This is a genomic window from Prevotella pectinovora (genome assembly GCF_041323955.1).
GTDB lineage: Bacteria > Bacteroidota > Bacteroidia > Bacteroidales > Bacteroidaceae > Prevotella > Prevotella pectinovora.
Window position 1 is genome coordinate 2,018,498 of the sequence record NZ_JBGLIV010000001.1, and the last position, 57,671, is coordinate 2,076,168.

Genomic DNA, 57,671 nt, shown 5'->3' on the forward strand with positions numbered 1-57,671 from the left:
ACGCTGCAGCTGTAGCACCACAGGACATGTGGCGTCGATTATCTCTATGCCGTTGCGCTCCGCCATGGCATAGGTCTCCGGCGGTTCGCCGTGGGCTCTGAGCAGCACCTTGACATTGCGCAGGCGCTCCATCTCATCATGGTTGATGGTGACTAGTCCGAGTTTCTTCAGCCGCTCACACTCCATACTGTTGTGCACGATGTCACCCAGACAATAGAGCGTGCCACCGTTGGCAAGTTCCTCTTCCGCCTTGCGAATGGCAGTGGTGACACCGAAGCAGAAACCGCTCCCGCTGTCTATCTCTACCGCAGGCGACGCATTGCCACAGGAATGGGTATGCTGTGTCACTTCTTTTCCGTTGTTTCTATCCATCACAGTTTCTTGAAATAAATGTCGAGAAGGTCGCGGGCAGCTGCGAAGCTGGTCTTCTGTCCGAGCAGCACACTGTTCTCGTATGCCTGCAGCCTCTGCTGGATATCAGGATTGTTGTAGAAGCTGTTGCGCAGTTGCTCGTTTATCGTCTCATACATCCAGTATTTGTTCTGCTCGTTGCGACGATAGTCAAAGTATCCGTTACCTTTCACGAAATCGAAATACTCATATATCATATCCCACACCTCCTTGACGCCTGTTCCATAGAAACCACTGTAGCAAAGCACCTTCGGCACCCATCCGCTGTCTGATGGTGGGAAGAAATGCAGGGCGTTGCGGAAGTTGGTGGCTGCGATGTGACACTTGTCCACGTTGCTGCCGTCGCATTTGTTTATCACTATTCCGTCGGAAATCTCCATTATGCCTCGCTTGATGCCCTGCAGCTCGTCGCCGGTTCCTGCAAGTTGGATGAGGAGGAAGAAGTCTACCATGGAATGACAGGCTGTCTCGCTCTGCCCCACTCCCACGGTCTCCACGAAAATCTTGTCGTAGCCGGCTGCCTCGCATAGGATTATCGACTCACGGGTCTTGCGTGCCACACCGCCGAGGGATCCTGCCGTAGGACTGGGACGGATGAACGACTCCTTCCTTACCGACAGTTTCTCCATACGGGTCTTGTCGCCGAGGATACTTCCCTTGGAGCGCTCCGAACTGGGGTCGATGGCGAGCACGGCGAGCTTGCCGCCGGTGCGGTCGAGGACATGCACTCCAAACTCGTCTATCGACGTGCTTTTTCCTGCTCCCGGCACACCGCTGATACCGATGCGGATGGATTTGCCGCTATATGGCAGACATTTGTCTATCACCTCCTGCGCCTTCTGCTGATGGTCCGGATTGACACTCTCTACGAGGGTCACTGCCTGTGAGAGCACGGTGACGTCGCCCTTCACGATTCCTTCCACCATTTCGGCAACGGAGAGTTCGCGGCGCTGGAAGCGGCTGCGCTTCAGATATGGGTTTATGATGGAGGGCTGCGCCACACCTTGGTTCACCTGCAGCCCCACGTATTCTTTACTGTTCTCTGGATGGTCCATACTGTGTATTTAGATTAAGATTATCGTGTTTTCAGTTTCATTTTCACTACCACCTTCGGCTGTTTCGGGTCGTTGGTGATGATCAGCACACGCGGTTTGCTTCTGGCGTTGCGCAGCTGCTTCTTGTTCAGCGTCACCTTCAGTTTTGCCTGTTCGCCCGGCTTTATCTTCGTCTTGTTGAGCTTCACGCTCATGCCGGTGGTGAACATCTGCATCGAACGGATGTCGAGCACCGAACGTCCGGTGTTCTCTATTATCACCGTTTCGGTCTTGCTTGGCTTTTCGCCGAAGTCACCGAAATCGAGTTCCGTGGCAGAGAGCTTTATGCTCGGTGCGTTGGCGAGCTGCGTCTCCGACATATTGTCGAAATCTGGCAGCAAGACGGCAGAGACAGATATTTCCTTGTCGATACTCACCTTCTCGCCCGGTTTCTTGGCGAGGAACACGGAGGTCTGTGTCAGTCCGAAGTCGCGCAGCTTCTTGGAGTTGAGTTTCAGCGTGGCAACGCCGGTCTTGCCCGGAGCGATGTTGGTCGGCGACACGCTTGCCGTGAGATAAGCCGGAAGATGCATCACCACAGGACTGATAGTCTCGCCCGTGTTGTTCTTGATATGGATGAGTTGCACGGGATAGTCGCCACGGTTCACGTCGTCGAACTCCACATCGTTCTTGTCCACCATCATACCATCGATCTTGTGTTCGAAGGTACCAGTGAAATCAGATATTTCATCCACCACCACTCCTTTCATCTTGAGATAGAAAGGATGCTTGGAGGAATTGCAGAAGAGCGCCACTTCCTTCTCGAAGTGTCCGAGTTGGCGTGCATCGTAGGTTGCCGTAACAGTGAAGCTGTCGCCCTTGGGGATTGCCGTACGCGGATAGTCCACCGTGGTGCATCCGCAGCTCACCCTCACCTGGTCGATGTTCAGTTCGCTACCCTTGTTGGTGAGTTCAAACTTCACCGTAACAGGGGTTTCATACATCACGCTGCCACAGTCTACTATCTCATTCTTTGCCGTTATGCGCTGCGCCATGGCATCAACCGACGCCATAGCCAGCAAGGATAATATCATCGTTTTGTTATTCATCTATTAAATATCTGTTTTTATATGTCTGTTATTCTATATGGTGTCGTATCTGACATTCTATCTGACAATACCGGCTGATATCCAATCGTGCCGATACTATCATTTCACAATCTTCAGCTCCATGCCGCCGGCCCTGCCGGAGAATTCAGGAGAGTAGGCACACTGCACGGTACATGTTCCGGCGGTGTAGTTTCCTGCACGGTCGATATAGTACTCCGTCTCCACCACGTGCTCGCCTTTCGAGAGACGGTCGAAGTAGTAATGGGTGGCGTTGTCTTTCGGTGTGCAGTAGTATCCCCATCCGTATCCGCTGGTCTGCGCCACTGGCTCCATACATGCCGCACGCTTGTCTACTACCTGCACGAAGTCGTAGTCGCGGTCGGCGGTGATGGTGATGCGCACAGCGATGCGGTCGCCCACATTGAGAGCGCCACCCTTGGCAGCCTTGCCGTTTTCCGGAACCATCACCTGGCGAACCACCTTGATGCCCGACTTGCTGTCGGCGATGTCGGCAGCCGCCTGCGTGAACTGTGCATAGACAGCTCCCCATGATGTTCCCTCGCCAGTCTTGGTCAGCGTGATAGAGTTCTGCTTGTCGATACCGTATACCACCTTGGTATATCCCAGTCCGGCAGAAGCCTTAGGCAGCGACTTGTTCTTGCCGTCTACGGCAAACGTCATGGATTCCTCCTTGTCAGAAGACAGCTCTTTATAGTTGCCGTCGAGGAAGGCATACACGGCGTTTACAGTATTTATCGGTGTGTCCCAAGCCTGTGTGCGCTTGCTCTGCAGGAGCCATAGGCGCATCTGGTTTATGGTCTCCGTGTCGGCAGGGTCTACAGCCTTCAGAGCCTCTATCGCAGCAGTCTGGGTAGGAATGCGATAGTCGAACCACGAGTATCCGGCATGCCATGTGTCGAAATATGTTCCCATGCCCGGCTTCGTCACCGTATACTGGCGTATGCTCTCCACATACTCCTTTGCCTTCTTAGCCTTGCCGTCTCCATTGAGCACCACAGCCATGAGCGCCTTTGAATAGATGTCGCGGTGGCGGTCAGCCTCAAGATATTTGAGGAGATAGTTCTTCAGCTCCACATAATCGGAGTCATAGAAAGGATTCTTGCCGAGCAGTGTGTTTATATATAGATACTGTATGGCATGGTAGTCGCAGATCATCGGTTTCTGTCCCTTCTTTTCCATACGTTTCATTTCCTCAAACTCCTTCATCACGACTGTTCTGAGATAGTCCATTCCATTCTCTATCATCTTGGCCGTGGTTTTCTGATATCCTGCCATCACATTGAGACGGGCGAGGGTCTGCAACACCTGTGCCGTTATGCTTGCCGAACCTCTCATTCCTCGCCACCAGCTCCATGAGCCGTCGCTATTCTGGAGGTCTTTCAGGTCTTTGAGCTGCGAAGCCAGCCGGTAGTCCATCGCCGACTCGTCGAAGAATGTGGTGAGCATCCTCTTCTGGTCAGCCTCGTTGTCGGCATCCATCACCCATGGCGTCTCGTCGAGCACGAGGGTCTTCAGTTCCTGGTTGCGCTGCAGAGCACTCATCAGGCTGTTGTCGCTGCCTGCCGGCTCCTGTTTCCATATGTTTACCACCTGCTTTATCACCGGCGACTGGTTCATGATATATCGTCCGAGGGCGTTGGCATAATAAGCCGTTGAAAGGGATATGGCGTTCTTGTAGTCCACTGTCGAGATATACGGCAGCGTCTGTATCATGAGCCATGACGGGTTGGCGGTATATTCCACGGTGAGTTTCTTGTCCTCTACCCCCTTCGGGAAGAGGTCAGCCATAGCCACTGTCTTCTCGCCGCTGCCGGTGAAGGTGAACGGCACGGTGTTCATCACACTCTCTCTGCTCGGCAACACCGGCAGATAATGCTGCTCACCGTCGCTGAAGCCTTTTCCCTCTGCCGTGATGCGGCATACGAGGAGCGGAGTGTCGCCCTGAGCTTCGAAACTGAAGTCCACGTTTGCAGTGGCATTGGCGTCGATGGTCACGTTCTGCTTCTTCTCGCATACCACTCTTTCCGTCTCCGGATCGAGGAGCTGCATTCTAACGAGGGCTGCAACCGGCTTGTCGGTGGCATTTGCCACACGGGCTGCCATCGTAGCCTTGTCGCCCTCTCTCACGAAGCGCGGCACATTAGGCATCACCATCACCTTCTTGCTCGCCACTGCCTCGCTCTCTATCATTCCGAAGTTCATCTCCTTGTCGTGGGCAAAGCCGCGGAAGTTCCATGTGGTGACGCTCTCCGGCAACGTGAACACTATATCCACATTGCCGTCCTTGTCGGCATAGAGGGCAGGATAGAAGAAGGCTGTCTCGTTGAGGTTCTCGCGAATCTGCGGCACGGCAGCAGAGGCTCTCTCTTCACCGTCGGCATTCTCCACGCCAGCCGAGCCTCTGTCGGAGGCATCGTTACCAAGCGGAACAAAGTCAAAGGTTTTCGCCTTTTCTTCTTTTGACTTCAATACAGTAGCAGTTTCTTCTACTGCTTCGCCTCGGATGGAAACGGAATTCTTTGCACTTCCCCTGACTCTGAGTGGAAGTGAAACCCTGTCATCACTTCTGTCATTAAGCATCAGCATCCAGCTCAGTATGGAAACAGAATTGTCCAATGTATTGAGATCAAACGATTTTCCATTCATCACAGGCATCGTCTGCCATGAAGACAATCCGTTTTCTGTTATCTCCGGCAACATTCTCCATCTGGTGTAGGGACTGTTCTGCGACAGGTTGAGACTAAAGTTGAAGCTAGTCTTCACTATCTGTTCGAGCGACTTGTCATACATCAGAGCCAGAAGCTGACCGTTGTTCTGACCGTCAGTGCTGGCGTTGCGCTTGTTTATCACGTCGTTCACTTTCGGACGCGAGATGTTGAGCGTCCATTTCTCTTTCTGTCCCGGTGTGAGTCTGTCGCGGAAGGTCACCCATTTCAGGTCGAGCCTCTTGTCCTCCAGCGGTCTTGTGATGGTGAACTTATGGCTGTATGCCTTGCCATCCTTCACCCACAGATAGTTGAGGAGCACCGCCTCGCCATATTCTTCCTTATAGGTAAGCGAGATGGTCTTGACGGCATTGCTCAGACTGAAGGTTCCGCTCTCCAGTTCTTTGTCGCTGGAGATGATGGAATAGCGCACGAGGGTGTTGTCGCACGACGTGCCCACCTGCACATAAACCGGTTTGCCATCTCTCGGGAACTCATTGCTTGATATGTATGCCCAGTCTGGCGTATCGGCTGCCGGACGCTTGTCGTCTATGCCGAAGAGCACGAACTCACGCATCACGGTGTCGTTGCCGCATGTTGCCCACAGCTGGTGTCTGCCGGAGAGTATGCCACTGGTTTTCCGCCAGTCTATCTTTATGTTTTCATTGGCTTTCGCCGTATATTTCTTTGTCTGGGAGTCGAACCAGTATGTCACCTTTCCGTCAATCTGTTTTGCAGAAGCATTGTAGCGGTTGAAGACAACTGTCGCCACACTGTCTTTAATCACCTTCTCCGGCAAATCCGATTTCAGTTCGGTGGCTCTCGATCCCAATACGATGCTCGTCTCGGCTGAATGGCTCTCGCCTCCGTTGTCGGTCACTGTGGCTGTGGCAGTGAAGCGATAGCGTGTCTGCCATACGAATCTGCCAGGCGTCTTCACATCGTAGCCTTCGTTGTCTGCCTGATAGTCGGCTGGCAATACCACCGGGATGCGCACCTCAAACCTACCCTTTGAGTCGGTCATTACGGTGTCGGTCAGCATCTGCTGGGCATCGTTGTTCGCCCCATAGTAATACCTGAACCAGCTGGAGCATCTGCGCTGCACGTCGTATGCCACCTTTGCACCAGGCACCGGCACACCGCTGAATGTCATCGCCGTACCGCCCACCACAAGGGTGTCGCCGTCGTGGTATTCGTCGGTCACCTCGTCGAACTTCACATCAAAGGTAGGCCGCTTGTATTCTTCCACCCGGAATGCCGCATATCCCGTGCCGTTGCCCATGCATCTAACCGAGAATCTGCCGCTCAAGACATTGCCGCCGGGCAGATTGAAGTCTACTGATGCCGTGCCATAGTCGTCGGTTGTCGCCTTCTTCTCTGCCAGCACCTTGTTGTTGGCATCACTGAGGGTGAATTTGAGTTCTGCGCCGGTCGTGACCTTTGATGAATGCAGTCCTTCCTGCTTGTATGCCACGGCAGACACATGCACTGTCTGTCCCGGACGATAGATGGAACGGTCGGTGAAGAGTGACACCACGCTGCGATGGATCTTGTCGCCATAATAGTTGAACCTGTTCCACTCGCGTTCGCCAATCATATAGTTGTCGGTATCGGTATAGGCTCTTACGCAATCATAGTATGGCTCCTGGCTGTTCGTCACCACTTTGCCTTTCTCATCAGCGGTCAGCGTTGAAATCACCTTGTTGTCGCGCCACAACTGCAGTTTTGCGCCGGCAAGCGGCTGTCCGGTAGTGGCACTCATGATGGCGTATCTCACCTTGTCGCCCGGCAATGGCAGACTACCAACAAATACATCGGAGACAGTGAAAACGGCATTTATCGGTTTCAGCTTCTTGTTGTCTGCCTCAACCACCACATAATACATTCCCGGCTGCATCTTCGGCAGCTTCGCATAGAGTTTGTTGATGTCGTATTCGTTTTCGTAAACCACCGGCAGGTCAATCACCACCTTCGACTTCGCGATGATGAGTTTCTTTGCCTTGTCTATGTTGAAATTGTTTGTCCTGTCATCGAGATACGACTTGGTATCCAGTCGGTAAAGGCTGACTGTTAGATGTTTCAGATTGCGTGCCTCGATGCTCAGGGTGTCTTCATGGTTCGGCAGATAGGTGTTTCCTACATTCATTTCGAATCCCGGCCGCACCATCTCCGCATAGTATCGCTCAAACCGGTTTATACCTTTCCAAGCTGCCCATTTCTGCTTGGCAAACATGATATAATCCACTTTCTGTTTCGGTGTTACATCCTGACAGTCTGCCATGTAATCGTATTTTGCGATTGCCACCTCGCCACATTCCTTCAGGTCGCCATAGAGAGCCACCAGGGAGTCGAGGCTTGCCAGATAGGTATTACCCTTGATGACCTTTTTCACGGGATTGGCCTTGACTCTCTTTTCGAGCATCCAAAGAGCTGTGACGAGCGAAGCCCTGCGGTTGCCCGCCTTGTTATAATAGTCATTGAGAAGGGCATAACGCTCTGAGTAATAACCTACCAGACTGAGCAGGTCGTTTCCGAATATCTCGCTGTCGACGCCTTCACTCACAAACGGTGCATAATCGAGCGCCTTCTTTGATGCAAGCATTTCGGGATCGGCAAGTGCCTTGTCGAAATACTCGCGACTGAGTTTCTTGCTGTCAGATTTGTAGTGACTTTTAGCAACAAGAGAATAGCTGTAGCCAAGGGCACAGTTGTATACCGCAGCCAAGGCGGGGTCTACTGCTGAGGCTTCGCCCGCAGCCTTCTTCAAGGCGGACAGTTCTGACTGGAACAATTCATCTGAAATGCCCGATGCAGTCGCTACTTTATCAAACTCCGCTTTCAGCAGGTTGCCATAGCTCTTGCCGGCTTTTGCCTGGGCGATTATCTTGTTCAGAATCTTGATCTGCGTCTTTGGCAAATCCTTGGTCTTGGCCTCATTGTATTGTTTCCACAATGAGGTGTAGCCGTCGGCGAAAAGTACCAACGGGAACATCAAGGACAAAACGAATGAAACAATGGCCTTCTTCATATCATTCAATTTTTAGTTTGAGGTTGTAAAGTTACGATTTGTTTTTGACAAGAGCAAATTTTTCAGGAGTTTTAGGTAATGGTAAAAAAATAGCTTGACCAATTTTGAGGAAATAAGGTTTTCTATTCTTATGCTCTGTCTTTTTGCCGTTTTTGAAATTTGTCATCGGTCACATAGCCCGCTATGCTCCCTCTTCCAAACTCCAAAACCGACAAAAATACAGGTCAAAATTTGATCAAGTTATTCTTTCACCATTACTTGAGCGTCACGCCAAAACTAATCTCTGGCCATGATTGCCAACGGACTCATCTGCCTGTCTGATAATAAAATCTACCGTTCCAAAGAATATTGCATGGATGAAGGCCAAACCTTATGACAAACGCCACGAAAAACGGTTATTCCACTGACGCATCACCACTTGAGATAGCCGTATTTCTCCTTACACCAGAGTTGCCATGAATTCACGAGATTCTGCCACAACACATAGGCTCCTGGCGCTACGGCAGCCACGGGATTCAGGAAGGTTACGGTGAGCCAGATGCCAACGATGGTGTTCTTCTGACCCAAAGCCTGTCCGGCGCTTACTCTGTCGCCGAAGAAGCCGCCCACCCACTTGCCGATGGCAAACTGCACGAGACATACAAACAGGGGCAGGATGAGAAGGAGCGACAGGGTGATGCCTCCCACTTCGGCGTCGACGATATTGTGTACGGTCATACCTGTGACGATGCTCAGATTGAACGCCCACATATAGAAAGCGAGGTTCTTGCGGCGCTTTATGGCTCCTGCCACTTTAGGCAGATAGCGCCTCGTGAGCAGGGCAAGACAGAGGGGCAGGAGCAACACCGTTACCACCCTACGCATTATCATGCCAAAGGCGAAGAGGAAGGTGATGTCGGCACTCTTCTCCACCATCGGGAAAAACAAGGGGATGATGATGCTGGTGACGATATTGGCTATCAGCGTATATACCGTGAGCGAGGCTATGCTGCCGCCTAATTTCTCTGTCACTACGGCTGCTGAGGCTGCCGTAGGACAGATGAAGCAGATGAAACATCCTTCAAGAACGAGTTTCACATCGCCATCAGCGAAATACATCATAAGGAGGACAAAGAAGGCGGAAATGGATGTGCGAATAAACTGCAACCAGAAATGCCATGCGCGTGGTCGCAGGTTGGATATGTCTATTTTGCAGAATGTGACATACAATAGGGCAAAAATGACGTATGGCACCATTTCCACCAACGCCGGCCCCATGACATCGCCCATCGGCTGCAGCAGCGGAACATCGCTGAACAACAGATACAACACGCTGCCAACCAGCATGGCACACAGTAGGGTCCACTTCTTCACAAATGACAAGACCTTGTTCATCTCAATCCTTGATTTTCTAAACGTAATGATCAAATAACCAAGTGCAAAAGTACTAAATAAAAACCAAGTGGATGAATAAGTGACGGTAAAATAATAATCAGGTTCGATTTGAATGAGTTTTCACCCTCACCAAGTGGCAAGAAATATATATTCAATCTGGAAATCAGACGGGATTTGGACATATCACATCCTCCGGAATTTGTAAGAAAAAACAGCAGAAATCATGCCCAAGTGGGGCAAGCAGCTTGCCCCTGTTGAGAAAGCACCTTGCCCATGTTGGGCAAGCACCGTGCCCCAAAATGGTATTATTTGTACGGAAAACGAGGACGACGGAACGGAGGATGCATAATGACAAAAATAGCGGAAGTATCTCATGAAACAAGGTGTGAGAATGAAGCGAAACGACGAAGGACAGGACAAACAAAAATCGGAGGTGTCTCACGACAACCCCGACTGTTGAATCTAATCTACAATATAAAAAAATTAATCTACAAAAAAATGCTCTTTTTCTTACTTAATGGTACAAATACTAAACATCAAATTCATATAATCAACAATCAAAATTTCTATCTTCAATAGTTCCTGTCCAATATTTGTGAACAGTTCTCTCTATAATCTTTTTTAATTGTCCCGTCTCCATGCATCAGTCCGACTTTTCTTTATCCATAGTCAGACTATGATCGAACGAACGGCTTTTCCGCCACTTATCCAAAGATAAGACAGCCATGAGAATATGCAGTGGTATGGAGCCTTGCCGTCGGACACGTCAAAAGAAGACCACCAGCACTAAGCAGATAATCAGCAATGCGGCGTATGGCCACACATAACGAACTATGTTACCGGAATTGGCATAACCGTTGATTGCCATTGAAGTCTTGTCAGAAGTTTTCATAACTGATTTCTTTTTTAATTTACGACACATTTATACTTCTTTAGTGGCTTCAGCCATTTTCCAGCTGCTTTTCATCTTTAAGCTTACATATTGCCTATTGGCATACTTTTGGGGGAGCCAGACTCTCAGCGAGTGACCCTATGGATTCATTTTGCGAATCGCCTGCCAACTTACATATTCTTAAATCTAATTAGCGATGGCGCCTTTCAGCACCGCAGGTGATGGCTTTAGTCGATGGGGATAAACGACATTTAGTCGCACTTTTCATTTTACTGCTGCAAAATTAAGTATTTATTTCCAATCCCAAAAGCTTTTATTATTAAATATGTAACAAAAAAGGTAAAAAACAAGCGGTTTTATGTAACATATTTTTGATTTTACTAATTATCACATGGCATTCAATGGGAATGTGACAACGGATGTTACAAAGAAAAATGAAATAAAAAAAGGAGAAATGCGCCTCTTGACACACTTCCCCAGTTACTTTCTTATTTATGATTGCCTATGTCCTCATCCTTTTCACGAAATGAAAAAGGATTATAGATTATTGCCTTTACCCGCATTGTCGCCTTGTCCTGACGGATGACCGCCAGCACACGATTTACCTTTTCGCTTGAGAAAGGAAGTACGCAACAATGATGTTTATTTTACCTCTTCAGCTTGAACGAGTTCTCAATGCTCGTAATCTCGTCCATGAAGAGTTTGTCGGTGGTCATGCGCTGGTTAACCTTGGTGCAGCTGTGAATCACCGTAGAGTGGTCTCTGCCGCCGAGAAGCTTACCTATTCTCGATGCCGGCATCTTGGTGTATTTCTGTGCGAGATACATCGACACCTGACGCGCTTCCACATATTCACGCTTGCGGCTTCTGCCGTTGACGGCTGCCACGGTGACGGAGAAGTGGTTGCACACGGAGTCAAGGATATCGTCGATGGTCAACGGGTTGTCGTCGATCTTGACAGCACGCTTTATCACCCGCTCTGCCAACCGCATGTCGATATTGCAGTTGTACACTACGGAGTATGCCATCAGCGAGTTTATCACTCCCTCGAGGTCTCTGACGCTGCCGTTGGCCGTTTCTGCAATGAAGCGCACCACGGTCTCCGGGATGTGCAGTCCGTCGCGCTTTATCTTGTTCTGCAGGATATCCATACATAGTTCCACGTTCGGCTTCTCCAGCTCGGCGATGAGTCCGCAGCTGAATCGGGTGAGCAGTCGGTCGCTCATTCCCTGCAGGTCTACCGGCGGACGGTCGCTCGCCAGTATGATGCGCTTGCCGTTCATGAAGAGGTGGTTGAAGATATGGAAGAATGTCTCCTGTGTCTTCTGTGCCGATACCCACTCCTGTATGTCGTCCACTATCAGCATGTCGATGGTCTGATAGAAGTTGATAAAGTCGTTCACGGTGTTGTTTCTCACGGCATTGGTGTACTGCACCTGGAAGAGTCTCGCACTGATATACAGTACTCTCTTCTGCGGATAGAGCTGCTTGGTGCGCACTCCGATGGCGTTGATGAGGTGTGTCTTGCCGCATCCCGACGGTCCGTAGATGAACATCGGGTTGAACTGTGTGGTATTAGGATGCTCGGCGATAGACTGTCCCACGGATCTCGGCAGCTTGTTGCTCGCTCCTTCGATATAGTTGCTGAAGGTGAGGTGGGTGTTGAGCTGCGATGCTATCTGCTGTGGCTTGGCAGCGTCGAGCGGTGTCGGCGACTGGTTGTTGCGTGTCTGCTTCGGCTTCTGGTCGTTGATTCCGGCTGGAGGGTCGGAAGTGAGTATCTGTGCAAGATTGTTCGTCTTGTCGGTAACGACGCGATACGAAAGCTTGACATCTTTGCCGAAAGTGCGTGTAAGCACCTTTCCCAACAGATCAATGAAGTTCTCTTCCAAGTATTCGTAAACGAATGGACTCGGAACCTGCACCAACAGAGTGTTCGTCTCCTTCTTGTAAGCCTCGAACACTATTGGCTTGAACCATGTATTGAACTGCTGCGGTGAGACATTCTCTTTAATGAGCAAGAGACTCTTGTCCCATAGAGCATTGGGAGTATCGGCCATATATATACTTTCTGATAAAAAAGAATTGTCGCTATACTTGTCTTTAATTACTTGTTTTTCTGCTTTTCGCCATATCTCCATAGGGTAATATCCCGAAAAGCGTGTGCAAATTTCGCAAAAAAAATCGGATTACACAAATGGGTGTAGACTTTATTTTGCAACAAATTTGTAACGTGCTTTTATAGTGGAATTTAGAAAACGGAGAGGAAACGCGCCGCGACCTGCTGGAACAGGAAGGAGGCTGGCTTCCTCATGATTTCATCTCATAGCGACAATGAATCATGGATCGGAAACCAGCCTCCTCTCGTTATCCCCCTCAGGGGAGATTATGGTTATTCTTTCTGTCTACTTTTCCGCTATTTATCATTTATCCTTCTTTCCGAAGATGGAGAAGTGTACGTAGCGTTTCGGATGCGCCTTGAGGTCGATGAGCAGGGAATCTGCCGACTTCACTGTGGCGTTCAGGTCGTAGTAGAGGTTAGGATCTCGCATTAGGAGTCCGAGGGAACCCTGGTTGTTGTTGAGCTGATGGGTGAACTCCTGCACGTTCTGCAGCGTGGTGTTCACCTTCTGCATCGTGCCGTCTACGTCTACCTTGGCGAGCTTGCCTGTTATCACCTCCGTGTTGTCAATCACGTTGTCTGCCTTGGCGAGAAGTCCCGGCACTCGTCTGTTGAGCGTTCCGAGAAGCGTGTTGAGCTGTCTTGTAGATGTGGTGAGGTTGCCGGTGACGGTCTCCACATTATGAAGCGAGTTGGCGATGGCAGGATCCTGCAGCAGCGTGTTCACGCTGCAGAGTATGGAATCGAGCTTCGGCAGCATCTTCTGCACGATAGGTATGAGGTCTTTCATCTGTCCCATCGCACCGTCGTTGATGCCTCCCACGATGGTCTCTCCCGGGTTGATGCGCTCACGCATATTGTTGGCAAGGAGCAGGTTCACCTTCACGTTGCCCATGAGGTCGCTAACTATTTCTGCGCTGCTGCCTTTAGGTATGCGCATGTCTTTGTTGATGCTTGCCTCAACGATGATATCCTTTGTCTGGCCATAGTCGTATTGGATGTTTCTCACCACACCCACCTGATAGCCGTCGGCATAGATGGGGCATGAGGAACTCAGTCCGCTGATGTCCTTGAAGGATATGTAGTATTTGCTTTCGGACGAGAAGAGGTCGAGTCCCTTCAGGAAGTTCATTCCGAGAAAGAGCACTACGAGACCTACGATTGCCACAATGGCGATTTTCACTTCTTTGGTAAAATACTTCATATAGGGTCTTTTCTGTTTGTTATATATTATATATATGTATGATATCACTTGCACCACTCCTGCTCCCATCGGCAAAACCGCCTTCCGCTGGCAGCGTTATCATGTCAGCGCCGCTGCTTGAAGATGCGTATCGCCTCGGTGATGTTCATCTTGCTGCCGTTTCTGAATGCCACGATGAAGCATCCCGGGAATTCTGTGGCGAGCGAAGCTCTCAGACGGTTGATGGCATTGTAGTTGGTAGAGGCGCCGATGGTGTATTTGTACATTCCGCCTTCCTCATACATGTCTATTCCGTCGTATCCCTTGAAGCGCGGACTGTTCTTTGCCTCCTTCGTGGCGTTTGCCATTATCTGAACTTTGAAAACGGGAGCGTCGTCATCGTCTGCCTTTGACGTTCCGGCAGGGGCATTGACGGTTTTCGCTGCCGCCCTTCTCGGTTGGCTGGGGGCTGACTGAGGTTTGCTTGCCGTTGTTTCAGAATTTCTTGCGGCATTGCGGTTCTTCTGTTTGTCCGCATCGTCCTGCGGAATGAGCGTCGGCAGGCTCACCTTGTCTGACTCCTTTGGCGCCACCAATGGCACGTTGACGCCGGAATAGTTGTCATTCTTGTATTTCGCAAAAGCACTGTATATGCCTCTGGCGATATTGTCGATGCTGGCATCATCGTTGAGCAGCCGCTCCTCGTCGGGAGTGGTGATGAAGCCCAGCTCTATCAGACATGCCGGCATGGATGTCTCTCTCAAAACGAGGAACACGTCCTGCTTCACTCCCTTGTCGGGACGGTTTGCCGTGGAGCACACGCTTTTCTGCACGTGTTTGGCGAGTTCCACGCTTTTCGCCATATTCTTGTCGTGGATGAACTCAAACATGATGGCGCTCTCAGGAGAGTTGGGGTCGTAGCCCTCATACCGTTCCTTGTAGTCGCTCTCATAGGTGATGACAGCGTTCTCGCGCTGCGCCGCACTGAGTTTCTCGTTAGACCGCCGCATTCCCATCGTGTAGGTCTCCATTCCGCGGGCTATCCTGCCTCCGGGCAGTGCGTTGGTATGGATGGAGATGAACACGTCGGCGCGGTTCTTGTTGGCGATGTCGGCCCGCTTGTGGAGCGGCACGAAGACGTCGGTCTTTCTGGTGTATATCACTGTCACGTCGGGACAGTTCTTCTCCACATAGCACCCGAAGGCGAGCGCCATCTTCAGGTTGATGTTCTTCTCGTATGAGAAACTGCCCTTTGCCCCGGCATCATGTCCTCCATGTCCGGCGTCGATGACGAGCGTGAACTGTCTTGCGACGACGTCTGCCACCACAAGAATCATGAACGCCGCCACCAGCAGCGCACGTATCAATGTATAACAGCTGTATTTCTTCACTTCTGCAAATTTAGTCATAAGTTTTGTCTTTGATAACAAAAATGCGGAATATTGAACATTTAGTTGTCTTTTTCGTCATTTCTCCAGTGCAACTGAACACCTGCACCCCTGCTGTCAGCCCCCATCGGAGGGTTTTCTTTGGTCACGCTGACTGTCAGTTCTTCTATCTGGGGCATCTCGCTGAGTATGCGTCTGCCTATCCTTCCTGCCACGTGTTCGATGAGTTTCGAGGGCACTGCCATCTCTTCTTTCACCATTCTGTGGATGTCGGCATAGTTCAGCGTGTCTGCCACATCGTCGGTCTCTGTGGCACGCTGCAACTGACAGCCCGCCTCGACGGAGACGAGAAAGTCTCCGCCGGTGAGCGTCTCTTGCGGCAACACGCCATGACGGGCGTGGAAACGCATGTCTTTGATGAATATCTTTCCTTGTGTGAGTCTCATCATGGGGCTTGTATTTATCCGCAACGTGATGATCCGCAGTTCTTGCAGATGAGGCATCCCTCCTGGTATACGAGTGTCTCCTGACCGCAGACCGGACATTTCTGTCCCTTTGCCTCCGTTCCGTCTACTATATATTTCTTGAGGGCTCTCTCCACTCCTATCTTCCATGTGTTGATGCTCTGGCTGTCCATCTGGAGCTGGCCCACGAGCTTTATCACGTTGGCAATAGGCATGCGGTAGCGCAACACGCCGGAGATGAGCTTGGCGTAGTTCCAGTATTCGGGGTTGAACTTCTCTGACAGTCCTTCAACGGTGGTCTTGTAGCCGCGCTTGTTCTCAAACTGGAAGTCGTAGCGTTTCTTTCCGTTTTCGTCTATCTTCTTGATGATCTTTCCCTTGTTCACGCTCTTTGGCAGCGAGATTCCCTCCTCGTCGTCCTGAAGACCGGTGAATATCTCGTATGGGTATCCGTCGAGCAGACCTACGAATGCCACCCACTTCTCCTTGTTGTTCTGGAATCGCACCACGTCGCATTCCAGTTCCTTGGGGCGCACCTCTGTCACGGTAGGCGGTTCGCAGATATGCTTCTCCTCCGCTTTCTTCTTGTCTTTCTTCTCCACGGCAATCATCACTCCCGAACGTGATCCGTCGCGATACACCGTGCATCCCTTGCAGCCCGAACGCCATGCCTCCACATAGAGACGGTTTACGAGCTGCTCGTCCACGTTGTTCGGCAGGTTGATGGTCACGCTGATGCTGTGGTCCACCCATTTCTGTATCGCTCCCTGCATACGCACCTTCATGAGCCAGTCCACATCGTTTGCCGTGGCCTTATAATATGGCGATTTCTCCACGAGCTGGTCGAGTTCCTCCTGGGTATATCGTTTCTCGGTGTCGTAGCCGTTAATCTTCATCCATGTCAGGAACTTATGGTGGAAGACGATGAATTCCTCGAACGAGTCGCCTGACTCGTCAACGAAGTCCACGTGTACGTCGGTGTCCGTAGGGTTCACCTTGCGACGGCGCTTGTATACGGGCATGAACACCGGTTCGATGCCGCTTGTGGTCTGGGTCATCAGACTGGTTGTTCCTGTCGGGGCGATGGTGAGGCATGCGATGTTGCGGCGGCCATATTTCAGCATGTCGGCATAGAGTTCCGGCTCTGCCTCACGGATGCGGTTGATGAACGGATTGTTCTTCTCCCTCTCTGAGTCGTACACCTCGAAGGCTCCGCGCTCCTTTGCCATCACCACCGACGAACGGTAGGCGGCGAGGGCAAGCGTCTTGTGTACCTCCACTGAGAAGTCTGTCGCCTCCTGAGTGCCGTAGCGCAGGTTCATGGCAGCCAGCATGTCGCCCTCGGCAGTGATTCCCACTCCCGTGCGGCGTCCCATGGCGCTCTTGCGCTTTATCTTCTGCCAGAGATGCAGCTCTGTCTCCTTCACCACATCTGCCTGAGGGTCGCTCTTCACCTTTTCTATTATCTTGTCTATCTTCTCCATCTCCATGTCCACGATGTCGTCCATGATGCGCTGTGCCAGCGCCACGTGTTTTTTGAAGAGGTCGAAGTCGAAGTATGCCTCCGGTGTGAATGGGTTCACCACGTATGAATAGAGATTCACCGAGAGCAGTCGGCATGAGTCATACGGACAGAGCGGTATCTCTCCGCATGGGTTTGTAGACACCGTGCGAAATCCGAGGTCGGCATAGCAGTCGGGTATGCTCTCACGGAGTATGGTGTCCCAGAAGAGCACTCCCGGTTCGGCGCTCTTCCATGCGTTGTGTACTATTTTCTCCCACAGTTTCTTGGCGTCTGCCTTCTTAGTCACTATCGGCGCATCGCTGTCGATAGGGAATTTCTGTGTGTATTCCTTGCCATCTATAGCGCACTGCATGAACTCGTCGTCGAGTTTCACCGACACGTTGGCACCTGTAATCTTACCTTCCTGCATCTTGGCGTCGATAAACGCCTCGCTGTCGGGATGCTTCACGCTGATAGAGAGCATCAGGGCTCCGCGGCGGCCGTCTTGTGCCACCTCGCGTGTGGAATTGCTAAAGCGCTCCATGAATGGCACGACACCTGTTGAGGTGAGTGCAGAGTTGTTCACCGGAGTGCCCTTCGGACGGAGCTGCGAAAGGTCGTGGCCCACTCCGCCGCGGCGTTTCATCAGCTGCACCTGCTCCTCGTCCATGAGCATCACGGCGCCATAGGAGTCGGCGTCGCCGTCGAGACCTATCACGAAGCAGTTTGAGAGCGATGCCACCTGGTGGTCGTTGCCGATGCCGGTCATCGGACTGCCTGCCGGCACGATATAGCGGAAGTGGTCGAGCAGTTCGAACACCTGCTGCTCTGTGAGCGGATTGGGATAGTGGTTTTCTATCCTCGCCACCTCACGGGCGATACGCCAGTGCATGTCTGTCGGCGTCTGTTCGAAGATATTGCCGTAACTGTCTTTCAGCGCATACTTGTTGGCCCACACTCTTGCAGCAAGTTCGTCTCCGCCAAAATATTCCATAGAGGCACGAAAGGCCTCGTCAAAGGTATAAGTCTTATTTTTTTCCATTTTTGCAATTAGGTAGAATAGTCTGTTATCAAAACTCTAATGCTCCGCTCCGAACTCCAGAAGGTTGTTCCGGCAGTATGGAGAAAACGGCGCAACGGATGCAAAGTTAATGACTTTTGCGGATATACGGAAAGAAAGATTGAGAAAGTTAATGCCACATCATTGCCATGAGGATTGTCCGCCGGAGGGCTTTCATGCCGTGTTTCCCAACGGCATTGAGACGTAGCGGAGAGGGATGACGGAAATATAAAAAACGTTAATGAAAACACGTCACCTATTTATATCGGAATTATTCATTACTTTTGCAACAGTGTAAATATGTTTCCATACACGGAAGCGCAATGCAAGCATGGAGGGACGGATGGTTCCACAAGCTGCACGAACTATTATAACTACTATTATTTCCCTCAATGTGACCTTGTCGCTGACAATGGACGGTCAAAAAAATATTAAGTCAATGAACATAAATACTAAAGCTACCATCGGACATCACTATCACGAACACGTCCACCATCACCACCATAGGCATCATAAGGACGATACTGAATCTTTCAAGCAGCAATCTTTGAGAGTGAGAAAGAGACGCAAGATGATTTCCCGTGTTCTCTTCGTCACACTTTCTATTCTTGCTGCAATCATCATCATTGCATGCGTGGCAAGTAACTGGCTTTTCTGAGGTTGGTTGCGGTAGCGGCTTTTGCTCCTCCCTTGACACGAAGGTGTTGAGTCTGTCCTGGTGTTGTATGCAAGAGATTTCCCGGAAAAACAACACCGCACATCTCCTTTCCGAAAAAGAACAAGAACATTCGGCATACAAAAAACAGCTGTAAGTCCAGAGTCGCTTTTACTCGAAGAACTTACAGCTGTTTTTTATCCCAAATCGGTCGTTAGGGCTTGCATGGATTTTGTTTTTTTGAAGGATAGATTTTGTTTGGCTTTTAATGAGTAATAGCAGGCTATTGCGAATTAAAAACAGACAAAAGACGCCTTATAAAAAGCAAAAGACAGCAAGCAGTATTAAAATACTAAATTGAACGGCCTAATGACCGTTTTGGGTTTATCTGTATGCCAGACACGTGTTGTCTTACTGCGGATTATCCCCAAACGGCCATCAGGCAGTTCATTGTAATATTCCAGAACTGATTGCGGTCAGGAGGTTCCGCGATTTATCATCAGTCCACTACGATTGGCTTGTATTTCGGCACGAGGATCTTCATGATAACCCATCCGATGAGGTATGCCACGGCACAGATGCAGAACACGATCATGTAGCCGCCCTTCTTGCCCTCGAAGCCCATGAAGCTGAACTGTGCAGCGTTCTCGGCATAGGTGAAGAGCATACCTGAACCCTTGTTGATGAGGAACGAGCCGATACCTCCTGCCATGGCACCGATACCGGTGATTGTGGCGATTGTAGACTTAGGGAACATGTCGCCGATGGTGGAATAGAGGTTGGCTGACCATGCCTGATGGCCTGCGCCGAGAAATCCGATGATGATTGCCACCCACCATGCGCTGATTTCTCCCATTGGCTGGGCGATAAGACCGAGCAACGGGAAGCATGCGAATATCAACATGGCACGCATACGGCCGATGTATGGATTCATACCCTTCTTGTCAACGAAATATGTGGGGAGGTAACCGCCGCCGATGCTCAACACCGTAACGATGGCGTAGAGTGTGAAGATGAGGGCAATAGCCATCGGACTGTCTGAGGTGTAGCCGTAAACATCCGAGAAGTATGCCGGAGCCCAGAAGAGGAAGAACCACCATACGCCGTCGGTCATGAACTTGCCCACGATAAACGACCATGTCTGTGGAAAGGTGAAGCACTTGAGGAATCCGATTGTCTTCTCCTCAGTGTGTTCCTCTTCTGACTCGGCGGCAGCTTTCTCCTCTTCCTCGTCCTGCTCGATGTATGAAAGCTCGGCAGTGTTGGTGAACTTGCTCTTGCGTGGTTTGTCATAGAGCCATATCCAGAGGCCCATCCATACATAACCGAGCACACCGATCACCACGAATGCCATCTCCCAGCCCCAGGCGTTGGCGAGCAACGGAATGGTGGCAGGTGCGGCGAGGGCTCCTACTGAAGCTCCGCTGTTGAAGATTGAAGTGGCGAAAGCGCGGTCTTTCTTTGGGAAGTATTCTGCCGTAACCTTCACGGCAGCAGGGAAGTTGCCTGCCTCACCGGCTGCCAGCACGAGGCGGCATGAGAGGAAGAGCCATACGCTGACGGTGGCGATTGCCACGGCAGCATCGGAACCTGCCTGCACAAGACGCAGGGCTTCTATAGAGTCGTATCCCTCGATGAGCATAGCTGCCTCACCGCAGAGGGCGTGGAGAACGGCACCTGTAGACCATACGAAGATGGCGATGAGGTAGCCCTTCTTTGTTCCCATCCAGTCTACGAACTTACCAGCGAAGAGGTTGCATACAGCGTAGAAGATTGAGAACCAACCGGTTATCGTTCCGTAATCATCGTCGGTCCAGTGGAATTCTGGAGCGATAAAGTCTTTCCATGTCAGCGACAGAACCTGACGGTCCATGTAGTTGACAGTAGTTGCCAAAAACAGCAAAGCACAAATCACCCAACGGAAGTTGGACATCTTAGTAGTTTGTATTGAAGCCATTTGTTTTAATATAAGATTAATATTGTTTGTTCTAGCCTGCAAAGATAGCGTTTTTTTCTTCTTTCCGCAAAAAAATCAATAAAAAAGAAAACAAACAGTATTAATCCGTAATCATCGCATCAATCTGTTTCTCCTTTCCCTGTTCCAAAAAGAAATGAGAATCGCCTGACACTGATAAAAAGAAAATCCGCCAGCATTCGCATTGTTAATCGGAATGCTGACGGAAGCAACAAAGTTTTGTCTTTATGTTATCTGTTCATGTATTTCTTGCCATCCTTTATGGCAACCGTATTGCCTGACTGTGAGAATACAGGCGAAATGACCGTTGGGGTTAAGATATCAATCCTGGTAGTACACCCTCTTCACGCGGTCTGACACACTGGTGAGCACCTCGTATGGGATGGTGTCGAGTACATCGGAGAGAACTGTCACTGGCAGATGGTCGCCGAAGATTTCCACTGTGTCACCCTCCTTGCACGGTATGCCAGTGACGTCGATCATCGCCACATCCATGCAGATGTTGCCAACATAAGGAGCCTTCTGTCCGTTCACCAGACAGTAGCAGTTGCCACGGCCCAGGTGGCGGTTCAGTCCGTCGGCATATCCTATCGGAATGGCTGCGATGCGGCTGTCGCGCGTCAGGTGCCCCTTGCGGCTATAGCCCACTGTCTCCTCCTTCGGCACATCACGTAATTGCAGGATGGTGGTTTTCAGAGTGCTCACATTGTTCAGTATATGGTTGTCGCGACTGTCGATGCCATATAGTCCGAGACCGAGACGACACATATCAAGCTGGCGTTCTGGGAAGTGTTCGATGCCGGCAGAGTTGCAGATATGGCGCAGGATCTTGTGGGGAAACGCTGCCTGAAGCTTGCTGCTCGCCTCATCGAAGAGGTCGAACTGCATCTTTGAGAAATTGTCGAAGTCGTCACTGTCGGAACCCACGAAATGCGAGAACACTGAACGGGGGATGATGGCGTTCTGCGACTGCAGACGATGTATCAGTTCGTCAATGTCGGTCTTGGGGTTGAAGCCGAGACGGTGCATTCCGGTGTCGAGCTTGATGTGTACGGGGTAGCCCGTGATTCCCTCGCGCCGGGCAGCCTTGACAAGGGCGTCGAGCAGACGGAAACTGTAGACCTCAGGTTCGAGGTCATAGTCGAACATCGTCTTGAATGCCGTCATCTCCGGATTCATTATCATGATATTGCTCGTGATTCCGTTTTTGCGGAGCGTCACTCCCTCGTCGGCAACGGCAACGGCGAGATAGTCCACACGGTGGTCCTGCAATGTCTTTGCCACCTCCACCGCTCCACTGCCATAGGCATTTGCCTTAACCATGCATACGAGCTTGGTCTCGGGCTTCATATAAGAGCGGTAGTAGTTGAGATTGTCTACCACTGCCTGGAGGTTCACCTCAAGGATGGTTTCATGCACCTTCTGCTCCAGGAGTTCGCTGATGCCGTCGAAACCGAAGGCGCGCGCTCCCTTTATGAGTATCACCTCATCGCGGAGTGTGCTGAAGACGGGACTCTTGATGAAGGTCTGACTGTCGGGGAAGAAGTATTTCTCCCCCACCCCGATTCTGTCTGCCTCTGCCATGAGGTCGGGACCCACACCGATGAATTTCTCCACTCCCCTCTTGACGCATAGTTCTGACACCTCTGCATAAAGCTGGTCGCGCGTCATTCCGCTCTGCAGGATGTCGCTGAGAATCAGTGTGCGGCGACGGCCCTTATGGTCGGGACGGCGACTGATGAAGTCGAGGGCTATGTCGAGAGAGTTGATGTCGGAATTGTAGGAATCGTTGATGAGCGTGCAGCCATGCTGGCCCTGCTTCACCTCCAGTCGCATGGCGACAGCCTCCAGCTTCGGCATTCTCCCGGCGATGTCGGCGGCAGAAATACCGAGCGATAGGCATACGGCGCAGCAGGTGATGGAATTCTCGATGGATGCCTCGTCGATGAAAGGCAGGGTGTACTGACATTCCCCGCCAACCTTATTATATATATAGGTAACGGTGGTGGAGGTCTCGCCCTTCTCCACATTCTTTATATATAGCGGAGCATTGGCGTCGGCAACCGACCACCACAGGTGTTCGCCCTTGAACGCCCTTTCGCCCACTCGGCTGGCTATCTCCTTGCTGTCGCCGGGATATACTATCACGCTGGCGTCGCGGAAGAGGTCGAGCTTCTCGTCCACCTTGGCTTCCATCGAAGGAAAATTCTCCTGATGGGCACTGCCGATATTGGTTATCACGCCGATGGTGGGCTGTATGATGTTGCGCAGTGCCTGCATCTCGCCGGGCTGGCTGATGCCTGCCTCGAATACTCCCACCTGTGACTGCTCGCCGAGCAGCCAGACGGAGAGCGGAACGCCAATCTGGGAATTGTAGCTACGAGGACTGCGCGTGACGCTGAGCGACTGAGAGAGCAACTGATAGAGCCACTCCTTGACAATGGTCTTGCCGTTGCTGCCCGTTACGCCCACGACGGGGATGTTGAACTCGTCGCGATGACGCTCGGCAAGGCGCTGCAGCGCTTCGAGCGGACTGATTACCTTGAGGAAATTGGAACCTGGATAAGTGGTGGCATAGTCTTGTGGCAATGCGTCCACAACAAAGTTTCTCACTCCTCGACGATAAAGGTCGGGTATGAACTCATGGCCATTGCGACGGCCGGACTTGAGGGCAAAGAACAACGTTTCCTCAGGGAAACAGAGGGAACGGCTGTCGGTGAGCAGAAAGCCGATGTTGGCGGCTTGGTCTCCATATCTACGCGCCCCTATCAATGTCGTTACTTTTTCAATTGAATAAGTCATTGCTGTTGATTCTTGATTAAAACGACAACGGGCCAAAATGGCATGACCACTGGCCCATGCTTGTTATATTTGCAATTTGTATTTGCAAATATACGGATATTTTTCAGAACACGCATGATTTGTGGAATTTATCTCGCCGGGAGACAAAAAAAACTGATTTTTGCTATGGGATGACGACATTTCAATGATTTTTGTTATCTTCGCAGGTGATTATAAATCCCAAGCCAGTCATGACGACATGACTTGACAGCAAACAGAGAAACACGATGGAAATTCTTCTTCATTATATTTGGCGCCACAGGATGTATCCGCTACACCGGATGACCACGAACAAGGGAGAGACGGTGGAGGTGATTGACCCGGGACTCCACAACCGCAACGCCGGACCTGACTTCTTCAATGCGAAAATAAAGGTGGACGGGATGCTGTGGGTTGGCAATGTGGAGATTCACGACAAGGCGTCTGACTGGTTTCTGCATGGCCACGACAAGGACGAGGCATACGACAACGTGATTCTTCACGTGGTGGGCGAAGACGACATGCCGGTGAGAAGCAGCCGGGGCGAAACGATGCGACAGATGCAGATGGACGTGCCGGAATATGTGACGGCAAACTACTCCAGGCTGCTGAGAGAGGACCGCTTCCCGCCTTGCCACGAAGTGATAGGACAGTTGCAGAAACTGACTGTACACAGCTGGATGAGCGCTCTGCAGACGGAACGCCTGGAGCAGAAGACGGAGGCGATAAGCAGGAGAGTGAAGGAGAGAAACGGATCGTGGGAAGACGCATACTTCATGACGCTCGCACGCAACTTCGGCTTCGGAGTGAACGGCGAGGCTTTTGAGAAATGGGCTGCCACGCTGTCGCTGCAGAGTGTGGCCCACCACCGCGACGACATATTCCAGATAGAGGCGATATTCCTGGGACAGGCTGGACTGCTCGACGAACAGGCTATTCCGCAGCGACACCGCGAAGAGGCGGCAAACGACATTTATCTGACCAAGCTGAGACGGGAATACTCATATCTGAACCACAAATTCCACCTGGAACAGATGTCGGCGACGGAATGGAAATTCCTGAGACTCCGTCCGCAGAACTTCCCTAACATCAGGATTTCACAGCTCGCAAACCTCTATTACAACCGGCGCTCAAATCTGAGTCAACTGATAGAATGTCGCAGCGTCGACGAGATGTCAGACCTGTTTGCCACCCACGTCACACCATATTGGGAGACCCACTACTCCTTCGGGGCGGAAGGCAAGAAGTCGGCAAAGCAGCTGTCAAAGCAGTCTGTCAGAGTGCTCATCCTCAACACCGCCATCCCTATCCTCTTTGCCTACGGCAGACACAAGGGCGACGAGACGCTCACCGACCGCGCTTTCCGGCTGCTCGAAGAACTGAAGGCTGAGGACAACAGCATCATAAGGATGTGGAAGGAATGCGGACTGGAGATAGAGACCGCCGCCGACAGCCAGGCCATCGTGCAACTGAAAAAGGAATACTGCGACCGCCGCGACTGTCTGCGCTGCCGTTTCGGCTACGAATACATAAAACGCAACGGATGGTTCGTGAAAGAAGAAAAAGGATAGGAGCGGCTGCAATCAGTAAACATTTTGTCAAGCGACATCCTACTGACTACAATAAAAAGTCACTGGCAGGAGTAATATATAATTGAGGTAATCAGACAAGCGGATTGTTCACTTATTCCGTAATAGTCTTAAAAAATTCCTAATGCATGGCATTTTTATAGATAAAACGTTGGTATTTAGAACACAAATGTTTTTCTTTGCATCAGTAAACAACACTTTGCAATTCGTCAAAGAGACAAATTGAGGTTCGCAAAAGGAGCGGAATATGGTTCGTTAAAGTAATTCGATGCTGTTAGTAAAACGGACAAAGCAAGACAACAGGAGGTCAAGTAAATACGAATTAAAGAGCTAAATCGACACGAGCTGAAGAGCTAAGTCAATACGGGCTGAAGTGTAAAATCAAGGAACAAAGATAACAACAATATTTATAACCAAAAAGGAAAGAAAACATGAGAAAGATTTTTATGACTTTGGTAGCACTTGTCATGACAGTGGCTGCCAACGCACAGGTTTTTGTAGGTGGTGAAGTTGGTTTCTGGCGTAACTACGAAGACAACCATACATCATTCACAGTTGCTCCTCAGGTGGGCTACAACATCACAAACAAGTGGGCAATCGGCTTGGAGTTCGACTACGACTACAACTATTATGACGGACTGAAGGTAAATGGTGTTGGCGCTGCTCCATTCGCACGCTACACAGCAGCCAAGGCAGGTCCTGTTTCATTCCTTCTGGATGCAGGTTTCGCTATCAACACTTACAAGGCTAAGTATGACGGCAAGGAAAGCGACAGCTACAATGCATGGCAGATTGGTGTGACACCAGGTGTGAAGGTCAGCCTCACAAAGAGCGTTGACTTCATCGCTGCTCTCGGTTTCCTGGGCTACCGCGACAACGATGACCCTGACTTCAAGGGCTTGAGCGGTCATCCTTACGGAGAGAAAGGTTTCGGTTTCCACTTCAACACTAACGATCTGAAGTTCGGCGTTATCTACAACTTCTAATCCTCGTCTCTGACGATGGTGGCATTCCGAATGTATTCCAACTGACATCTGTTGTTATCCCATCATAGTCTTTGGATATCAGAAACGGAAATCGCCATAGAGCAAATATAGCAATGGCTGTATCATCAAGCCTTGATGATACAGCCATTGTTGCGTTTGTGATAATTGTCACTACATCTTCTCTATCGTTTCCAGTCCTTTCTTCACGATGTCGCTCGTCTCGTTGACAATCTGGAAATATTCGTCCATATCCCAGATGTCGCGCGCCACAAGAGCCTTCACCTGAGTGGCAAGGCGGGGCAAGGTGAGTTTCAGTTCCTCGTTGTCTTTCGGCTTCACATCCTTCTTCTCTCCTCTCTCCCTGATGTCGGCAATAAGCGACTCCGGAACCTGGTATTCTGCCTCAAACTTATTGAAATCCGTGTATTTGCGCTTTAGCGACTTCCTGTTGTTGTCGATGAAGCGGAGCACGGCGTCGGTCACCATTCCCTTTGCCACGAGCTGACGGTGATACTTGGTGTATGTCATCGTGTCGAGAGGCACAAAATAGTCTGGCATGATTCCTCCACCGCCATATACCACACGGTGTTTGCGCAGGGTGTAGAACTTCAGCGAGTCGGCGAAGTGTATGCTGTCGGCATTCATCAGCTCGCCATGCTTCAGTCGCTTGTCCAGTTCCATGGCATAGTCTTTCTGGTCGCCCTTCTTGTATGGCTTCTGTATGCAGCGGCCTGTAGGAGTGTAGTAATGGGCGATGGTGAGGCGTATCATCGAACCGTCGGGCATGTCGAAGGGTCTCTGCACGAGTCCCTTACCGAAGGTGCGTCTGCCCACCACCATACCTCGGTCGTTGTCCTGCATGGCTCCCGACACGATCTCGGATGCCGATGCCGTGAACTCATTCACGAGCACCACCACCTTGCCGTCGAGCAGCTTGCCTGACCCGTTGGCACGATAGTCCATTCTCGAGGATTTCAGTCCGTTGGCATATACTATGATGTCGTCTTTGGGCAGGAATTCGTTGGCTATCTTCACCGCCGCCTGCAGATATCCGCCGCCATTGTCCTGCAAGTCGAGAATGAGGTCTTTCATTCCCGCAGCCTTCAGTTTGTTTACGGCAGTCATGAACTCATCGTATGTAGTGGCTCCGAAACTGCCGATGCGTATGTATCCCACTCCCGGACGGATGATATACGATGCGTCGAGGCTCTTCACCGGAATCTTGTCACGCTTCACGTTGAAGGTCAGCGTGTCTGCCACTTCGCGCCTCACCACAGAGAGTTTCACCATAGTGCCCTTCGGTCCGCGCAGCCTCATCATAATCTGGTCGCGCGGCATCTTCACTCCTGATATCGCCGTGTCGTTTACTGCCACGATGCGGTCGCCGGCCACGATGCCTGCCTTCTGCGACGGTCCTTTGGCAATGGTCTGGATTACGAGCAGAGTATCTTCCACCATGTTGAACTGCACTCCGATGCCGTCGAAGTTTCCCTGCAGCGACTCGTTCATCTGCTTCGTCTCCTTCGGTGTGGTGTATGAGGAGTGCGGATCGAGCTTGTCGAGCATTCCTCTGATGGCGTCCTCCACGAGTTTGTTCTCGTCTACGGAGTCTACATAGAAATTGGTGACGAGCATCTCGGCGAGCTGCAATTTACGCATCGGACTGTCTTTGTCCATCCTCACCTGCAACTGTGCCGAAGCCCCGATGGCAAACATTGCCATGGCGAGGCATATCAAGCAATAAATGTTTCTTTTCATTGTATTTCGCTTTAGTCTGTCATGTTTCTCTACCATACCGTTATTCTTCTTCCTCCGGTCTGTCTTCTTCTATCACGAGGTTGTCTATGATGAAGTTCTGACGCTCCGGTGTGTTCTTTCCCATATAATATTGCAGGAGCTTATGCACCTGGTCCGTCTTGTGCAGCGTGACCTGTTCGAGGCGCATCTCGGGTCCGATGAAGTTCTTGAACTCGTCGGGACTGATCTCTCCGAGTCCTTTGAATCGTGTTATCTCCGGATCTGGTCCCAGTTCCTGTATTGCGTCGAGGCGCTCCTCTTCGGTGTAGCAGTAGCGGGTCACGAAATCTCCCTTTCCCGTTGCCGTAGCCTTCACAGCCTTCGACTTTATCTTCGTCTTCTTGTTTCTCACACGGAACAGAGGTGTCTGCAACACGAACACGTGTCCCTTCTTTATCAGATCGGGGAAGAACTGCAGGAAGAACGTGATGATGAGCAGTCGGATGTGCATTCCGTCCACATCGGCATCCGTCGCCACAATCACCTTGTTGTATCTCAGCGTGTCGAGTCCGTCCTCTATGTCGAGGGCAGCCTGCAGCAGGTTGAACTCCTCGTTTTCATACACCACCTTCTTCGTCAGTCCGAAGGAGTTCAGAGGTTTTCCTCTGAGCGAGAACACCGCCTGTGTGTTCACGTCGCGGCTCTTCGTGATGCTTCCGCTTGCCGAGTCTCCCTCGGTGATGAATATGGCGCTCTCCTCCTTGCGGTCGTCTTTCACGTCGCTGAAGTGTATGCGGCAGTCGCGGAGTTTCCTGTTATGCAGGTTGGCTTTCTTCGCCCTCTCCCTTGCCAGCTTTGTCACTCCGGCCATCGCCTTGCGTTCCTTTTCGCTCGACTGTATCTTCTGGAGCATCACCTCTGCCACGTCGGCATTGCGGTGGAGGAAGTTGTCCACTTCTGTCTTTATGAAGTCGCCCACATATTTGTTCACGGTCACTCCGTCGGGGCTCATGGTCTGCGAACCGAGCTTTATCTTGGTCTGGCTCTCAAACATCGGCTCCTCCACATTGATGGCGATGGCTCCTACGAGTCCGTTGCGGATGTCGGTATATTCAAAGTTCTTGTTGAAGAACTCCTTTATCGTCTTTGCCAGATGCTCCTTGAATGCGCTCTGGTGTGTACCGCCCTGTGTGGTATGCTGTCCGTTTACGAATGAGTGGTATTCCTCTCCATACTGTCCGGTGTGTGTGAAGGCTATTTCGATGTCTTCGCCCTTGAGATGCACGATGGGATACAATCCGTCTGTGGTCATCGTGTCGTTGAGCAGGTCTTTGAGTCCGTTGCGGCTCAGTATCCGTCTGCCGTTATACATTATGGCGAGTCCCGTGTTCAGGTAGGTGTAGTTACGGAGCATCGTCTCTATGATGTCGTCGTGGAAGGAGTAGTTCTTGAAGAGCTTGGCGTCTGGCTCGAAGTAGATGTATGTTCCGTTCTCGTCGGTAGTATCCTCTGCGACGTCGGTCTTCAGCTCTCCCCTCTCGAATGTCAGGGCTCTCACCTTGCCGTCGCGATACGATTTCACCTCGAAGTTCAGGCTCAGGGCGTTTACAGCCTTTATACCCACTCCGTTGAGTCCCACGCTTTTCTTGAACGCCTTTGAGTCGTATTTTCCTCCCGTGTTTAGCATGCTCACCGCCTCTACGAGTTTCCCCTGCGGAATGCCTCGTCCGTAGTCGCGCACGCTTACGCGTAGGTGTTCGTCGATGTCCACCTCTATGCGTTTGCCTTGGTTCATGCGGAACTCGTCGATGGAGTTGTCCACCACCTCTTTGAGCAGCACGTAGATGCCGTCTTCTGGCAGTGAACCGTCACCGAGTCTTCCGATATACATTCCGGGACGTGTGCGTATGTGCTCCATGTCGGAAAGGTGTCGGATGCTTTCATCGGTGTATTGCACCTGTGGTTCTTGTGGTTCTTGTTGTTCTTGGTTTTCTATATTGATTTCGCTCATGGTTGATGTTTTACGGGTTGACGGGTTGGTTTCCCAATCCCTGACCTTACCTCTGGAGGAAGGAACAGGGCTACAGGCATTACTTTATCTCCTTGATATAGCAGCGGCGCCTCTTGTGGTTTTCACAGTCGAGATACTGCCACTGGCTCTGCACTTTGTCGTTTGCCTCCATCTCCACATGTGTCTCTCCCCATTCATATCCGCGCTCCACGTATCTCGGGATGAGATCGGCAAAGAGGAGCGAGTTGGCTCCCTTGGCACGGTATTCGGGCAGTATGCCCACGAGCAGCAGGTCCACTATCTTGGTGTGTCCGAACTTGAGGGCTCTGAGGATGTGCCACCATCCGAACGGTGTGAGTCTGCCTCTGCGGCATTTCTGCAGTGCCTTGGCAAGCGACGGCAGCGTGATGCCCACTCCAACGATTTTCTTGTCGGCGTTCCAGTCCTCTATCAGCGTGATGAGGTCGAGGTCTGCCATCGGGAAATACATACCTATGTATTGTTCTATCTGCTTGTCGGTCAGTTCCGAATACCCATATAGTCCGGCGAAGGTCTCGTTTATGATCTCGAAGATTCGTCTGCCGTAGCCCTCTTCGAAGATTTCCCGTTTGGTGAGTTTCTTCACGTGCAGGTTATAGCGTTTCTCTATGAGAGAAGCCACCTTTGCGTATTTCTCCGGCACGGTCTTAGGCACGAAGAGCTTGAACTCCACGTAGTCGTTGTCTTTCTCGAATCCGCCGAGCCTCTCCATGTGTTTGGGGTAATAGTCGTAGTTGTATATCGTCGCCATGGTGCCGAGCTGGTCGAATCCCATGGTGAGCATTCCCTCGGGGTCCATATCGGTGAATCCGAGCGGTCCCACCACGTGTGTCATACCCTTCTCCCTGCCGTATTGCTCCACGGCAGAGAGGAGCGCCCCCGACACGTTGATGTCGTCGACGAAGTCTATCCATCCGAAGCGCACGTCGTTTCTTTCCCACTTCTTGTTTGCCTTGTGGTTTATGATGGCAGCCACGCGGCCCACCATCTTTCCCGTCGCCTTGTCGAACGCCATATAATATTCTGCCTCGCAGAACTCAAAGGCTGCATTCTTGTCTTTGCTCAGCGTGTTCATATCGTCGCTGAACAGGTTGGGGGCATCGTACGGACTGCCCTCATACAGGTCGTAATGGAAGTCGATGAACGCCTTCAGGTCTGCTTTCGTGCTGACTTTTCTTATTTCTATTGATGACATATTCAATAATACTCAAGTTAACTCTCCACATGTGTTTGCGCTGAAGACAAAACCACATCGTTGGCATCCCTCAAGTGAGTGGTGCCATGTGGTAGCCTTCTTGTCATGTGTATAATATAATCTTGTTTTAAAACGAAGGCAAAATTACGGTTTTTTGTGGAAAGTAACAAATTTTGCCCTGCTTTTCGCACTAAAGGCCTGTCTGCCGTCCCATCAGCTGCCGCCGGCATCAGCCCAGCCTGCCGCCGGCAGGGGAAACGGCATAGCAGAAATCCGAGCAAGCCCTAATGCCCGATATGGGTTGAAATCCGGACGCCGTACCAAGTATTTGCACAAATAATATTGGAATGCAGAGAAAAGAGAGTACCTTTGCAGCCTAAATCCAAACTTATGACAACCGGACAAAGAAAAATCAACATTCAACAGAATAACAAATATTCTTACCACTACCGTATGTTGCTGTCGCTCGGAATACCTATCGTCGTGGGACAGGTGGGCACCATAATCCTCGGATTTGCCGACACGCTGATGGTGGGACACCATAGTGTGATGGAACTGGCGGCTGCGAGTTTCGTAAACACGATAATGGCGATTATCCTCGTGCTGGCACTGGGATTCAGCTACGGACTGACGCCAATGGTGGGTCAGCTCTTCGGAAGGGGCGAGAGGGAGAAGATTGGTTCGGTGATGAAAAACGGACTGGCTGCCGGCACTCTCACTTCCATCATTCTGCTCGGTGTGCTCACGGCGGTGTATCTGAACGTTGACAAGCTGGGGCAGCCTGTGGAACTGCTGCCGCTCGTCAGACCGTATCTGATGGTGAACATGATTTCGGTGCCTTTCGCCTGCTGGTTCAATTCGTTCAAACAGTTCTACGACGCCATCGGCAACACCAAGATGTCGATGTATATCCTGCTGGCGGGCAACGTTGCCAACATCGTGGGCAACTACCTGCTCATCTACGGTCCCGGTCCGCTGCCTGAACTGGGACTGCTCGGAGCCGGACTCAGCACTATGCTCAGCAGAGTGATGATGTTCGTGGTGGCATTCGCGATATTCATGATTTCAAAGAGATATAAGGTATATAGCCGTTCGTTCAGAGAGGCGCGTCTCAGCGGCGAAGCGTTCCGTCAGGTGAGCAAGCAGAGCTGGCCCGTGTCGCTGCAAATGGGAATGGAGTCGGCGGCGTTCTCGCTGACGGGAGTGTTGGTGGGATGGCTCGGCACCACGGCACTGGCTGCCCATCAGGTGATGATCACGGTATCACAGGTGTTCTTCATGATATACTACGGCATTGCCGCTGCGGTGTCGGTGAGAGTGAGCTTCTACGTGGGACAGAACGACATCACGGAACTGCGACGCGTCACGGCTGCCGGATTCCACATCATCTGCATGATAGGATGCGTGGTGAGCATACCGGTGTTCTTGTTGCGCCACGAAACGGGATTCATCTTTGCCAACGACGCCACGATAGCCGAAATCTGCGCCCATGTCACGCTGATAATGATAGTGTATCAGTTTGGCGACGGCATGCAATGCTGCTATGCCAATGCGCTGAGAGGCACGGGCCACGTGCAGCCGATGGTCTACATCGCCTTCGTTGCCTTCGTGTTAGTGTCGCTGCCTTGCAGCTGGCTCTTGGGCATACACATGGGATACGGAATAATGGGAATATGGGGAGCCTTCCCCGTGGGACTCACCGTGGCTGGAGTGCTCTACTATATTTTCTTCCGGCGACAGGTGGCATGGCTGGAGCATGGAGGACAAGGGATTCTGGCTGCATAGCGAGTGGACAGCAAACGGTCATCAGAAAGTAGTCCCAAACGGCTATTAGGACGTTTATCCACAAATCAGCATCAGTAAGTTTAATTCCAAATAGTCATCAGTAAGTTTACCCCCAAACGTCAATCATGGCGTTTGGGGGTTCTGTTATATCCTGCTGCCCGCCCAAACGGCAACCAATCCAAGTCCTACGCTGAGCGAGGCATAGAGAGCAAGGGACAGCAGATTGTCGGCACGCATGAGCGAGAGGCTCTCGTTCATGAATGTGCTGAAGGTGGTGAAACCGCCGCAGAAGCCTACGGTGAGCAGCAGCCGCATGTCGCCGCTGATGCCCCAACGGTCAGATGCGCCATAGATGAGTCCGATAAGGAGGCAGCCTACCACGTTGACGACCAGCGTGCCAACGGGAAATGCCACAGACGATGCTTCTTGAAGCCATTTAGAAACGAGATAGCGCAACACGGAACCCACGGCTCCGCCAAATGCCACGAGAAGGATATTTTTTATCATTGTTTTTTCAATTGACCATATAGGCTTGCAAAGTTATTCACTTTTACGCTATCCTGCAAAAATAATGCAAGGCGAGTGCAAAATCATCAAGCTCGCTTGAATGTTTTGCCTAGCCGAAGCTTATTTTATGTAAAAAACTTGTAAGATAACGCCCCGACAACACCTGCCTTAACAATCTAACACACTGATTTTAACTACATTTACAGGCTTTGTGTTAATAATAATTTAAATATGTATTTATTTTTTTGCAAGTCAAAGAATTTAACCTATCTTTGCTCAATGCAAAAGAGCATGGAGCATTTGTCTCCGTCAGTCTTTCATGTCCTGTTTGAAGGACACAGAAGGCCGGGCTCTGGTATCGTTTCTTTATTTGTAGCAATAATTATTTAAATCTTTACTTCTGAAAAATGAAATTACACAATACCCTTGCATTGGCGGTACTGTTGTTCTGCTCAGCGCAGAACGGATTCGCCGTGAAAGCTTACCCTGGGGTGATTAAGGCAAAGCAGGCCGACGGTACGGAGATTTCTATCCGTCTGCACGGCAGCGAGCATGGACACTACACTACGACAGTGGACGGATACCCCTTGATCTACAATGAAGCAACCAATAACTATGAGTATGCCACCATCGTCAGCGGAAAGCTGAAGAGCAGCGGCATCGTGGCAACGAACTCTGAGCGACGTTCGCCACAGGCCACGGAACTACTCAAATCCATAAACAAGGAGACAGCGCAGCAGCTGGCAATGAAAATGAGCCTGCAGAAGCGTGTAGGTCAGCAGACTGCAGTAAAGAAGGTGGTGCAGAGACCCAAAAAGGCGCTCATGAACAACTTCCCCCATTTCGGAGAGCAGCACTCTATAGTCATCCTGATGGAGTTCAACGACAAGTCGTTCTCCACAATGAAGAACCCAAAGGAATACTACGACGAAGCGATGAACAAAGAGGGATTCACCGCCATCAACGGTGCTACCGGCAGTGCCAGAGACTTCTTCATAGCAAGCTCTCACGGACAGTTCAAGCCAACATTCGATGTATACGGTCCGGTGAAGATAAACTACGGACAGCATGACGCCGGCGACGGAACATACAACACTCCTATAAACATGGGAACATTCGTGAAGGCTGTAGTGGAGGCTATCGACGACGAGGTGGACTTCTCGCAGTATGACCACGACGGCGACGGAAACGTCGACAACATCTATATCTACTACGCCGGAAAGGGTTCTGCCGACTCCAACGACGCCAACACCATCTGGCCCCACGCCTTCACCATGAATGAATGGGGAGTGGAGGTGAAGACCAAAGACGGAGTGAACATCAACAGCTACACCTGCAGCAACGAGGAAGACGGACTGAGCAACGGCTTCACCACCGGTATCGGAACTTTCGTGCATGAATTCGGACACTGCCTCGGATTCATGGACCACTACGACACCACCGGCGTATACTCTTCTTACACCCCCGGCAGTTGGGACACCATGTGCTCCGGCTCTTACAACAACAACAGCAACACTCCCCCACTCTATTCTTCATACGAATGCTACGAGCTGGGATGGCTGAAGCCTGAGGTGATAACAAGAAGAAGCGGCGACCTGAACGAACTGCCGTATCTTGGAGAATCCAACAAGGCATACATGATACAGGTGCCTGGCAACGAGAACGAATACTATCTGCTGGAGAACAGACAGAAAAAGGGATGGGACGCATACCTGCCCGGTTCGGGAATGCTCGTATGGCACATCGACTACGACGAGAATCTATGGAAAGACAACAAGGTGAACACCGTCGGCAGGCACCAGCGCGTGGACATCGTGGAGGCAAACGGCAGATACTCCGGCACCGGATACTATCAGACGGGCGTGCCTTTCCCGGGTTCTGACAATGTGACGGAATACTCGTTCAAGTCGTGGGATGCCGTGCATCTGCTCGACATCGACAAGATCAGCGATGTCAACGGACTGGTGTCGTTCTATGTCAAAGGAGCTGACTCGGGAATCACAAAACCGGAGCTCACGGCAAGCAACGAGAGATACAACGGCTTCGACCTGTCGTGGAACAAGGTAGAGAAAGCCGAGAACTATCTGCTCAACGTGAAGAAGGTGAACGAGGACAACTCGCTGACCGACCTGGAGGACTACACCGACAAGACCGTGACCGGAGAGAATGTCTCTGTAGAGGGTCTTGAGAAGGAGACTACATATCAGGTGAGCCTGGCAAGCTGCAACGGTTCTTACATCACAGATGCTGACACCAAGGAGGTGAAGACAACAGAAAAATTCTTCACTGACGAGAAGGTGAAGAACATCATGGAGAAGGACGTGACGATGACTTCGTTCAGCGCCTCATGGGATGCCATCGACGGTGCCCAGGACTATGTGGTGAACCTCGAAAAGGTTACCTACGACGGAGAGAAGGTGACTTCTGCCTACGACTTCACCGACAGAATGGACGGAATGCCGGCAGGATGAGAAACAAACTGCAAGAACTTCAGCAGCAGCAAGGGTACATTCGGCGAGACTGCTCCATCTCTGAAGATGACGGCAAACGGAAACTATCTCACGATGTCTCTTGAAGGAGTAAAGGTGAACAACCTGAATTTCTGGTATTACGTAAGCTCTGCTTCTGAGGGCTCTACAGTGGAGGTGCAGGCGCTGCGCAACGGACAATGGATCACAGAGAAGACCATCGACGCATCGGAGAAGACTAAGGAGAACCTCTCGCTCAACTTCAATGCTGCCGATAAGGTGAGACTATTGTTCAACCGCACAGGAACTGCTTATGTGGTGATTGACGACGTAAGCATCAGCGGCAACAAGCAGAGCGGTTCAAAGATGGACAGATACACTGAGAAGAGCGTTGGCGAAAAGGCTGAAGCCTCGTTCGACGGACTGGAGAAGGCCACAACATACTGTCTCACTGTATACGGAGTGAAGAACGGCGAGAAGACAATCACTTCCGACAAGCACTACGTGACAACAGCCGACGACGTGTCGGGCATCAACAGCGTAAACGCTTCTGCCGACGCCGCAGAACTGATATTCGACATCAGCGGCAGACGCATCAACAACGAGCGCAACGCCGAGGGCATCGTGATTAAGAAAAGCAACGGCAAGACAGTAAAGACGACAAAATAACGAAAACAACTTAATACTCACAGTAATGAAATTCAAAAAACTATTTGCAGCCCTGCTCCTGTCAGCATGCCTCTCGCAGACGGCTACGGCAATACCGGCTTATCCTGGCGTGATAAAGGTGAAACAGGCCGACGGCACGGAGATAAGCATCAGACTCAGAGGCGACGAGTGGGGACACTACACAACGACAGAAGACGGATTCCCGCTGATCTTCAACAAGCAGACAAGCAACTACGAGTATGCCATCATCTCCGGACAGAAACTGGTGAGCAGCAATATCGTAGCTACCGACGCAAGCATGCGCGACCCCAAGGCAATGGCTCTGCTCAACACCATCGACAAGACTGAGGTGGCAAAGATAGCACTGAGCGAAAACTCGGCCACCATCGCCAAAGGCATCAAGAAGGTGGGAGGCAAGCCGCAGAAAGTGCTCATGAACGACTTCCCTCACTTCGGCGAGCAGCACTCCATCGTTATCCTCGTGGAGTTCAACGACCGTTCGTTCTCTACTGTGTCCGATCCGAAACAGTATTACACCGACATGCTGAACAAGGAGGGCTTCACATACGAAAACGGTGCCAGCGGAAGTGCAAGAGACTTCTTCATAGCAAGTTCACAGGGACAGTTCAAGCCTACGTTCGATGTATACGGACCGGTGAAGATAGACTACTCACAGTATGACTTCGGCGACGGTATGCAGCCAGGACAGAATAATGCCGGAACAATCCTGCAGACTATAGTGGAGAAGCTCGACCAAGAGGGAGCAGTGAACTTCGCGCAGTATGACCACGACGGCGACGGATATGTAGACAATATCTACTTCTACTACGCCGGATTCGGTTCCAACGACTCCGGCTATTCAAACGTGATATGGCCTCACGCCTTCGACCTGAGACAGTGGGGAACATACATGAAGACAAAAGACGGCACCGGCATCGGAAGCTACACCTGCAGTAACGAAATAGACGGCAGCAACAGAAAATATCCTACCGGAATCGGAACGTTCGTGCATGAGTTCGGACACGTGCTCGGATTCATGGACCACTACGACACCGCCAACTCCTACGCCACATACACTCCGGGATACTGGGACACCATGGCATCGGGTTCTTACAACAACAGCTGCCACACACCTCCTCTCTACTCGGCATTCGAATGCGCCGAGCTGGGATGGATGAAGCTGACAGAGCTCGACAACACGGCAGAGGGCGTGAACGTGCTGAAACCGCTCGCCGATGACTACATGGCATACAAGGTGAACGTGGACGGCAAACCAAACGAGTATTTCATCCTCGAGAACAGAAGAAGAACAAGCTGGGACAGATTCCTGCAAGGCGAGGGAATGCTCGTATGGCATATCGACTACAATTATGACGCATGGGTGAACAACAAGGTGAACTCCCTACCTAACCATCAGCGCATAGACATCGTGGAGGCTGGCAACGTGCAGTCTAACGACTACTACGAGCAGGAGACAGTGCCATTCCCAGGTTCGGGCAACGTCAGCTCGCACGACTTCAAGGACTGGAGCGGCACCTCTGCCATCTATCTCGACAAGATAAAGAGAAACGGCAACAACGTGGAGTTCATCATCAAGGGTTCTGACCAGGGTCTTGCTGCCGTGGCAGAAGTGAACATCGACAGGGTGACATACAAGAGCATCGAGTGTTCTTGGCAGGCTGCCGACAAGGCTACGGAATACGTGGTAAGCATCAAGAAGGTGAGCACAGACAACGACGGCAACGAGATACTCATCGACATACCTGCATACAACAACCTGAAGATCACGGCAACAAACTTCGAGTTCGACAACCTTGATTATGACACTGAGTATGCAATCTGCGTATCAAGCAGCATCGGCACTTTCAAGAAGAAGCCTACCATCACGAAGACTGCCACGAACTCACTGCCATTCGATAAGACTCAGGTGAAAAACGTGGTGATAAGCGATCTGTCACCAGTGTCGTTCACTGCCTCTTGGGACGCTCTTGCCGACGCTCAGGGCTACAAGCTCTACCTGATGAGAAACTTCTACGACGGTGAGACCATCACTACCTCATACGACTTCACCAATGAAATCTCCGGCATGCCGGAGGGATGGCTTTCATCTACAAACCTCCTCGGCACAAATGATGGTTTCTACGGTGTGGCAAGTCCGTCACTGCGATTCACCCAGAAGAGCCAGTATCTCGTCATGACAAACAGCGGTGCAAACATCACCAACGTGAAGTTCTGGATGAGAGCACAGCAGCCTGGCAAGGGCTCAAAACTCGAGGTATATATCGAGAACGGTGAAGAGTGGAAACTGGCTGACGAGATAACACTGACATCGGGCAACGGCGAGGTATACAACATCGAGGTTGATCCTACTACGGCTGTGAAACTGCAGTACAACCGTCGTTCATCTGGTATTCTCTACATCGACGACGTAGAGGTGAGCGGCAAGCAGCAGAGAGACTTCCCTGGGGTTAATGGCAAGGAGACTGAATATAATGACATGACATTCGGTGCGCTTGATTCCAACGCTTACTACACTCTGACCGTTTCCGGAATATGCAACGGAGTAGAGAGTCTGAAGTCTGATCCTGTACAGGTGAAGACTCTCAAAGGCACCGACGGCATCAAGGGTGCTACAATGATAGAGGTGAATGGCAACAAGGCTATCTTCACTATCGACGGCAAGCAGATTGACAAAATGCCAGCCGACAAGTCGGTATTCGTAATCAAGCAGGACGGCAAGTCTGTAAAGGCTACGAAATAAGCCATAGGCTGAACTGACGACAGTAAATAGTCAGAACATCATCATAATCGGCATGACGTGTGATACGTTGTGCCGATTTTATTTTGCCTCAAACACCGTGAATGTCGATTATTCTTAGTAACTTCGCAAGGTCGTTTGACAACATTCATAAAATCATCAGCATAACACCCACAAACCGCATCTGCCCATGAGACACGACAAACTCGAAAAGGAACTCCAACTGCTTCTGCTGCTTTCTGAAAACAGAAGCTACTCCGTAGAACAGCTATGCCGGAAGATGGAGACATCGAAACGCAACCTGTATTATTACATCGAATTCTTCCGCGATGCCGGATTCAAAGTAGAGAAATACGGCAACTGCTACTCCATCGACAGGTCGTCGCCGTTTTTCGGCAGACTGATAGAGAAGATTTCCTTCACCGAAGAGGAGGCTATCGTCATCAGCCGCCTGCTCAACAAGGTGAAGAAGAAGAACGCTATCGTGGAAACGCTGAAAAAGAAGATGGAGCGGTTTTATGACCTCGGAATACTGGCAAAGGACTCTCTCAGCGACAAGGACTCCCATATCATCAGCGTATTGCACGACGCGATAAAACACGAGAACCAGGTGGTGATACGCGGATATTCGTCGCCTCACAGCAAGACGAGGAGGGACAGACTCGTGGAGCCGTTCATGCTCATGGACAGCAACAGGGAGGTGAGATGTTTCGAACCGGACTCCGGACTGAACAAGACGTTCAAGATAGTGCGCATGGACGATGTGGAGGCACTGTCCGACAACTGGGCATTCAAAGACAGACACAAGCAGATGTTCACCGATGCCTTCATGTTCAGTTCTGAAGAGACCACAAGGGTGGAGATGCGTCTCGGACAACTGTCTCACGACCTGATGGCTGAAGAATTTCCGCGCACCCTACACAACATGACGCAAGAGGAAAACGGAACATGGCTGCTCTCGCTCGACGTCTGCAGCTACATAGGCATCGGGCGCTTCGTGCTCGGACTGTTCGACGACATCGAGGTGTTGGGCGACGAGGGTTTCAAACGGTATCTGAAGGAGAAGCTCGACAAGTTCAATGGTATTCTCGCATAATCAGCCCTAATGACCGATTTGGGTTTATGATAATCTGAAACGGGAATTATTGCTATCGAAATTAGCCCCAAACATCAACAATAAGCATTACCTCGAATTTCCCCCACTGCGTGGGGAATGAAACCCCACATTAGGGGGAACTGTTCCCCACACGGTGGGGGAAATTCTGGCATATATTTCTGTCGCCGTAATTATCGCGAATCGGTCATTAGGCTGTTTGGTGTTTATCCCGAATCGGTCATTAGAACTTGCTCATATTTTGCTTTTTTATAAGAGTGTATTTTGTTTGGCTTACCTCAGCCCCTACGGTTCGTTGCCCATTCTGAAGGGCCGCATCACTCCATAGCCGCCAATCATACGCATTCCGAGCCATACCAGCACGACGACGCCATAAACCGCCACTACCTGCCACGGGCTTATGGCGATATTCTCTATGCTCGCCATCGGCAGACCGGCGATAAGGGCGAGAGCATCGTTGAGGAGCTGGGCTGCCGAACCGAGTCCATAAGCCAGCAGACCGCTCACCACCGGCTGCCACGACAGCAGAAACATCGCCAGGGCACCATACAGCAGGAGCATCGCCATGGGGATGGCAATGAAATTGGTGAGAAGGAAATAGCAGGAGAACCTGCCGAAATAATATGCCGTAAGGGGCGACACTCCCAACTGTGCGGCAAGCGACACCGTAACCATCCCACTGACCCAGCGCATGGGCTGGCGCTGCCAGATAGGTGACCGGAACAGGAGGCGTTCCATCTGCGGAACAAAGAGCAATATAGAGGCTACGGCTATGAACGACATCTGGAATCCTACATCGAAAACACTCATCGGACTCACCGCCACCACTACGAATGCCGCCAGCGCAAGGTGGTCGAGAGAGAGACTCTCCCTGTTTGCCACTGCCACTACGCTACATACCGACAGCATCAGCGCCGACCTGACCGCAGAGACGGGCAGTCCGACAATCATGACATACCACCACACCGTGGCAATGGCGAGAAGCCGTGCCGCTATACGCAGACGGAACAGTCGTCTGCCATCGAGCAGAAGCATCAGCAGAGTATATATGATGGCTATATGCAGACCGGAAAGCGCCAGCACATGCGACGCTCCCGACACGCTATACAACGTGCGCACATGGCGGTCTATCATCGTCTTGTCGCCAAGGGTGAGTGCTGAAATCACAGCGAGACTGGCACCCGACACATCGCCTCTTCTGAACTGCGCGAGCAGGCGCTGACGGAAAGCAAGCAGATGCAGCCGCAACCGATGCCAAACGGGAATGGAAGTGGCGGAGATCTGCTTCAACTTCATGTCGGAGGCATAAACGAAGGTCTGCGCCCTGAAGCCCTGGGTCTGGAGATAACGGGAATAGTCGAATCGCCGTTCTGACGCCGTGGCAGCTTTTCTCTGTACGGGAAGCTTAGAATCTTTTCTCTGCCCGGGCACCGTGAAAACCGACAATGCCTCTATGCCGCTGCCAATGCCGAGGCGACAGGTATCGAGACCGGCAATGCTGACCTTTGCCATAAAAGGAGAAACGCGGCGGTCTGCCACATCCACCACGAGGGCGTCGAAGCCGACCACCTTGCCGTGTCTTTGCGGAGTGCTCATCACCACGGCGTCGTATTTCATATAATCAGCAGGCGGAGCACCTGTGGCATACTCCCGGTTGAGAGTCGTCACAAATGCTCCGCCAACGAATGCGAACAGGCATGCAAAGCAGGATGATGACCTGCCGCTATTGAATAGCAGGAGTGACACCAAGCCCATGACCACCGCCACAAGTCCCCAGCCGAGGGGCTGCACTGGCAGATGGACGAGCGACGCCATCACTACTCCCAAAAGGAATGGCACCGCAATGCGCAGGAACACGCTGCGGCGGTTTTTCATAATGCTGCAGGATTAGCCGTCATCAGTCCGTGGAGGTCTCGCCTATCTCTCTCTCCTTCTCGCCGTATTTCCTTATCCATACCACAAACCACACCATTGCAATGATGACGGTGAGGATGCCGAGGCAATATGCCAGGTCTTCCTGCAGTCCGAATGCCTGCTTGGATATGAAGAGATATGTGGAGCATACGCCTGTCATGAACAGAGCTGGAAGAAGGGTTATGACGTATGGCTTGTTCTTACGCACGAGATACACGGTGATTGCCCACAGGGTGAACACCGAGAGGGTCTGGTTTGACCATCCGAAATACTGCCATATCACGTTGAAGCCGTCAGGATTGGAACTCTGCCATGAGAGCAGGGCGATGGAGACAACGAAGATGGGCAGGCAGACATAGAGGCGGTTCATCTTCGGCTTCTGGTTGAGCTTCAAGGCTGACGCCACGATAAGTCTGGCGGAACGGAAAGCGGTGTCTCCGCTCGTTATCGGGGCTGCCACCACTCCGAGGATGGCAAGCACGCCACCGAGCATTCCGAGCCAGTCCTGGCATACGGTAGTAACCACCATCGGCGCTGACGTGTGGAAGCCTTTTGCCGCTGCGAGCTGTTCATAGCCCGGCGTCGGCGAATCGTAGAAGAACCACATTGCCACCGTAGCCCACACGAGAGCCACGAGTCCTTCGGTAATCATTGAACCATAGAAGATGGGTCGTCCCATCTTCTCGCTCTTCAGGCAGCGCGCCATGAGCGGACTCTGTGTGGCATGGAAGCCACTGATAGCTCCGCAGGCGATGGTGATGAAGAGGCAAGGGAAGATATTGTCGGTGAACGACGGGTCTTGCTCCTTTGCCATATTGCCGAGGCCGTCCCACAGCTCCGGCAGCACCGGCATCTTGATGAGGAGTATCACGATGAGGGCTACTGCCATGAAGAGCAGGGAGAAGGAGAATATGGGGTATATCTTGCCGATAATCTTGTCGATGGGGAGCATCGTTGCTACCACGTAATATGCGAATATCACTATTATCCATAGGAGCGAACCGCCACTGATATGGCCGAGGATTTCTGCCGGACTATACACGAACACCGTGCCCACCATGATGAGGAGCACCACGCAGAACACGAGCATCACGTTGCGCGAAGTCTTGCCGAGGTATTTGCCGATGAGGGCGGGCAGGTCGGCTCCGTTGTTACGCATGGAGAGCATACCGCTGAAGAAATCGTGGGTGGCACCGGCAAAGATGCAGCCGAGGATAATCCAGAGGTATGCCGCCGGACCGAACTTGGCTCCCATGATGGCACCGAAGATCGGTCCCGTGCCGGCGATGTTGAGAAACTGGATCATGAAAATCTTCCAGTTGGGCATCGGCACATAGTCGATGCCGTCGTTTATCACCACGGCGGGAGTCTTTCTGTCGTCAGGAGCGAACACTTTGCTTACGAACTTTCCATACAAGAGATAGCCCAGCACAAGGGCTACAAAGCTAATGAAAAATGTTATCATAGGTCTTGATAGTAAACTGTGCGCACGGTCTGCTTGTCTACCAATGACTTATGGCAGAGGGGCGTAACATAGGTTTTGATTATTGTTGTGTTTCTTTAGTTTTCTTACTGTCAGGATCTTCCTCCTTAGTCAAGGAATCCCTGTGAGCGCAGGGCATCGAGCATCGTTGCCGACATTGCCTCGTTGTCTTTCTTGGTGTAGCGCAGGTCGGTGAACACCTGTGCGAGGGTCTCCTTGTTGTTGATACGCACGAACTCCTCGTTTTCCGGCAGCGCCTCCTTCTCGGCATAATACTCGTCGATGAGCTGCGGGGTGTAGTCGGTGTAGGTCTCTGAATGGATGATGCTCTGCAGCGGCAGTCTGTCGGTGAGCGGCGGATTCTCGTCGGGCCATCCCAGCGTTATCGTGGCAACAGGCATCACGAGGCGCGGCAGCTTCAGCGTGTCGATTATCTGCTTGGGGTTATACACCGTGGTGCCGAGGAAGCAGTAGCCGAGTCCTTCCTCGTCGGCGAGGTTGCAGAAGGTCTGGGTATACAGCAATGCGTCGGTGGCTGCATTCAGGAACGAGAGCAGATTGTCGTATCCCGGCGTCGCCTTGCGGTTTTCTGCCCATCGTGTGGTGCGGTTGAAATCAGCACAGATGGTGAGCACCACCGGCGCCTGCGTAACCATCGGCTGACAGAAATGCGCCGGCGCGAGCTTCTCTTTCATCTCTGCCGAGCGTGTCACCACCACGCTGTAGAGTTGCAGGTTTCCCATCGTCTGGGTACGCATTGCCTCAGCGAGGAGCCTGTTGAGGAGTTCGTCGCTTACGGGCTTGTCGGAATACTTTCGTATAGTCTTTCTCGTGTTTATCGTTTTCATTCTGTTTTAAGTTTACATTACTTCAAAATCGTGTCGTCTCTCTATGAGCGAAACATACAGGCAAAGATATACATTATTTCCCGAACTCCGTCATCATCGGCTGAAAAATATAACATTTTGAATTCGGCATGATTGCGCGACTGTCTCCTATAGTTCTCGTATGCAGGAGTGATTGCCGTTATATATGAGTGAATGACTGATTTGGGGTTATGCATCAGACAATCATAAGAAACAACCGTTTTGCAATGCAAGAGTAAGTTCTCTTGACGCTGCAAAACGGCTGCTTTTATAAACAGGAACTATGTTTTTAATGCACCAAAGCGTTTTCGTGTACGCCGGAAACGGCACGTCCGCTTGGGTCGTTCATGTTCTTCCACGCTTCGTCCCACTCCAAAGCCACAGCTGTGGAACAAGCTACACTTGCCTCATGGGGAACGCTGCGGGCTGCGCTCTCGCTGGGGAAATGCTCCTCGAAGATGGAACGATAATAATATTCCTCCTTGCAGAGAGGCGTGTTTATCGGGAAACGTTCGGCAGCATGTGCCATCTGCTCGTCGGTCACGGCTTCAGAGGTGATCTTCTTCAGAGTGTCTATCCACGAATATCCCACACCGTCGCTGAACTGCTCCTTCTGTCGCCATGCCACCTCTTCGGGCAGCATATCCTCGAATGCCTCACGCACGATGCGCTTCTCCATAGACGCCTTCGGGTCGGAGTCTGGGAGAATGCTGCACATCTTTGCCTTGGGATTGGTGCGCATCGCCACGTCAAGGAATTCCTTGTCGAGGAACGGCACTCGTCCTTCCACGCCCCATGCCGAAAGACTCTTGTTGGCACGCAGGCAGTCATACTGATGCAGTTTGGAAAGTTTGCGGACGGTCTCCTTATGGAATTCATCTGCAGAAGGCGCCTTGTGGAAATATAGGTAGCCACCGAAAATCTCATCGGCTCCCTCACCCGACAGCACCATCTTGATGCCCATCGACTTTATCACGCGCGCCAGCAGATACATTGGCACGGAGGCACGCACGGTGGTTATATCGTAGGTCTCGATGAAATAGATAACGTCACGAAGGGCATCCAATCCCTCCTGAATAGTATAGTTGATTTCGTGATGCACCGTGCCGATATAGTCAGCCACCTGACGCGCCTTTGCCAAGTCGGGCGCTCCCTTGAGTCCCACGGCAAACGAATGGAGACGGGGCCACCAAGCCCTGCTCTGGCTGTCTGTCTCGATACGGCGTTCGGCGTAGCTCTCGGTGATGGCACTGATGACGCTACTGTCAAGACCGCCCGAAAGCAGCACTCCATACGGCACATCGCTCATCATCTGGCGTTTCACTGCCGCACAAAGACTATCGCGTATGGCATCGCTGCTGGCGGGATTGTCCTTCACATTGCCGTATTCCATCCAGTCGCGCTTATACCAAGGCTTCATTCCGGGGTCCTTGCTCCAATAATAGTGGCCGGGCAGGAACGGTTCATAGCGGTCGCACTCGCCTTCAAGAGCCTTCAGCTCACTTGCCACGAAAACTTTTCCGTCATCATTATATCCTATATAAAGAGGAATGACTCCGATATGGTCGCGGGCTATGAGGAAGGCATCCTGCTCCTCGTCATAAAGGGCAAAGGCGAAAATACCGTTCAGGTCTTCAAGAAAGTCAATTCCCTTGTCGCGGTAAAGCGCAAGGATCACCTCACAGTCGCTACCTGTCTGAAAATCATAACGCCCCTGATATCTTGCCCTGATCTCCTTATGGTTATATATCTCGCCGTTGACGGCCAGCACCTGTTTGCCATCCGGCGAGAACAGAGGCTGACCTCCACTCTCGGGATCGACGATGCTCAGACGCTCATGCGCCAGTATGGCACTGCCCGAACAATGTATGCCGCTCCAGTCTGGACCACGGTGGCGTATCTTCTTACTCATACCAAGAGCCTTGGTGCGCAGCTCCGGCGTCTGTTCTTTTACGTTGAATATTGCTACAATTCCGCACATATATCTTTCTCTTTTGGGGAAATAAAGCTTCAAAAATTTCTTGTTCTCTCAAACTGACTGCAGGTAGCTGTCCACCTTGTACGCCGCATCGCGGCCGCTTGCCATAGCCCTTACCACGAGCGAGGCTCCGTTCAAGGCATCGCCGCAGACGAATACGTTATCGGGATAGTCAGGGTGCTGAGGCTTGAGAAATCCCATTGCGAGGAAGCACGCCTCACACTTTATCACCTCGGGGTCGCCAGCCTCAACCATCAACGGACGGCCTCCCTCTGGATTCGGCTGCCAGTCGATGGGCTGCACACGGACGCCACACAGCTTTCCGTTCTTGCCTATGAACTCCAGTGTGTTGATGTTCCAGCGACGCGTACATCCCTCCTCGTGGCTCGACGTGGTCTTAAGCACGCGCGGATAGTTCGGCCATGGATTCTTCGGGTCGTCGGGACCCTCCACGGGGCGTGGCATGATTTCTATCTGTGTGACGCTCTTGCATCCCTGGCGATGGGCGGTGCCTATGCAGTCGGAACCGGTGTCGCCGCCGCCGATGACGAGCACGTCCTTGCCCTTGCAGGTGACACGCTCGTCCTTGGAGTACTCTGCTCCAGATAGGACGCGGTTCTGCTGCGAGAGCAGTTCCAAGGCGAGGTGTACACCTTTGAGTTCGCGACCGGGCACGTTCTTGAGGTCACGTGCCTCGGGTGTTCCTGTTGCAAGGACGTAGGCGTCAAAGCCTTCGGGCAATGAAGAGGCTTCCACCACTGTATTGTATACGAACCGTATGCCTTCCTCGATGAGGATGTCGAGCCTACGGTCAATGATGTTCTTTGAGAGCTTGAAGTTGGGAATGCCGTAACGCAGCAGACCTCCTGCCGCTTCGTTCTTGTCGAACACGGTCACGCCGTAGCCCATGCGGTTAAGACGGTTGGCAGCCACAAGACCCGAAGGACCGGCACCTATCACCGCTACACTCTTGCCGTTGCGTGGGAAGGTCATCGGTTTGATATAGTCCTCATGCCATGCCGTCTCTGTTATGGCAGCCTCGTTCTCACGGTTGGTTACCGGGGCGTGGTCTGTAAGATTGAGCACGCAAGCCTTTTCGCAGAGCGCCGGACAGATGCGTCCGGTGAATTCAGGAAAGTCGTTTGTGGCATTGAGCAGACGATAAGCCAGTTCCCAGTCGCCATTGCAGAGAGCGTCGTTCCATTCAGAATCCTTGTTGCCCAACGGACAAGCCCAATGGCAGAACGGCACACCGCAGTCCATGCAGCGGCTTGCCTGAGCCATGCGGTCACGCGAGTTGAGAGTCTGCTCCACCTCGCCAAAGTCATGTATTCTTTCGTGTAAAGGACGATACCCGGCTTCAAGCCTGGGCACTTCCATGAAAGCTTTTAGTTTTCCCATATCTTCCTTAGTTATTTATTAATTGCATATTGGCGATCTTCTCTTCCAGCTGGCGCATCTTCTCCTCCTGCAGCACCCGCTTGTATTCGATTGGAGTGACAAGGATGAAGTCCTCCACATAGCGGTTCCAGTCGTCCAACATGCGGCGTGCCAGGGCAGAACCCGTGTAGAGGTAATGCTGGCGGATGAGTTCGTGGAGCTCCTTGCGTGCCGAACTTTCCTCGACGAGCGATATCTCCACCTGATCCATATTGCAGAAATAATCAAAAGTATGTTCACGGTCCCAGACGTAAGCCAGACCTCCACTCATACCGGCGGCGAAATTGCGGCCTATCTGACCAAGCACCACGATGCGGCCACCGGTCATATACTCACAGCAATGGTCGCCGGCACCTTCGATGACGGCTGTGGCTCCTGAATTGCGCACGCCGAAACGCTCGCCCACACGGCCGTTGACATAAAGCTCGCCACCTGTCGCTCCGTAGAGTCCAGTGTTGCCGGCAATGATATTGTCTTCAGCCACGAAGTCGGCGCTCGAACGTGATGGGGGCAGAATGCTGATGCGTCCGCCGGAGAGTCCCTTCGCAAAGTAGTCGTTTGCCTCGCCTTCCAGTCTGACGTTGATGCCGCTGACGGCAAAGGCTCCGAAGCTCTGGCCTGCCGATCCCTTGAACTTAATGTTGATGGTGGAATCGGGCAGTCCCTCCTCGCCATAACGCTTGGCTATGACGCCAGAGAGCATTGTGGTGACTGCACGGTCGGTATTCTTTATGGCGTAGTCAAGATTCACCTCCTCCTTGTTCTCTATCGCCTTCTCACAGGCACTGATGATGTCTTCATCCTTCACGCCGCTGACCTTTGTGAATCCGCTACGGTCCCAATGGAGTGCCTTGTCCGTGTCGGGACGGTGGAGCAGCCGGCTGAAGTCGATGGTTCCCAACTTTGACGACTTGTCCTGCGGAATGACCTCTATCATGTCTGTGCGGCCGATGATGTCCTTAAGATGTCTTACGCCGAGTTCTGACAGATACTCGCGCGTCTGCTGGGCAAGGAATGTGAAGAAGTTGACCACGTATTCGGCACGTCCGCGGAACTTGGCACGCAGGGTCTCGTCTTGCGTTGCCACACCTACAGGACATGTATTGGTGTTGCACTTGCGCATCATCAGACAGCCGAGCACGATGAGCGGCAGGGTGCCGAAAGAAAATTCGTCGGCGCCAAGCATTGCCATGATGATTACATCGCGTGCAGTCTTGAGCTGGCCGTCTGTCTGCAGGCGGACCTGGTCGCGCAGACCGTTGAGCACCAGTGTCTGCTGTGCCTCGGCAAGTCCGATTTCCGGCGAGATACCGGCAAAGCGCATCGACGATACCGGACTTGCACCCGTGCCGCCCTCAGCTCCTGAGATGACGATGAGGTCTGCCTTTGCCTTTGCCACGCCGGCTGCAATGGTGCCCACACCGCTCTCGGCAACAAGCTTCACGCTGACTGCGGCGGTGGGATTGATATTCTTGAGGTCGAAAATCAACTGGGCAAGGTCTTCGATTGAATAAATGTCGTGATGTGGCGGTGGCGAGATGAGCGTGATTCCAGGAATGGCATTACGTGTCTTGGCAATGATCTTGTTCACCTTAAAGCCGGGCAACTGTCCGCCTTCACCAGGCTTTGCGCCCTGCGCCACCTTGATCTGAAGTTCTTCGGCATTGACAAGATATTCGGCTGTAACGCCGAAACGGCCTGAGGCAATCTGCTTGGTCTTGCTGCTGAGCGACACGCCGTCTACCTCGGTGTGGTAGCGGGCGTTGTCCTCACCGCCCTCTCCCGTATTGCTTCGTGAACCGAGACGGTTCATTGCCAGGGCAAGTGCCTCGTGTGCCTCGATGCTGAGCGCTCCGAACGACATGGCTCCTGTGACGAAGTGGCGAACGATGCTCTCCACCGGTTCCACCTCGTCGAGCGGTGTCGGCGTGGCTGCCTTCTTGAAGGTGAGCAGATTGCGGAGGAAGATGGGGCGCTCGCCCTTTTCGGCATCTCCCGTGGCGGAATGGGTGTCGACGATTGCCGCCCACTCCTTGAACTGCTTATAGCTGCCCAAGCGTGTAGCGAGCTGCAGCTTGGTGATAGTCTCGGGGTTCCAGGCATGCTCTATGCCGTCTTTTCTATAACTGAAAAGGCCGTTGTTGGGTAGGAAATACTTCTCTTCTGCCTTCACTACAGGAGAGGGGAAGAAAGCTGCCTGGTTGAGCTCTGTGTATTCTCTTGCGATATCCTTCAGTCCGATACCTCCGATGGTGCTTATCTCCGTGCCGAAATGTTTTCTGAGCAATGCTTCTGAGAATGCCTTGCAGCAGAATAAACTCGTGAGGAATCTGCACCATAATGCCAGCACCGTCACCTGTCTTGTCACGAGTTTCGGCACCACGGTGTTGCATGTTCTCCAACACGCGCAGGGCATTATCCACCAACTCATGACTTTTGCCTCCATGTATGTTTACCACCATACCCACGCCGCACGCATCGTGCTCGTAGGCTGAGGCATACAATCCTTGTTTTGCGTCCATATTATAATGTTTGGTTGATACCTTTAAACAACTTTCTACCCGAAGGATCTATTTCTTTTATTTTCAAGCCAACCCGGCTTTTTCTCAATCCTCTCTTACACTTTGTTTGAAAATTACAACAATCAATAGCAATATACAAGTGTATTCGTGTTTGCGGTTGCAAAAGTAAAACAACATTTTAAAACACGCAAATAAAATGACAGTTATTTATTTCATAATACGAAATTTTGTTACGAAAACAACATCATTCATAACATTTTTATACCACGGATAAGTAATGCAAGCAAAAAAGACAAAGAATAGAAATTGCTTACCCCCAAAAAGTCACCGAGGCTTGCATGTTTTAAGATTTCAGAACAATACTCATGCCGGGCGTACTACTCAAAAGGGCCTCGACACCACGTCGAAGCCCTTTTTCATCATTTTTGAATGTCTTAGCTGTTAGTATTAATGTAGCATGTAATTCTGAAAATCAGTGTTTGTTGATGCAAAGGTATCACAAGAATTGATTTAAAACAAATAATCTATAAGTTTTATACCCAAAAACTACGTAAACGTTTGCAATCCTTTGGTTACAATTTACACCTTTAAATACGCAAAATATTGACCGATATCAACAGAAATACGCTATTTTTCATATATATGCATTATATATGAAATTCCAGTTTCCATAGTCTATCGCATACATTTATCGCTGCAATCGGACTTTAGATGGGTGTCATATTACAATGAGCGGAATGACAGGACTGAGGGTTTTCTGCTTCACGTATTTTTATACAGATTGCACATAGATGAATTCACCTACAAACGGTTATCGACACCACTCACAAAAAGAGAAAAAATATTGTCTCACAAGGATGCTTGCCACCCATTATCTAACAGCAACTTTCTTCACGCTACCATCGCTATACTTCACGATATTCAATCCCTTGGTTGGAGCAGACAATCACTGACCATTTACTGAATAGCGAGCTACCTCCTCAACATCGGTAGAGGTTGTAGTCTTGTCGTTGCCTGTTGCTTCGAATTCTACTATGTTCTTAAAGTAGTCGCCAAAGCGAGAGAGCCTGTAATCATCACGAGTTCCCATTGGTACATAAAGTGTGCATTTCTTGGCATCAACTCCTTCGAATACATCACTACCTATTTTTGGTACTTTCTCTGCATATACATAAATAGAAGTTAATCCGCTACAGTCCCTGTATCTATTATTAGTTGATTATCAGTATTATACGTTCTAAACGGTAGAAAAGTCGAAATCTGGATTCTGTTTAGATACAAAAAGGTAATAATTTAACGTATTTAACTTTCGATTGCACCGATATTACCCCAAAGTGTATGATGTTGGGCGATTAGTAGAATGAGCTATTTTTCTTGGAGAGACAGGCATGACGGAGCTTACTTTGCCCTCCACTTTTGAATGGTGGCAACAGGCATTTCATAACAGTGTCAAAGACGTTATCCAAGATTTTAAGACGATTGGTTGCAAGCCAAAGTAATACGATATGAGCTTGCGTATCCTTACTTCTTCCCTTTTGTTGGTAAATTGCCGTCATGCTGTATTCAAAAAACGCTTGTCGTCGCCCCTACTTGTCAAACATCTTAAAAGCAAAACGATTCTGGAGCGCGACATGGGAGGCGTGAGTCGTCTGTACAAGAAAAAATACACGCCAAAAGAGCGCATCAAACGTGCCACCAACTGGATTGACAAGCACGGAGTTATTACCCTGCAAGAATATGCAACACTTAACAACCTTAGCCGCACATCCGCCTCTAGCGAACTGAAAAAGCTGTCTCAAGGCAACGAGGCTCCTTTCGAATCAAAAGGAAAAGGTAGCCACAAGGTTTGGGTAAAAGCTGGCAGGCAGCAATAAGGATCGGTAAGGCAAAGCATTGAGTACGTTATTTTATATATAAAGATAAGTGTCTATATATAACGCAAGTGGAAGAAATCGAACATCGCAACACAAAAAAAGCTTAATCGGAAAAAATTCCAATTAAGCCCTTTGCTGTTCTTCTCGTTAAAAGCCTATTGCTGTTTTATTTCTTCACAACCTTAACAGTCTTGCCCGAAGCATACTTCACAATGTTCAAACCTCTCTGCATAGAGCTGAGACGCTGACCCTGAGCATCGTATACTGCAACCGGCACATCAGTCTTGCCTTCATTGTTGTTGATGGTAGAGATGCCAGTGCTATAGCCCTCAACATTTGCCTTGGCGGCATTTGCGATAGTGCCATCGGCATTGAGCAACAAGGCAACAACGCGCATCTTTGAAGTGTCCTGAATTAGCGACTCTCCCGAAGTGTTGACAACCTTTGCAGTCTCAAACTCACCCTCTACCTCTATCGGCTCGTCAGTCTTGATTGTTGCTGGCAGCGACACAAGTCCACTTGTAAGACGACTTGTTGCCACTACAACATCATCGAAATGAAGACCTGGGATAACAGAATTTCCTGCAAAGAACGGATCTGCTTCAGGCGAAGGCATTGATCCGACATTGTCTTCTGTATAATAGTTATGCTGCTCCCATGTAGAACCTGTTCCATGAAGGTCATCGGCTACGAGCACAAACTCAACCTTATACTTATCAGCATCTGTCAAATCCTCAAGGAATACGAATGTTGCCTTAGTGGCTATCTTCTTCATGTCATCCTTATAACTTGCCTCAACAGCAACTGATGCAGGAGCAATCTTCTTAGCCTGTGCCTTCCAAATATCCTCAATGCCGAGGCCGGAATTTGAGACTCCGACATAAGGATCAAGAGCAGCATTAAACGAACGGTCCATATCCGCTGTTGGGAATCCAGGCGCACTTGACGGGAAGTTAGTAGAAGACATCACCTCCATTGCATCGTCGTTATGATAAGAAAGCCCGATAAAGTCGGGATGATACTTGTTCATAAGTTTCAAGGCAACATATCCACGCGGACACCATCCGCACCATGTACCAGTATATTCCTCCATTACAGGATTGTGCTTTGGCATAACGTTGGCCACCACAAACTTACCCTCATTGGCAACAGCCTCGCTATTAGCCTCGCCATTCACCTTGTCAACAGTAAACTTAAGTGGATAGGTACCCTTTGCAGCTATCTCACTGAGCTTAATGGTCACATCAGTTGAAGCGTTGTAGATAGCTGGCAGCGGCTTGTCAAGCTCCACCAAACCCGAACCATTCACGTCGCCTGCCGTATAACTGTAGCTGAACGACTTAACGCCATTATAACCATGGTTCCTTATACTAAGAGTAACATCGGTGGTTGTGTTCACCAGTCCATACACCGTTCCTATCTCAGAGATATTGGCAGCATTGGCCTCAAAGCCAGAAATGTCAACCTCAAGAGCCGAAGAACCAAAATCCGACTTATCCTTCCATTTCAAGTAAGTACGCGATGTATGGAGGAAGAATCCTGCATCACTCTTATCCGCAACCAAAACCACTGGATATTTGGTGGTAGAGCTTGTCGCATCCACGTTGAACGAATAGCCCACATACAGTGTGTCGCTATCGATAGTGTAAGGAGTGGCAAGAGTGGCAGAAGCTGTATTGCCATCAAACGTAGCATCGAGACTCATCACATCGGGCACATTCTTATTGCTCTCAACCGTGAGCTTCTTGCTAATCCACACCTTCACGTTGCTTATATTGTCGCTACTCTGGAACGGAGCGCGTATAGCCTCTATCTTCTTACCCTTTAGACTCTTGTCGGCAAGCATCACAGCCACATCATAGTTCTCCTTCTTCTGTGTGCCATAAGCCACCAACGACGACGAACCCATATTGCCACTGAATACAATCTTGCCGTTGTCAGCATAAGCAGAGTCACAGAATCCTGACAAAGCCGCCACAAGCAGAATGGAATTGAGTATACATTTGTTATTCTTCATAACCTTCGTGTTTTTTTATTATTACAGAAAATGGCACCCCCGCTATACACATTATATAATATATAGGGTGAATGAAATTTCCCATTTATGTTAAAAGGCTCTTCTCTTTATTTTTTTATTCTGTCAATCTTACTTCTTGACAACCTTCACAGTCTTCTGTGTGCCGTCTGCCATCTTCATGGTCTTGAGGTATACACCACTAGCAAGGTTGCTTACACGACGACCGCTAAGATCACTGAAGCTTACGCTTGTCACGTTGCCATTGTCGGCAGTCATGCCCTTGATAGCTGTCTCAACAGGAGTGAAGTTGCCTTCATCATCAATCTCATACTCTACAAGATTTGACTTGTAAACCTTGTCACCATCCTTATAGAAAGTCTGAATACCAAGCTTTGTGAATCCAGTCATGTAGAAGTACAATGTGTGCATGTTACCATTTGCAATAAAGTCAAACGAATTGTCTGAGAAGTAATACGGGATATCGGTGATCTCCTCAGAAATATTCGTATACTCATCTGGATATGCTGTAAACAAATCGCCATCGAAGTATAAATTATAGTAGAGCTTTTGGGCATCAAGCAAGTTGCCGTCAACCGAATTCTTGTCAAACCAGAACTGGAGCACACCACAACCTTGGGCCTCATCGAATGGCACGAACTGCAGCAAGACAGGATCCTTAGGACTTCCAGGAACCTCTACCCACGGCTCCATCTGCGGAGCCCCATAAGATATAGTTGGGTATACAGAATTCATACCTTTGTTAACATCAAACATACCATCCGACTTCAATGTCTTGGCAACGGCGTCATAATCAAACGATATAGACTTCTCGAAGTAGAAGCTGTCAACTTCCACTCCATACAATTCGTCCCAAATCTTCTTACTACCCAAAGGAGCGAAGAAGGAATGTATCTGCTCCACTGGGTCTACACCCATGTAGATCTTACCCTCGAAGACAGCCTTGTCACCATCAATCTTACCCTTTGCCCAATTATCCGGAGCGTTTTCTGAAAGATTGCCAAGATACAGATCCTTGCCATCAATAGCCAAATTGATAATGCGAGCGTCGTCCTGACCATCTTTATTGATGAATCTAACCTGATACTTCGAAACTTCGGCTGAAGCTGGAGGAACACTTGCTGTCTCATTCATCTTGCTCCATACCTGATAGTAGTCGGCGTATCCACACCAACCGCCATCGTCGGCACATAGTGCAAGATAAACATTATTATCGTGGTTGTCTACACGGATGAGTGAGTCGTTGCGGAGCACGTAGCTAATAGTCTGAGATGTAGGATCAGGAACAAAAGAGCTGCCCTCTTGATTCATCACAGCTCGATAAGCATAGAAATATTCCTTCTCGCCTGTAGGATTGCCATTAGCATCAATAGCGTCCTGGGCATAATATTTCTGAGGAAAATCAAACTTGATGGTGTCACCCTCAGCCTTATAGCCCTTTATCCAAGAGCCAGATGGTATTGTGCAGATAGCATTCTGGATATATACTTCTCCGTTGCTACCCTCAACATAACGCTCTACTGTGCCATCCAAAGTTATATGGAATACATATCCGAACATTACCAAGTAACCCTCACTCGTACCATATAGATTGTCATACAATGTGCCAGCCGGCTGCTCAGTAATGAGTTCCGACTCGCTTGCAGCCTTGCACACACGTGCAGAAAGAGTTGTCTGATTACTTACCGTAGGCATAATAAAATTCATTGGCTGGCCTGCCGGCTTCTTGATGTTAGGCTGATATCTCAGCGAACTGTTGGCAAACGGTCCGTTTGCCTGAACTTTTGCGAGGGGTTGTGCAAAAGACGCTGTAGCAAACAAAGCTGCTACTAACGCTGTGAAGATTTTTTTCATAAGCGACATTAATTTAGTTAACAAATGTACAGATTATCCGTATAGGGAACCCTGTACTTATCTTTTTCGGTTCTTCCGTTAAATGCATAGATAGAAAAAAAAATTTTATATTATGATAAAAATAAAGCTGGCATCATCTATCTTTGTAGTGACCAAACTCAATGATAAATGAATGCCAGCATAATGCATAAAGCTTTTGGCATATCCTTGCAAGAATGTTTGGATATGCGTTGCGAAAGTAATAAAATAGTTTTGAATATCCAAACTCCATCAGACAAACTTTGCTGTCCGGAGTGTGGAAGCCATAATGTAGTCCGTAATGGTTTCACGGCCAGACGCTTTGTGAGCGTGCCGATAGGTTGTTCAAAGACTTTCGTCGAGATGAAGATCCAACGTGTCAAATGTTCTGATTGTGGCTGCATAAAGAACGAGGATGTCGATTTCGCAAAAGGCAAGCGCAGGCATACGACCGCTTTCGCCAATATGGTTATAGACTTGTCGCGCTTTGCAACTATACAGGACATTGCATGGTTCCTGGATGTATCTTGGGACATGGTGCGGAACATACAGATGGAGTTCCTGCAAAAGGAGTATGGCAGCCCTGACCTTTCAAACCTCAGATACATATCCATAGACGAGTTCGCTACCCACAAGGGACAAGTTTACAAGACGATAGTCGTAGACTTGGAAACCGGGCGGATTGTCTTTGTAGGTGACGGTAACGGCAAGGCTTCGCTTGAGGAATTCTGGAACAAGCTCGGAGACAGAAAGAATGACATAAAAGCCGTATGCACAGACTTGTCGTCTGCTTATACGGGGGCGGTAACGGCAAATCTCCCCAATGCCTCTCTTGTCGTGGATCATTTTCATGTGGTAAAGCTCATGAATGAAAGGATAGACCAGTTGCGCCGCCAGTTGTGGCATGCTGAGAAAGACGTTAACAAGCGTAAGGTAATCAAGGGCACGCGCTGGATATTGCTGAGAAACGGCAACGACATCTTTGACGCAAAATACAAGACAAGACTTGACAATGTGCTGAACTTGAATGAACCGTTGATGATTGCATATTACCTGAAAGAAGACTTGAGGGAAATATGGAACC

Annotated in this window: 34 protein-coding genes and 2 pseudogenes (2 of these 36 running past the window's edge); 10 read left to right on the forward strand and 26 right to left on the reverse strand. The window is 50.6% G+C overall.

Annotation, left to right across the window (positions count from 1 at the left end; translation table 11 throughout):
* The 10 genes from ACDC99_RS08020 to ACDC99_RS08065 all read right to left on the reverse strand — a co-directional run.
* A protein-coding gene (locus ACDC99_RS08020) for a 4-hydroxy-3-methylbut-2-enyl diphosphate reductase (RefSeq protein ID WP_022317431.1) crosses the window boundary here: on the reverse strand, positions 1–372 show its beginning. It extends 549 nt beyond the left edge of the window; the window shows 372 of its 921 coding nt (coding positions 1–372); it begins with the start codon at positions 370–372; the stop codon falls past the left edge of the window.
* The gene (gene meaB / locus ACDC99_RS08025) at positions 372–1,466 is read right to left on the reverse strand and encodes a methylmalonyl Co-A mutase-associated GTPase MeaB (RefSeq protein ID WP_022317432.1); all 1,095 of its coding nucleotides are present in this window, start codon (positions 1,464–1,466) and stop codon (positions 372–374) included. The genes ACDC99_RS08020 and meaB overlap by 1 nt, the downstream gene beginning before the upstream one ends.
* Positions 1,467–1,486: 20 nt before the next feature.
* Entirely contained in the window at positions 1,487–2,554 is a 1,068-nt protein-coding gene (locus ACDC99_RS08030) for a DUF1573 domain-containing protein (RefSeq protein WP_042518441.1), read from the reverse strand.
* Positions 2,555–2,653: 99 nt separating this feature from the next.
* Positions 2,654–8,308 carry an alpha-2-macroglobulin family protein gene (locus ACDC99_RS08035; protein ID WP_370756530.1) on the reverse strand — a complete coding sequence of 1,885 codons (5,655 nt, stop codon included), beginning with the start codon at positions 8,306–8,308 and terminating at the stop codon, positions 2,654–2,656.
* Positions 8,309–8,719: 411 nt separating this feature from the next.
* On the reverse strand, positions 8,720–9,682 hold the full coding sequence (locus ACDC99_RS08040) for a transporter (protein ID WP_370756531.1): 963 nt from the start codon (positions 9,680–9,682) through the stop codon (positions 8,720–8,722).
* A 1,539-nt stretch (positions 9,683–11,221) separates the two neighbouring features.
* The gene (gene dnaA / locus ACDC99_RS08045) at positions 11,222–12,634 is read right to left on the reverse strand and encodes a chromosomal replication initiator protein DnaA (protein ID WP_042518432.1); all 1,413 of its coding nucleotides are present in this window, start codon (positions 12,632–12,634) and stop codon (positions 11,222–11,224) included.
* A gap of 363 nt (positions 12,635–12,997) precedes the next feature.
* Positions 12,998–13,900, reverse strand: a complete 903-nt coding sequence (locus ACDC99_RS08050) for an MlaD family protein (RefSeq protein ID WP_044073446.1) — start codon at positions 13,898–13,900, stop codon at positions 12,998–13,000.
* 104 nt (positions 13,901–14,004) lie between these two features.
* Positions 14,005–15,288 carry an N-acetylmuramoyl-L-alanine amidase family protein gene (locus ACDC99_RS08055; protein ID WP_370756532.1) on the reverse strand — a complete coding sequence of 428 codons (1,284 nt, stop codon included), beginning with the start codon at positions 15,286–15,288 and terminating at the stop codon, positions 14,005–14,007.
* Between the two features lie 41 nt (positions 15,289–15,329).
* Entirely contained in the window at positions 15,330–15,713 is a 384-nt protein-coding gene (gene folB / locus ACDC99_RS08060; protein WP_288591510.1) for a dihydroneopterin aldolase, read from the reverse strand.
* 14 nt (positions 15,714–15,727) lie between these two features.
* A complete protein-coding gene (locus ACDC99_RS08065) occupies positions 15,728–18,277 on the reverse strand; it encodes an adenosylcobalamin-dependent ribonucleoside-diphosphate reductase (protein WP_042518428.1) in 2,550 nt (849 codons plus the stop codon).
* 457 nt (positions 18,278–18,734) lie between these two features.
* Here ACDC99_RS08065 and ACDC99_RS08070 point away from each other — a divergent pair, with 457 nt between their 5' ends.
* On the forward strand, positions 18,735–18,953 hold the full coding sequence (locus ACDC99_RS08070) for a hypothetical protein (protein ID WP_287071800.1): 219 nt from the start codon (positions 18,735–18,737) through the stop codon (positions 18,951–18,953).
* A gap of 496 nt (positions 18,954–19,449) precedes the next feature.
* Here ACDC99_RS08070 and ACDC99_RS08075 read toward each other — a convergent pair whose 3' ends face one another.
* Both ACDC99_RS08075 and ACDC99_RS08080 read right to left on the reverse strand, forming a co-directional pair.
* A complete protein-coding gene (locus ACDC99_RS08075; RefSeq protein WP_370756533.1) occupies positions 19,450–20,907 on the reverse strand; it encodes an MFS transporter in 1,458 nt (485 codons plus the stop codon).
* Positions 20,908–21,246: 339 nt separating this feature from the next.
* The gene (locus ACDC99_RS08080; RefSeq protein WP_370756534.1) at positions 21,247–23,727 is read right to left on the reverse strand and encodes a bifunctional UDP-N-acetylmuramoyl-tripeptide:D-alanyl-D-alanine ligase/alanine racemase; all 2,481 of its coding nucleotides are present in this window, start codon (positions 23,725–23,727) and stop codon (positions 21,247–21,249) included.
* 266 nt (positions 23,728–23,993) lie between these two features.
* Here ACDC99_RS08080 and ACDC99_RS08085 point away from each other — a divergent pair, with 266 nt between their 5' ends.
* Together ACDC99_RS08085 and ACDC99_RS08090 are read left to right on the forward strand one after the other, a co-directional pair.
* Complete coding sequence (locus ACDC99_RS08085) at positions 23,994–25,316, forward strand: DUF2851 family protein (RefSeq protein ID WP_042518423.1); 1,323 nt, start codon at positions 23,994–23,996, stop codon at positions 25,314–25,316.
* A gap of 449 nt (positions 25,317–25,765) precedes the next feature.
* On the forward strand, positions 25,766–26,320 hold the full coding sequence (locus ACDC99_RS08090; protein WP_370756535.1) for an outer membrane protein: 555 nt from the start codon (positions 25,766–25,768) through the stop codon (positions 26,318–26,320).
* Positions 26,321–26,491: 171 nt separating this feature from the next.
* On the opposite strand, the gene ACDC99_RS08095 is transcribed toward ACDC99_RS08090, so the two are convergent.
* The 3 genes from ACDC99_RS08095 to ACDC99_RS08105 all read right to left on the reverse strand — a co-directional run bounded on the left by ACDC99_RS08095 (position 26,492) and on the right by ACDC99_RS08105 (position 31,302).
* Positions 26,492–28,078, reverse strand: coding sequence for a S41 family peptidase (locus tag ACDC99_RS08095; RefSeq protein WP_302414575.1), 1,587 nt, complete (start codon positions 28,076–28,078; stop codon positions 26,492–26,494).
* Positions 28,079–28,118: 40 nt separating this feature from the next.
* Positions 28,119–30,068, reverse strand: coding sequence for a DNA topoisomerase IV subunit B (locus ACDC99_RS08100; protein ID WP_044074483.1), 1,950 nt, complete (start codon positions 30,066–30,068; stop codon positions 28,119–28,121).
* A 79-nt stretch (positions 30,069–30,147) separates the two neighbouring features.
* On the reverse strand, positions 30,148–31,302 hold the full coding sequence (locus tag ACDC99_RS08105) for a hypothetical protein (RefSeq protein ID WP_042518415.1): 1,155 nt from the start codon (positions 31,300–31,302) through the stop codon (positions 30,148–30,150).
* Between the two features lie 390 nt (positions 31,303–31,692).
* Here ACDC99_RS08105 and ACDC99_RS08110 point away from each other — a divergent pair, with 390 nt between their 5' ends.
* Positions 31,693–33,087 (forward strand): MATE family efflux transporter, encoded by a 1,395-nt coding sequence (locus ACDC99_RS08110; protein WP_370756536.1) that lies wholly within the window; start codon positions 31,693–31,695, stop codon positions 33,085–33,087.
* A gap of 144 nt (positions 33,088–33,231) precedes the next feature.
* Here ACDC99_RS08110 and crcB read toward each other — a convergent pair whose 3' ends face one another.
* Complete coding sequence (gene crcB / locus ACDC99_RS08115) at positions 33,232–33,594, reverse strand: fluoride efflux transporter CrcB (protein ID WP_022317454.1); 363 nt, start codon at positions 33,592–33,594, stop codon at positions 33,232–33,234.
* A gap of 407 nt (positions 33,595–34,001) precedes the next feature.
* On the opposite strand from crcB, the gene ACDC99_RS08120 reads away from it, so the two are divergent.
* The 4 genes from ACDC99_RS08120 to ACDC99_RS08135 all read left to right on the forward strand — a co-directional run bounded on the left by ACDC99_RS08120 (position 34,002) and on the right by ACDC99_RS08135 (position 40,585).
* Positions 34,002–36,065, forward strand: coding sequence for a M6 family metalloprotease domain-containing protein (locus ACDC99_RS08120; protein WP_370756537.1), 2,064 nt, complete (start codon positions 34,002–34,004; stop codon positions 36,063–36,065).
* A 66-nt stretch (positions 36,066–36,131) separates the two neighbouring features.
* Positions 36,132–36,731: a hypothetical protein gene (locus ACDC99_RS08125; protein WP_370756538.1), complete on the forward strand. Its 600-nt coding sequence runs from the start codon at positions 36,132–36,134 to the stop codon at positions 36,729–36,731.
* Positions 36,732–36,756: 25 nt separating this feature from the next.
* Positions 36,757–39,492, forward strand: a complete 2,736-nt coding sequence (locus tag ACDC99_RS08130; RefSeq protein WP_370756539.1) for a M6 family metalloprotease domain-containing protein — start codon at positions 36,757–36,759, stop codon at positions 39,490–39,492.
* A 187-nt stretch (positions 39,493–39,679) separates the two neighbouring features.
* A complete protein-coding gene (locus ACDC99_RS08135) occupies positions 39,680–40,585 on the forward strand; it encodes a helix-turn-helix transcriptional regulator (RefSeq protein ID WP_042518384.1) in 906 nt (301 codons plus the stop codon).
* Positions 40,586–40,888: 303 nt separating this feature from the next.
* On the opposite strand, the gene ACDC99_RS08140 is transcribed toward ACDC99_RS08135, so the two are convergent.
* The 8 genes and pseudogenes from ACDC99_RS08140 to ACDC99_RS08175 all read right to left on the reverse strand — a co-directional run bounded on the left by ACDC99_RS08140 (position 40,889) and on the right by ACDC99_RS08175 (position 51,896).
* On the reverse strand, positions 40,889–42,478 hold the full coding sequence (locus ACDC99_RS08140) for a ComEC/Rec2 family competence protein (protein WP_370756540.1): 1,590 nt from the start codon (positions 42,476–42,478) through the stop codon (positions 40,889–40,891).
* 22 nt (positions 42,479–42,500) lie between these two features.
* Complete coding sequence (locus ACDC99_RS08145; RefSeq protein ID WP_370756541.1) at positions 42,501–43,982, reverse strand: carbon starvation CstA family protein; 1,482 nt, start codon at positions 43,980–43,982, stop codon at positions 42,501–42,503.
* A gap of 125 nt (positions 43,983–44,107) precedes the next feature.
* A complete protein-coding gene (locus ACDC99_RS08150) occupies positions 44,108–44,848 on the reverse strand; it encodes a nitroreductase family protein (RefSeq protein WP_302960986.1) in 741 nt (246 codons plus the stop codon).
* A gap of 307 nt (positions 44,849–45,155) precedes the next feature.
* Positions 45,156–46,847 (reverse strand): asparagine synthase B, encoded by a 1,692-nt coding sequence (gene asnB, locus ACDC99_RS08155; RefSeq protein WP_370756542.1) that lies wholly within the window; start codon positions 46,845–46,847, stop codon positions 45,156–45,158.
* 48 nt (positions 46,848–46,895) lie between these two features.
* Positions 46,896–48,245, reverse strand: coding sequence for a glutamate synthase subunit beta (locus ACDC99_RS08160; RefSeq protein WP_370756543.1), 1,350 nt, complete (start codon positions 48,243–48,245; stop codon positions 46,896–46,898).
* Between the two features lie 7 nt (positions 48,246–48,252).
* A pseudogene (locus tag ACDC99_RS08165) lies at positions 48,253–50,601 on the reverse strand (glutamate synthase-related protein); the annotation flags it as partial.
* Between the two features lie 52 nt (positions 50,602–50,653).
* Positions 50,654–50,806: pseudogene (locus ACDC99_RS08170) on the reverse strand (hypothetical protein); the annotation flags it as partial.
* Between the two features lie 946 nt (positions 50,807–51,752).
* Positions 51,753–51,896, reverse strand: coding sequence for a hypothetical protein (locus ACDC99_RS08175; protein ID WP_370756544.1), 144 nt, complete (start codon positions 51,894–51,896; stop codon positions 51,753–51,755).
* 415 nt (positions 51,897–52,311) lie between these two features.
* On the opposite strand from ACDC99_RS08175, the gene ACDC99_RS08180 reads away from it, so the two are divergent.
* A complete protein-coding gene (locus ACDC99_RS08180) occupies positions 52,312–52,680 on the forward strand; it encodes a hypothetical protein (RefSeq protein ID WP_370756545.1) in 369 nt (122 codons plus the stop codon).
* Between the two features lie 166 nt (positions 52,681–52,846).
* Here ACDC99_RS08180 and ACDC99_RS08185 read toward each other — a convergent pair whose 3' ends face one another.
* Together ACDC99_RS08185 and ACDC99_RS08190 are read right to left on the reverse strand one after the other, a co-directional pair.
* On the reverse strand, positions 52,847–54,697 hold the full coding sequence (locus ACDC99_RS08185) for a hypothetical protein (RefSeq protein WP_370756546.1): 1,851 nt from the start codon (positions 54,695–54,697) through the stop codon (positions 52,847–52,849).
* Positions 54,698–54,826: 129 nt separating this feature from the next.
* Positions 54,827–56,569 (reverse strand): hypothetical protein, encoded by a 1,743-nt coding sequence (locus ACDC99_RS08190; RefSeq protein ID WP_370756547.1) that lies wholly within the window; start codon positions 56,567–56,569, stop codon positions 54,827–54,829.
* A gap of 168 nt (positions 56,570–56,737) precedes the next feature.
* Between ACDC99_RS08190 and ACDC99_RS08195 the strand changes: the two genes are divergently transcribed.
* On the forward strand, positions 56,738–57,671 hold the 5' portion of the coding sequence (locus ACDC99_RS08195; protein WP_042517111.1) for an ISL3 family transposase. It continues 272 nt past the right edge of the window; only the first 934 of its 1,206 coding nucleotides appear in the window; the start codon lies at positions 56,738–56,740; the stop codon falls past the right edge of the window.

Excerpts from the sequence above, each read along its gene's own strand:
- ACDC99_RS08160 (WP_370756543.1), bottom strand. The coding sequence starts at position 48,245 with ATGGGAAAACTAAAAGCTTTCATGGAAGTGCCCAGGCTTGAAGCCGGG.
- ACDC99_RS08055 (WP_370756532.1), bottom strand. The coding sequence starts at position 15,288 with ATGACTAAATTTGCAGAAGTGAAGAAATACAGCTGTTATACATTGATA.
- ACDC99_RS08150 (WP_302960986.1), bottom strand. The coding sequence starts at position 44,848 with ATGAAAACGATAAACACGAGAAAGACTATACGAAAGTATTCCGACAAG.
- ACDC99_RS08125 (WP_370756538.1), top strand. The coding sequence starts at position 36,132 with ATGACGGCAAACGGAAACTATCTCACGATGTCTCTTGAAGGAGTAAAG.
- ACDC99_RS08030 (WP_042518441.1), bottom strand. The coding sequence starts at position 2,554 with ATGAATAACAAAACGATGATATTATCCTTGCTGGCTATGGCGTCGGTT.
- ACDC99_RS08065 (WP_042518428.1), bottom strand. The coding sequence starts at position 18,277 with ATGGAAAAAAATAAGACTTATACCTTTGACGAGGCCTTTCGTGCCTCT.
- ACDC99_RS08050 (WP_044073446.1), bottom strand. The coding sequence starts at position 13,900 with ATGAAGTATTTTACCAAAGAAGTGAAAATCGCCATTGTGGCAATCGTA.
- ACDC99_RS08140 (WP_370756540.1), bottom strand. The coding sequence starts at position 42,478 with ATGAAAAACCGCCGCAGCGTGTTCCTGCGCATTGCGGTGCCATTCCTT.
- ACDC99_RS08145 (WP_370756541.1), bottom strand. The coding sequence starts at position 43,982 with ATGATAACATTTTTCATTAGCTTTGTAGCCCTTGTGCTGGGCTATCTC.
- dnaA (WP_042518432.1), bottom strand. The coding sequence starts at position 12,634 with ATGGCCGATACTCCCAATGCTCTATGGGACAAGAGTCTCTTGCTCATT.
- meaB (WP_022317432.1), bottom strand. The coding sequence starts at position 1,466 with ATGGACCATCCAGAGAACAGTAAAGAATACGTGGGGCTGCAGGTGAAC.
- ACDC99_RS08105 (WP_042518415.1), bottom strand. The coding sequence starts at position 31,302 with ATGTCATCAATAGAAATAAGAAAAGTCAGCACGAAAGCAGACCTGAAG.
- ACDC99_RS08100 (WP_044074483.1), bottom strand. The coding sequence starts at position 30,068 with ATGAGCGAAATCAATATAGAAAACCAAGAACAACAAGAACCACAAGAA.
- ACDC99_RS08040 (WP_370756531.1), bottom strand. The coding sequence starts at position 9,682 with ATGAACAAGGTCTTGTCATTTGTGAAGAAGTGGACCCTACTGTGTGCC.
- folB (WP_288591510.1), bottom strand. The coding sequence starts at position 15,713 with ATGAGACTCACACAAGGAAAGATATTCATCAAAGACATGCGTTTCCAC.
- ACDC99_RS08130 (WP_370756539.1), top strand. The coding sequence starts at position 36,757 with ATGAAATTCAAAAAACTATTTGCAGCCCTGCTCCTGTCAGCATGCCTC.
- ACDC99_RS08080 (WP_370756534.1), bottom strand. The coding sequence starts at position 23,727 with ATGACTTATTCAATTGAAAAAGTAACGACATTGATAGGGGCGCGTAGA.
- ACDC99_RS08180 (WP_370756545.1), top strand. The coding sequence starts at position 52,312 with ATGAGCTTGCGTATCCTTACTTCTTCCCTTTTGTTGGTAAATTGCCGT.
- ACDC99_RS08110 (WP_370756536.1), top strand. The coding sequence starts at position 31,693 with ATGACAACCGGACAAAGAAAAATCAACATTCAACAGAATAACAAATAT.
- ACDC99_RS08175 (WP_370756544.1), bottom strand. The coding sequence starts at position 51,896 with ATGGGAACTCGTGATGATTACAGGCTCTCTCGCTTTGGCGACTACTTT.
- crcB (WP_022317454.1), bottom strand. The coding sequence starts at position 33,594 with ATGATAAAAAATATCCTTCTCGTGGCATTTGGCGGAGCCGTGGGTTCC.
- ACDC99_RS08135 (WP_042518384.1), top strand. The coding sequence starts at position 39,680 with ATGAGACACGACAAACTCGAAAAGGAACTCCAACTGCTTCTGCTGCTT.
- ACDC99_RS08085 (WP_042518423.1), top strand. The coding sequence starts at position 23,994 with ATGGAAATTCTTCTTCATTATATTTGGCGCCACAGGATGTATCCGCTA.
- ACDC99_RS08075 (WP_370756533.1), bottom strand. The coding sequence starts at position 20,907 with ATGGCTTCAATACAAACTACTAAGATGTCCAACTTCCGTTGGGTGATT.
- asnB (WP_370756542.1), bottom strand. The coding sequence starts at position 46,847 with ATGTGCGGAATTGTAGCAATATTCAACGTAAAAGAACAGACGCCGGAG.
- ACDC99_RS08190 (WP_370756547.1), bottom strand. The coding sequence starts at position 56,569 with ATGAAAAAAATCTTCACAGCGTTAGTAGCAGCTTTGTTTGCTACAGCG.
- ACDC99_RS08090 (WP_370756535.1), top strand. The coding sequence starts at position 25,766 with ATGAGAAAGATTTTTATGACTTTGGTAGCACTTGTCATGACAGTGGCT.
- ACDC99_RS08070 (WP_287071800.1), top strand. The coding sequence starts at position 18,735 with ATGAACATAAATACTAAAGCTACCATCGGACATCACTATCACGAACAC.
- ACDC99_RS08185 (WP_370756546.1), bottom strand. The coding sequence starts at position 54,697 with ATGAAGAATAACAAATGTATACTCAATTCCATTCTGCTTGTGGCGGCT.
- ACDC99_RS08120 (WP_370756537.1), top strand. The coding sequence starts at position 34,002 with ATGAAATTACACAATACCCTTGCATTGGCGGTACTGTTGTTCTGCTCA.
- ACDC99_RS08095 (WP_302414575.1), bottom strand. The coding sequence starts at position 28,078 with ATGAAAAGAAACATTTATTGCTTGATATGCCTCGCCATGGCAATGTTT.
- ACDC99_RS08035 (WP_370756530.1), bottom strand. The coding sequence starts at position 8,308 with ATGAAGAAGGCCATTGTTTCATTCGTTTTGTCCTTGATGTTCCCGTTG.